This window comes from Sphingopyxis sp. 2PD (assembly GCF_005503695.1).
Lineage (GTDB): Bacteria > Pseudomonadota > Alphaproteobacteria > Sphingomonadales > Sphingomonadaceae > Sphingopyxis.
Genome location: NZ_SCMU01000005.1, coordinates 112,328 through 160,002 on the forward strand (window position 1 = coordinate 112,328; position 47,675 = coordinate 160,002).

Sequence of the window (47,675 nt, forward strand, 5' to 3'; positions counted from 1 at the left end):
CGACAAGCTCGGGGCTACGGTCCCTTCCTACCGGCACTTGCGATCGCGGGGTGACGCGCGGAGCAAAGGGCGCTAGTTGCAAGCGAAACTAATCTGGCCCCAAGGAAATCTTCATGCCCCCGATCGACAATAGCGACCTCACCGGTACCTCGCCGCGCCGCAAGCCCAAGCAGGACGTCACCGAGATTGGCGGGCGTCCGCTGTCGCCGGCGACGCTGATGATGGGTTATGGCTATGACCCGATGCTGTCCGAAGGATCGCTGAAGCCGCCGGTGTTCCTGACATCGACCTTCGCCTTTGAAAGCGCGGCGGCAGGGAAGCGCCATTTCGAGGGGATCACCGGCAAGCGTCCCGGCGGCGCCGACGGGCTGGTCTATTCGCGCTTCAACGGGCCGAATCAGGAGATTCTGGAAGCGCGGCTTGGCGTCTGGGAAAAGGCGGAGGATGCGCTGGTGTTTTCGTCGGGCATGTCGGCGATCGCCACGCTGCTGCTTGCGCATGTCAGCATGAACGACGTCATCGTCCACTCGGGACCGCTCTATGCCGCGACCGAGACGCTGATCGCGCGCATCCTCTCGCGCTTCGGTGCGACCTATGTCGATTTCCCCGCCGAAGCGTCGCGCGAGGACATGGACGCGATCCTCGTCCGCGCCAAGCAGATGGCGGCCGATCAGGGCGGCAAGGTCGCGATGGTCTATCTGGAAAGCCCGGCCAACCCGACCAATGCGCTGGTCGATGTCGAAGCGATGCGCGCCGCGACCGACGCCGCCTTTGCCGCCGATGCGCGGCCGCCGATCGCGATCGATAATACTTTCCTTGGCCCCTTGTGGTCAAAGCCGCTGGCGCATGGCGCCGACATTGTCCTTTACAGCCTGACCAAATATGCCGGCGGGCACAGCGATCTGGTCGCAGGCGGGGTGCTGGGATCGAAGCATTGGCTCGGTCCGATCCGGATGATGCGCAACACGATCGGCACGATTTGCGACCCCAACACCGCGTGGATGCTGCTGCGCAGCCTGGAAACCGTCGAGCTGCGCATGAGCCGCGCGGGCGAAAATGCCGAAAAGGTTTGCGCCTTCCTCCGCGATCATCCCAAGGTCGAGGGGCTGGGCTATCTCGGCTTCCTGCCCGACGGGTCGCAAAAGGACATTTTCGAGCGCCATTGCACCGGCGCCGGCTCGACCTTTTCGCTGTTCATCAAGGGCGGCGAGGCGGAGAGCTTCCGCTTCCTCGACGCGCTCAAGATCGCCAAGCTCGCGGTGAGCCTGGGCGGAACCGAAACGCTGGCCAGCCACCCTGCCGCAATGACGCACCTGTCGGTCCCCGACGCGCGCAAGGCAGCGCTGGGGATCACCGACAATCTGGTCCGCATCTCGATCGGGATCGAGGACGCCGACGATCTGATCGCCGACTTCGCGCAGGCGCTGGACGCGGTTTGACTGATAACTCCCCTCCCGCCTGCGGGAGGGGTTGGGGGTGGGCGCGAGCGAAGCGAGCTTCCAACGTCGAGCAGACCCACCCCCCTGCGACTAACGAGCAAGCTCGTAAGTCTCGCTACCCCTCCCGCGAGCGGGAGGGGCTAACTACCTCTTCCCCCGCCAGTCGACCACTGACCACCCCATTTGCGGCGCCAGTTTCTTCAGCCCGCGCGATGGCGTCGTTGCGACCGCTTCATCGGCAAATCGCAGCATCGGGTGGTCGGACACATGGTCCGAATAGGCGCGGATATGCACGGCATCGCGCGTGATCGCATTGGCCGCCATCCAGCCGTCGATCCGCGCGAATTTGGCGTCGCCGTAACAATTGTCGCCCGACAGCCGGGCGTGGATGTGATCGGCACCGTCGGGCTCGTCGAGCCGCGTCGCCAGCACGTCTTCGATGCCGAGTCGCTTGGCGATTTCATCGACGTAAAGATGGAAAGACGCGGTCGCGAGCAGCAGCCGGTAACCCGCCGCGCGGTCGGCGGCGATCTGTTCGAGCGCCGCGGGATGCAGCCCGCGCGCCACCACCTTGTCGGCATAGCTTGCGGCGAGCGGCGCAATTTCGGCGCGCGCAAAGCGCCGTCCCACCAGCAGACGCAGGTTGATCGCCTTCAGCCGCGACCGGTCGATCAGGCGCAGTGCATAGGCGGCGCCGGCCAGCCCGACCAGCGGTAGCAACAACAGCCGCCATTGCTGCCGCCGCCGTGCAACATGCATCAGAAACCCGCTGTAAGTCCCTGATCGCGTTATCGTCCTGTCCATGTCGTACATCGCCACACGGTGCGCATAGTCGGGTGGCGGAGCGATCGGCGGGGTTTCCATAGGGCCAGCATAGTGCGCCGCCGCGCGGCGGCCAAGGGGGCGGGATTCGCTTGCCGTCATGGGGCAAATAATACAATGTCCTCCGCACGATGGTGGCCAAAGCGGATTTCGAACAGAGCGAGGGCGCGGACGGCGCCGACATCCGCTTCACCGGTCGGCTCACGCTGGCGCGGCTCGGCGATCTGCCGGCGCGACTCGATGCGCTGGGTCCGATCGCTTCGCTCGATTTGTCGGCGCTGGAACGGATCGACACCGTCGGCGCGTGGATTGTCACCCGTACGGTCAAGGAACATGGCGCGAAAGTCACCGGTGCCAGCCCCGAAGCGCAGCGGCTGCTCGATGCGCTGGCGAGTGACAAAAGCGAATACCGCATCCACCGCGACCGCCGCCCCCCGCTGATCCGCATGCTCGAACAGGTCGGCGTCGCCAGCCGGGCGGTGTGGCACGAACTGCTCGGCATCGTCGGATTCTTTGGCGCCATGATCATGGCGCTCGGCACCCAGCTGCGCGCGCGGCGGCGCCTGCGCTGGCACGCCATCGTCACCCGGTTCCAGACCGTCGGCGTCGATGCCCTGCCAATTATCGGCCTGATGACGTTCCTGATCGGGATCGTCGTCGCGCAGCAGGGCGCGGTGCAACTGCGCCAATTCGGGCTGGAGATATTCACCGTCAACCTGGTCGGCCGCGCATCGATCCGCGAGCTCGGTCTGCTGATGACCGCGATCATGGTCGCGGGCCGGTCGGGATCGGCGTTCGCCGCGCAGATCGGCACGATGAAGCTCACCGAGGAAATCGACGCGATGCGCACGATCGGCGTGTCACCGATGGAGGCGATCGTGCTGCCGCGCGTCGCCGCCGCGACGATCCTGATGCCGCTGCTGGGCTTTTACGCCAGCATTTGCGCGATCGTCGGCGGCGGCGTGTTCTGCTGGATCGGACTCGATATTCCGCCGCTCACCTATATCCAACTGCTGCGCGACATCATCCCGATGACCGATTTCTGGGCGATGCTGATCAAAGCACCGGTGTTTGGCATATTGATCGGGGTCACCGGCTGTTATGAGGGCATGCAGGTGCGCCAGAACGCCGAGGAAGTCGGACAGCGCACGACCTCCGCGGTCGTTGCCGCAATCTTCCTCGTCATCGTGCTCGACGCGATGTTCGCGGTCTTCTTTTCGTCGATCGGATGGAATTGATGAGCAACGAGATCGACGAACAGGTTGCCGAAGAGCTCGCCGCCGCCGACGCGGTGCGCCCCGACGAGTTCGATTATGCGATCCGTATCCGCGGCCTCGTCAACCAGTTTGGCGACGCGGTGATCCACGACGGGCTCGACCTCGACGTCCGTTCGGGCGAGATTTTGGGCGTCGTCGGTGGATCAGGCACCGGCAAATCGGTGCTGATGCGTTCGATCATCGGCTTGCAGACCCCTACGGCGGGCGAGATCGAGGTCTATGGCAAGACGCTCGACGCCATCGCCGACGAAGAGGAATCACGCGACCTGCGTCGCCGCTGGGGCGTTATGTTCCAGGGCGGGGCTTTGTTCTCGACGCTCAGCGTCGCCGAAAATATCCAGGTGCCGTTGCGCGAATATTATCCGCGCACCGACCAGAAACTGCTCGACGAGATCGCGGCCTACAAGGTCGCCATGGTCGGCCTGCCCCCCGACGCCGGGCCAAAATATCCCGCCGAGCTGTCGGGCGGCATGGTGAAGCGTGCGGGCCTGGCGCGCAGCCTCGCGCTCGACCCCGCGCTCTTGTTCCTCGACGAACCGACCGCCGGGCTCGACCCAATCGGCGCCGCCAAGTTCGACGAGTTGATCCGCGAGCTCGCCGACACGATGGGCCTCACCGTCTTCCTGATCACCCACGATCTCGATTCGCTCTATGCAACGTGCGACCGGGTCGCGGTGCTCGCCGAAAAGAAGGTGATCGCGGTCGGCACTATCCCCGAACTGCTTGCCACCGAGCATCCGTGGATACAGGATTATTTCAACGGCCCCCGCGGCCGCGCAGCCGCCGGCTGCAACATTGCCGCCGAACGGCACGATAGGAAAAGCTGATGGAAACTCGCTCGAACAACGTACTGGTCGGCGCCTTTGTCCTGTTCTTTACCGCGGCCCTCGCCTTTTTCGTCGTTTGGCTGGCCAACGACACCGGCGGCGAGAAGCGCGAATATGACATATTTTTCAAACAGTCGGTCGACGGGCTGAACAAGGGAGCCGCGGTGCAATTTTCGGGCGTGCCATCGGGGCAGGTCCGCGAAATCGCCCTGTGGCCCGAGGATCCGCAATTCGTCCGCGTGCGGATCGAGGTCGATGAGGGCGTCCCCGTTCTGCAAGGCACGACCGCCGCGATCGAGGGGGTCGGTTTCACCGGCGTCTCGCAAATCTCGCTCGACGGCGCGGTCAAGGGCGCGCCCGCGATCACCGACAAGGGTCCGGCGGGCAAGCCCGTCATCCCGACCCGCGTCGGCGGCCTCGGCGAATTGCTCAACACCGCGCCGCAATTGCTCCAGCGCCTGTCGACGCTGACCGAGCGGCTGGCCGAACTGGCCGACGACGAAAACCAGGCGAGCATGCGCGGCATCCTGAACAATGTCGAAGCCTCGACCGCGATTCTGGCGCGCAATGGTCCCGCGATCGAACGCGCGCTGGCCGACACGCGCATCGCGATCCAGCAGACCGGGGTCGCCGCCGAACAGATCGGCAATCTGGCCGCGGCAACACAAGGCACGATCGACCGCAACGTCGACCCGGCGATGCGGAACCTGCGCGATACGCTGGCGTCGGCAAATGAATCGATGAAGACGCTGGAGGGCGCGATCGCCGACGCGCGGCCCGGCCTGCAAACCTTCAGCCAGACGACGATCCCCGAAGCCAATGCGCTGATCCGCGACCTGCGCCGCACTTCCGCCTCGCTGTCCAGCCTGACGGACAAGCTCGACCAGCAAGGCGCCGGCGCCGTGCTGGGCGGCAGCAAGCTGCCCGATTACAAGAAATGAGGACGATCATGATCCGCCACCTCCGCACCCCGCTGCTCGCCGCCACGCTCGCCGTATCGCTGTCGGCGTGCATCGGCCTCGGCGGCAAGACGCCGCCCTTTCTGTTGACACTCGATGCCGCAGCGGCGCCCGCAGCAGGCGCGGCGCGCACCGCCGCCGACGCATCGACGCTGACCATCCTGATCCCGACCGCGCCGCAGAAACTGCGCACGACGCGCATTCCGGTGCAGCAGGACAACAGCAGCGTGACGTACGTCAAGGACGCGCAATGGGTCGAAGCGCCGCAGCGGCTGTTCCAGCGGCTGGTGTCCGAAACCGTCGCCGCGGGTACGGCGCGCGTCGTACTCGACGAAGGGCAATATCTGACCGCACCGGGCGAGCAGCTCGCCGGGCAGCTTATGGAATTTGGCGTCGACGCGCGAACGGGCGAAGCGGTCGTCGTCTATCAGGCTATGCTGGTGTCGGCGGGCGGCAAGACGGTCAGCCAGCGTCGCTTCGAAGCGCGCGAGGCGATCGGCGGCGAGATCGAGGCGAAGCCGGTCGGCGAAGCGCTGGCGCGGGCGGCGAACAAGGTGGCGGGTGAGGTGACAGGGTGGTTGGGCGGCTGAGCACCACGCTTTGAATGGCAGGAAACGGCCGATTGCGGACATAGCCGATCCTCCCCCAACGGGGGAGGGGGACCACCCGAAGGGTGGTGGAGGGGCACAGGAGGTTTACGCAGCGCTGGGCTGGAAGAACCAAGCTTCCCGGGACCCTAGCAGTGGAGCACGACTTCGGCGGCAAGGCAAACCGATGGTGCCCCTCCACCAGCTTCGCTGGTCCCCCTCCCCGTTCCGGGGAGGAGCGGCTCCGTCTGCTCACCACCCCAAAGCAGGCAAACAAAAGCCCGCCCGAACGCACGCTCCGGCGGGCTTTTGTTTCTTCGAAGCGCTTTATTCCGCCCGCGCCGGAATCCCCGCCATAAGTGTGTGAAGCTCGCCCGCTTCCCACATTTCCATCATGATGTCGCTGCCGCCGACAAATTCGCCCTTCACATAGAGCTGGGGGATCGTCGGCCAGTCCGAAAATTCCTTGATGCCTTGACGGATTTCCATGTCCTGCAGCACATCGACGGTTTCATATTCGATCCCCAGCCGATCGAGCATCGCGATCGCGCGCGACGAAAAGCCGCATTGCGGGAACAGCGGCGTGCCCTTCATGAACAACAGCACGGGATTGTCGGCGACCAGCTTGGCGATGCGGTAATGCGTGGGTTCGGTCATAATCGTCTCCGGCGGCGCAGCGCGCCAAATTTTTGAGCTATCCCTTATGAAGGGACGGCGGTCGTCAATTGCAAGGCATGAAGTTCGCCGCCCATGCGTCCGCCGAGCGCGGCATAGACCGCCTTGTGCTGCGCAACGCGGGTCATGCCGCGGAAGGATTCGCTGACGACATGCGCGGCATAATGATCGTTATCGCCCGCGAGGTCGGTGATTTGCACCACCGCTTCGGGAAAGGCGGCGACGATCATCGCCCGCAAATCGTCGGCGCGCATACCCATCGGGTCAGCCCTGCGCGTCGATGAACTGGCGCCGTGCCTCGACGGTCTTTTCGTTCAGCACCGCGCGGATTTCGGCGTCGCTGATCTCCACCTTGGCGGCGGTCAGGTCGCCCGCCAGCTTGCGGATCACATCCTCGTCGCCCGCTTCCTCGAAATCGGCCTGCACGACCGCCTTGGCGTAGGCGTCGGTTTCCTCGGGAGTCAGCCCCATGCGTTCTGCGGCCCATTCACCAAGCAGCCGGTTGCGCCGCGCCGTGATGCGGAACTGCAGCTCCTGATCGCGGGCAAATTGGGCCTCAAAGGCGCGTTCACGATCGTCGAATCCGCTCATAATGTCCTCATGGGTTTGAAACAGTCGCTCTGCAGATAGGTTGCGTGTCCCATGGGCGCAAGCGGCCTGTGCCGCTGATCACTTCCCTTTTTCAGGCGAAGGGTTTAGGGTCCGCCGCGGGGAATGGGTCGCACCGCAGCCATGAAGACTGCGCCTAGCCACGATCGCGTCGGCATGGCGCCTCTGACCTTAGGTTTGGGGAATTGGTGATGACCGTGCGACGTCTATTTTGCTTGCCGATTCTGACCGCGCTCTGTGTCGCGTCGTCCGGAACCGCTCAGGCGCAGGTCACCGACCCCACTTTGCGCGACAGTTTTTCTATCGGCGACCAAGGCGGCTCGCTGTGCGCCGTCCAAGCGACGGTGCGCGACAATGTCATCGTCGGCATGTTCGATCGTGCCTGGGTGATCCTGTGCCGCGATGCCAGCCAGCCGGTGGGATATGTCCGCATGCTGCGCGCCAGCCCCGACCAGGCGCTCGCCCGGATCGAACGCGGCCGCGCCGACAGCATCACCTGCGCCGCCGACGGAACCTGCATGGTCAAGAACAGCAGCGTTGCGTGGCAAACGCGGGTCGAAGCGGACGGAAACACCGCGTACACGGTCGAAGGCTTTGCCGCCTATGGCGACGCGCTCAACCTCGCGCTCGAATCGGTCCGTCAGCGCAGGGTCGTCCCTGGCGTGATCAAGGTTGCGACGACATCGGTCGGCGCCAACGACGGTTTCGCGCGCACGCTGGCCGGCGCCATCGACGTCGACAAGGCCTTGGCCGAGGGATATCGGCGCAACCACAGCGGCGATTATGCCGAAGCCGCCGAATTTTTCGAAACCCTGTCGCGCCGCGCACAGGGGGACGAGGCCGCCGCCGACATCGACCCGACCGAATTCACCCTGAACCGCGCGCTGCAACGATCGAACCTCGGCGAATTTGGCGAGGCGGAGCGGCTGTTTGCCGAAGCCGAGGCGGTGCCGACCAGCGATCCCGTCCAGCTCCGCCTGCGCCGCAATTTCCGCGCCATTCATGCGCTGAACCAGCGCGATTACGACGGCGCGGCCGAACTGTTGCAGCAACCGATCGCGCCGCTGACCAGCGCCGTCACGGTCGATGGCGCCAGCGTCACGCTGACCCCGGCGATCGTCGCCGGGGTGAACAGCGGCAGCAACGCCCGCGCCGTCCAGCAGGCATCGGACCGCGAACGGCTGACTCCGATCGAACGCGCCCAGATCATCGACGCGCAGGCGGTGCACCTGCTCGGCACCGTCGAGCGGCTGCGCGGCAATGGCGCCGCGGCCAAGATGGCGCAGCTCAAGGGGCTGACCGACGCGCTCGCGGTGCGCGAAGGCCGAGTCACCTCGATCGTCCGGCTGCGCTCGCAAATGCTCGGCGAGCTCGCGCTGGCCGAAGAGGCGCTCGGCGACATTGCCGCCGCCGATGCGCGTTTTCTGGAATCGGTGAACGCGCTGGCGGTCGAATATCCCGAAACCAACGCGCTTGCCTCTGCCCGCGCGCGCTACGCCGCCTTTCTGACCCGCCACGGGCAGGACGACAAGGCGCTGGCTATCTATCGCGACGTTGTTGCCGCGCTTGCCGGATCGCAGCGCTCGACCACCGGCATGGCCAATATGATGGCACCCTATTACCGGTTGCTCTCCAGCCGCGCCGCCACCGATGCCACCGCGGTCAGCGACTTTTTCGTTGCCAGCCAGTTGCAGGTCCGTCCCGGCGTCGCCGATACCCAGGCGGTGCTGGCGCGCGAACTGTCGAGCGGCAGCGACGATGGCGCGCGGCTGTTCCGCCAGGCAACGACGCTGAACCGCGACATCGAGCGCGCCCGGATCGAGGATGCCCGGCTCGGCCAATTGCCGGTTTCGCCCGAAATCAATGCGCTGCGCGCCGACCTCAAGACCCAGATCGACAATCTGTCGTTCCAGCAGGCCGAAACGATCGTCGCGCTGAGCGCCTTCCCGCAATATCGCGTCGTCGCGCCGGGCAAGCTCGACCTTGTCGAACTGCAACAGGTGCTGCGCGCCGACGAAGCCTATCTCAAAATGCTGGTGGTCGGCGATTCCGTCTATGCGATGCTGATCGAACCGGGCAGCGCCCAGCTCTGGAAATCCGACATCAGCGCGGCAGGGCTCGACACCGCGGTCGACGCGATCCGCTCGACGATCTCGATCGTCGAAAATGGCCGCCGCGTGACCTATCCGTTCGATGCGGCAACCGCGTACAAGCTCTATGGCCAGCTGTTCGGCCCGGTCGCCGCCAAGCTGCCCGGCGTTGCCCATCTGATCTTTGAACCCGATGGCGCGATGCTGCGACTGCCGATCAATCTGCTGATCACCGCCGATACGGGGCTGGCCGCTTATGAACAGCGACTGCTCGATCCCGATGCCGATCCGTTCGACATGCGCCAGGTCGCGTGGCTTGGGCGCACCTCGCGGCCTAGCACCGCGGTATCGACCTTGGCTTTCCGCAACGCACGGCAGGCGGCGCCGTCGAAGGCCGCCAACCAATATTTCGGGCTGGGCCAAAATTTGCCGGTCGACGGCACCACCCTGCCGTCGCTTGGTACCCGCGGCGCGGCGGGCAGCGCCATCGACAGCGACTGCCAGTGGGACATCGCGCAATGGGCGCGGCCGATTTCCGCCGACGAGCTCGTCACTGCGCGCAACGCCATGGGCGGCAACGTGGGGACGCTGCTGACCGGCGGCGCCTTCACCGACAGCGCGGTCAAGACGCGCACCGACCTCGATGACTATCGCATCATCCATTTCGCGACCCACGGCCTCGTCACCGCGCCGCGCCCCGCCTGCCCTGCGCGCCCCGCACTTGTCACCTCGTTCGGCGACGGTGATTCGGACGGGCTGTTGACCTTTCAGGAAATTTTCGACCTCAAGATCAACGCCGACCTGGTCATCCTGTCGGCGTGCGACACCGCGGGCGCCGCATCGGTCGCGGCCACCCGCGAAGCGGGGCTGTCAGGCGGCGGCAACGCGCTCGACGGGTTGGTGCGCAGCTTCATCGGCGCCGGGGGCCGCTCGGTGATCGCCAGCCATTGGCCGGCCCCCGACGATTTCGACGCGACGAAGCGCCTGATCGGCGGCCTGTTCGGATCGGGTCAGGGTACCAGCGTCGCTGACGCCATGTGGGGAACGCAGCTGCGGCTGATGGACGATCAGCAGACGTCGCATCCTTATTATTGGGCGGGCTTTGCGATCATCGGTGACGGCGGCCAGCCGTTGCTGCACGGGACCACGGCCACTGCCGCCGCGCCCGCGCAGGAAGGTATCGGCCGCGCTGCCCGCTGAATCCATGCCCTTGCCCGAAGCCGGCCTCACCGCGGACAACCCGGTCGCGCCCGATGACCAGCGCCCCGCTGTGCCGCTGCGCAAGCAGGTGCGGCGTCTGGTCATGCAGCTTGGCCCGTCGCGCATGGCGGCAACGATCGTCTTCCTGCTCGTCGCGATCCTGATCGCGCGCTTCAGCTGGCAGATGCCGTTGATCGATGCCGCCGAGCGGGCACTTTATGACGCGCGCGCGACACTGATGGCGCCGCATGTCGAACAGGACAAACGCATCGTCCTGATCACCTATAATGATGAAACCCTGTTCAACACCGGCATCCGGTCACCGCTCGACCGCACCCTCCTTGCCAATGCGCTCGGCAATATCGACCAGATGGGGGCAAAAGCGATCGGCATCGATATCGCGTTCGATTCGCCCCGGCCGGACGACGAGGTGCTGAAGACGCAGTTGCGCGCCATGACCACCCCGACCTGGCTCGCCTATGCCGAGCAGGCGAGTAATCCGAACACGATCTTTTACGAACAGCAGAAGTTTCTCGAAGCCTTCATCGCTGCGGTCGCGACCGACAAGACCAAACCGACCAGCGTGCTATTTCGGACCGATGACGACAGCGTGATCCGCACTTGGCCCGACCGGCCCAAAAACCTGCCGCCGCTCATGTCGAACGCCATGGCGCCGGTCGATCCGGCCTTTGCGAATTTCCAGGGCAATATCCGTTTCCTGGTTCCCGCGCGCGCCGCCGCGGGACAGGAGGAGCCCGTTTTCGCCAATATCCCGATCGACACCTTTGCGATGCCCATGGACGCCGACATGCGCGCCGGGTTCGCCGAGCTGGTGAAAGACCGTTACGTCCTGATCGGCGGCGACATCATCGACAACGACCAGTTCAACACCCCGCTCAGTCGTTTTACCGATCCGATCACCGGCCAACACGAAACGATGATCGGGCTGGAAGTTCACGCGCACATGCTGGCGCAGCAGCTCGACAATGCGTGGTCACGGCCCCTGTCGGTTCCGGCGCTGTGGATCCTGGCGATCCTGATCGTGCTGGCGGGCGGGCTGACCAGCCTGATCGACCTGCGCGCGCGCTGGGTCGCGCTCGCCTTTTTCGGGCAGATGGCGTTTTTTGTCGCCTTCCCCTTCTGGTTGCAGGGACGCGGGGTTGATACGACGACGCTGCCCACCTTTGGCTGGGCGATCGGTTGGCTGTTTGGCTATGCGGCGGTCGGCACGGCCGCGCGCACAATCGGGTCGCGCCAGCGTGCCTTTGCCCAATCGGCGCTCGGCAAATATCTGCCCGCCGACGTCGCGGCGCAGATCATGCGCGATCCCGACCAGCTGTCGCTGCACGGCGAACGGCGCAACATATTCTGCGTCTTTACCGACCTCGAGGGCTTCACGAAACTCAGCCATGCGGTCACCCCGGAAACCGTCGCGCGGTTGCTGAACGAATATCTCGATCGGCTGTCCGACATCGTGCTCGAACATGGCGGCACGATTGACAAGTTCGTCGGCGACGCCGTCGTCGCCTTCTGGGGCGCGCCGCTCAGCCGTCCCGACGACGGGCCAAAAGCCGCCGCCGCTGCGCTCGCCATGTATCAGGCCGGCGAGAAATACCGCGTTGACCTGGCCGCCGAAGATGTTCCGCCGATCGGCATGACGCGCGTCGGGTTGCACGTCGGCGATGCGATCGTCGGCAATTTCGGCGGCGAAGGGCGCATCCAATATACCGCGCTTGGCGACAGCATGAACACCGCCTCGCGGCTCGAAGCCGCGAACAAGAGCCTGAAGACGGGTGTCCTGATCTCCGCCGAAGCCGCGGCGCGATCGGATCGCGACGATCTGGTACCGATGGGGCGGGTGACGCTGCGCGGCCGCGCCCAGCCCGTCGACGTTCTCTCTCCGCGCCCCGACCTTGCGCCGGAACAACGCGCGCGGATTGCGGCCATGGTCGCGGCGCACAGCGCGGGCGATAAAAATGCCTATGTGACCTGTGCCACAGCAGCACAGGCCGAATTCGGTCAGGATCCAGCCATAATGTTTCTGATAGAACGTCTGAACAATACGAAGAATGGAGAAAGCTATGTCCTTTCCTGATCTGCCAAAGGGCCGCATTGCCCTCTCTGCCGCCGCGGCAATCATGGCGGTTGCGGTGGTCGGCAGCGCTGCCGCGCAATCGATGGTCGTCCGTTCAACCGGCCCGTCGGCGAGCAAATATCCGACGGGAGCCAAGCTGAAATCGGCCGACAAGCTGACCCTCGTCGCAGGCGACAAGGTCGTATTGATGCAGGCGGGCAAGACCCGCACCCTGTCCGGCCCCGGCACCTTTGGCGCCAGCGCCACGATCCAGACCAGCCAGTCGATGAGCGGAACCGTGACCCGGATGCTGGCCAAGGGGCCGACGATGCGATCGCGCGGCGGTTTTTCCCGTGGTCCCGGCGACACTGCACCGGTCGAGGCGCGCGCGCCGAACCTGTGGCTGCTCGACTATCGCGAAGGCGGCACCTTCTGCGTCGCCAACCCGGCCACGTTGATGCTGTGGCGCCCCAATATGGAAGGCGACACCGCGCTGGAAATCGAAAGCGCGGGCAAAAAATCGACCGTCGCGATCGTCGATGGCGCCAATTTCCGCAAATGGCCGACCGATGTGCTGCCGGTGCAATATGGCGTCGACTACCGCTTGTCGGGTGGCGGCCTCGCGGCGCCGGTGACGGTGCGCTTTACCGCGCTCGAAAACGCGCCCGACACGGTCGAAGGATCGGTCGATATGCTGATGGCAAAAGGCTGCACACCGCAGCTCAATCGGCTGGTCGACGCAATGTCGGAATCTGAAGCAGGTTGAGGCAAACGGATTTGGCCGGGCATTGAACCCGGTCGAGCCATCTGATACTAAACGGGCGAAAATCTGCCGCTAACAATCGGCAGAACCTTTCCTTGGGTCGAACAATTCGCGCTGCCCGGCTTTGCGGCAGAGCCATATGAATTTCCGCACCGCGATTTCGCGGTCGCGTTCGTACTTAAGGGGTGGTGATGATCAAGGGGGATGTGGGATATATTGCGCGCGGGCGGCCGAAACGGGCGGGGCTGCGGCGAACGCTGATCGGTTCGGCCGGACTGGTCGCGGCAGCGATGCCCGCCGCGACGCTGGCGCAGGTCACCCCGCAGATCCCGACGCGCGAGGAAATCCAGCAGCCGACCCTTGCGCCGCTGACCCCGCCCAACGAACAGGTGGTGACCGCCGACGACGGCATCGAGCGCGCGCCCTGCCCGCTTGCCAACCCCGAATTCGCCAATGTCCGCATCACGCTGCGCGGGGTCGAATTTTCCAGTGTGGCGGGCATCGACAATGCCATGCTGGCGTCCAGCTGGTCGGATAAGGTCGGGCAGGATCTGCCGATTTCGGTCGTGTGCGACATCCGCGACCGCGCCGCGACGATGCTGCGGTCGCAAGGTTACCTCGCCGCGGTTCGCGTTCCCCCGCAAACGATCGACGATGGCGTCGTGCAGCTCGAGATTCTTGCTGCGCGGATGTCGCGGATCGAGGTGCGCGGCGACGCCGGTGCCAACGAACCGCTGCTACAGCGCTATCTGTCGCGCCTCGACGATCAGCCGGTGTTCAACATCATCGATGCCGAGCGCTATCTGCTACTCGCGCGCGATATTCCGGGCATGGATGCGCGGCTGACGCTCCGTCCGGGCGGCGCCCCGGGCGAGGTCGTCGGCGAAGTTACCGTCGCGCGCACCCCGGTGCTGTTCGATTTCAACGCGCAGAATTTCGGTTCGCGCGACGTCGGCCGCTGGGGTGGGGTGGCGCGCGTCCGCCTGGCCGGGCTGACCGGCATGGGCGATCTGACGACTGCCAGCTTTTATTCGACCCCCGATTTCGACGAACAGCAGGTGGTGCAACTGGCGCACGAATTCCGCGTCGGCGGAGAAGGGTTGCGGCTGGGGGCCAGCTACACTTACGCCTGGACGCGCCCCGACATCGCGGCGTTCCCGATCAAGTCGAAAACCCAGATCGTCAGCCTGTTTGCCTCCTATCCCGTCACGCTGACGCAGGCGCGGCGCTTGACCGTCGGCGGCGGGCTCGACCTGATCGATCAGGACATCGGCCTTGGCGGGGTGCCGATCAACCGCGACCGGCTGCGCGTCTTTAACCTGCGCGCCGACGCAAGTTGGATCGACCCATCGTCGGTGGCGGGTCGCGGCGGCTTCAGTCCCAGCGAACCTCGCTGGGCGCTGTCGACGTCGATCGAAGCGCGTCAGGGCGCCAGCTTCCTTGGCGCGAGCGACGATTGCGGTCCCGGCGGGGCAACCTGTTTCCTGCCCGGCGCAGTGCCACTGACCCGCGTCGAGGGCAAACCCGATGCGTTCCTGCTGCGCGCCAATGCGCTCGCCGAATGGCGACCGCACAAATTATTCACCCTGTCGGCCGCCCCGCGCGCGCAATGGTCGAACGATCCGCTGCTGGCTTATGAGGAGTTTTCGGGCGGCAATTTCACCGTCGGGCGTGGGTTCGACCCCGGCACGATCATCGGCGACAGCGGCGTCGGCGTCGCGCTCGAGGCGCGCTACGGGTCGTTCGTCCCCGCCAATACCAAGGCGTTCGCGGTGCAGCCCTTCGCCTTTTTCGATGCGGCATGGGTGTGGAACAAGGATACCGCGTTCAACGGCCTCAATCCGCAGAAACTCTATTCCGCGGGCGGCGGGGTGCGCGTTGCCTATGGCGATGTCGCGCGGCTCGACGTGACGGTCGCGGCGCCGCTGAACCGCGGCGGTTTCCTGGTCAAAAAGCCCGACCCGCGGCTGCTGGTGTCGCTGACCACCCAATTTGGCGTGAAGGCGCGCTGACCCATGACGACGACATCGAGGACCACAGACATGCGTGCCACGGCCAATCCCGCACCGACCCGTAACGGCAAGCGCCGCCTCCTCGAAAGCTGCGCGATCGTGGCCGGGCTTGCGGCGCTGGCCTACGGCGGACCGGCGCTCGCGCAGGTCGCGGGTACCGGGCAAGCCGTCACCGGTCCGGGGCTCAGCACGCCGACAATCTCGCCGCCGGGACCGGGGCCAACCACCGTCGACACGACGGGCGCCCAGACCATCATCAACTGGACGCCGTCGAATGCGCCGGTCAGCGGGGTGATCGACTTTCTGCCCGCGGGCAATACGCTCAACTTCACCGGTACCGGCCAATATATCGTCCTCAACCGTCTCATTTCCGGCGCAGGCCTGCCGATTTCCGACCAGATCGCGATCAACGGCACCGTCAACAGCATCGACTTTGCCACCTCGGGCGGGCGCGGCGGCAATATCTGGTTCTATAACGCCGGCGGCATTCTGATCGGCGCGAGCGGCGTGATCAATGTCGGCAGCCTGGTGCTGACGGCGAACGACATCCTGACCACCGACGGCCTGCTCGGCCCGGCGGGCGAAATCCGTTTCCGCGGCGCGGCGGGCAGCACTTCGGCGATCACCGTGAACGGCGCGATCAATGCCAACACCGCGCTCAGTCCCGGCAGCAGCTATGTCGCGCTGGTGGCGCCGCGCGTCGTCCAGGCAGGCGCCGTCCGCGTCGACGGATCGGTCGGCTATGTCGCCGCCGAGCAGGCGGATATCCGGATCAACGGCGGGCTGTTCGACATCAATGTTCAGGTCGGCGCAGAGGGCGGCAACGTCATCACCCACACCGGCACCACCGGCGGTCCGGGCCATCTGGACAGCAACCCGAACGACAGCCGCGTCTATATGGTCGCAATCCCGAAAAATCTGGCGGTCACGATGCTGGTGTCGGGCCAGATCGGTTATGACGCGGTGTCGGCGCAGGTCGATCCCAACGGCGCGGTGCGCCTGTCGGCGGGGTATAATGTCACGAACGGCGAAGTGAACGATACGCCGGTGAACGGCGTCGCGGCGAACATCACCGTCGGCGATACATTGTTCAACAGCAGCGTCGTTGCGCGCGCCAGCGGCACCTTTGCCGGTCGGCCCGACAATCTGATTCCGGCCAGCACCCCGCCGACCCCGCAAACCGGCAAGATTATCGTACGCGGCGATGCCGATTTCGGCGGGGATGCGGGTGCGACGCTGACCGTCGGGGCCGACCAGGCGATCGAAGTCGACGGCGCCTTGGCGCTCCAGTCGCTGGGCCAGCTGCAAACCGACGGATCGCGGCAGGGCGGCAATGCGACCTTGTCGGTCCTCGGCGGCTCGGTCACCGCGGGCTTCATCACCGTCGCGTCGATCGGCGCAGCGGGTATCGGGACCGGTGGCGATGGCGGCGACGGGTTCGGCGGCGATGCGACCGTCCTGATTTCGGGCGCGGGCAGCACCCTCACCGCCAACGGCCTGAATGTCCAATCGACGGGGATCGGCGGCGGCGTCACCTTTGATTCGAGCGGCGTAGGCACGGCGGTCGACAACAGCGGCGACGGCACCGGCGGCAACGCAACACTGACCGTCGAAAACGGCGGCGCGCTCGCGATCAACGGGTTTGTGAATGTCGCAGCGACGGGCATCGGGCAGACCGGCAACATCCAGTCGGGCAGCGGCACCGGCGGCACCGCGCGGATCGGGGTGACCGGCGCCGGAACGTCGCTCAATGCGCTGGGGACCGGGGTCAGCGCCGATGGCTTTGGGGGCAGCGGCATTTCGCAGTCGGGGACTACCATTTCGACCCAAAACGGTGGCGCAGGCGCTGGCGGCACGGCGGCGATCGACATCAATGCCCCGGCCGCGACGCCCGTCGATCTGGGCGCAGTCAACATGTCGGCGAGCGGCAGCGGCGGCGACAGCAGCGGGATCGAGGGCGCGTCGGGCGCCGACGGCAGCGGCGGCAACGTCAGCTTGACGGTCGATGGCGGCATCGCGGTCAATATGAGCGACCTGTTCCTCAGCGCGGCAGCACGCAGTGGCGGCGCGACCACACCCAGCAATCTGACGTCTTCATCGGGCGACGCCGTCGGCGGCTCCGTCACGATAGCGGTCGCGAACGCCAGCGGCATCATCAACGATGGCAACACGTCGATCAACGTCAGCGGCGTAACCGGGGTCGCGAACAACATCGGCAGCGGCACGGGCGGCGATGTGATCGTACGCGCGACCACTGGCGGCCTGCTTTCAACCGATGGCAATGTGGACATCAATGCCGTTGGCGGCAATTTTGTGTCGTCGGGCGTTTTCACCGCCGGCATCGCGCGGGGCGGCAACGTCGATCTGACTGCCGATGGCGGCACGATTAGCGCAGGGTCAATCTTTGTCGACACGACTGCGCAGCGGCCCAATGCCGAAACCAGCGGCGGCGCGGTGACCGGGGGTACGATCGACCTGCTGGCAACCAACAACGGTACGATCATCGCGACGAACACCGGCGGCTTCAACGAATTTTACGCATCGGCATCCAGCGGCAGCGCGCCCAGCGACGTCGCCACCACCGGCGGCACGATCCAGGTGATTGCCGACGGCGGCGCCATAACGATGGCCAATTTTGCCAACTTCTCCGCAACCGGCGTGTCCGGTGGCAATTCGGTCGTCGGCGCTTCGCCGGTCGAATCGGGGATCGGCGGGACCGTTCTGGTCCGGGTGCGCAACAGCGCCACCGGTGCAGGCAGCATGACTTTCGATGACATCTTCTTTGAAGCAAACGGTGCCACCCAAAGCTTTTCCGAAGGCATCACGGCAGGCAATGGCGCGGCAGGTGCCGTCGGCGGCACTGCGACCTTCGACATGCAAAGCGGCACCTTTATCGCCAATCAGCTGTCCGTCAGCGCCGACGGCTTTGGCGGCACCGCCGCCGGAATCGGTCGCGGGGGAACGGCGACTTTGACGCAAACGGGCGGCACGATGACGGTCGGCACGCTGTCGGTTTCAGCATCGGGTCGCGGCGGCTTTGATCCTGCCGTTTCGGGCAACGGGATCGGCGGCACCGCAGCGCTCAACCTGCTCGGCGGCACGCTGAACGGCGGCAATGTCTCGGTTTCCGCCAACGGCGAGGGCGGCAACGGCGCCAACGGCGATGACGACGATCCGGCCAACCCGACCCCGACCGGTGCCGGGGGTACAGGACAGGGCGGGACTGCGATCATCAACATCGACGGTACGGCGGTGATCAATACCGCCACGCTCGCGGCCTATGCCAATGGCGAGGGCGGCGAGGGCGGCAGCTATTTCGCGTTCAATGGCGTCGCCGGCAATGGCGGCAACGCGGGCGACAGCGTCGGCGGCACCGCGACGATCAATATCGTGTCGGGAACGCTGACCACCGGGGATCTGATCGCCGACGCCGGTAGCATCGGCGGCGCGGGCGGCAACGTCTTTGCGTCGAGCAGTTCGGGTTCGGTCACCGGAATCGGCGTCGGCGGCAATGGCGGCAACAGCCAAGGCGGCACCGCGACGATCAATTTCGCGACCGATTTTACTGCCACCGGCACGGTCGCCAGCACGTCGCGCGGATCGGGCGGCGTCGGCGGCTTTGGCACCGTCGGCGGCAATGGCGGCGCCGGGGCGGGCGGTCTGGCGCAGGTCATCGTTTCCGATTTCGATGCGGGCGCGCTCGCGCTGACTGTCGATGCGTCGGCGATCGGCGGCAATGGCGGCTTTGGGGATGACGGCGCCGGCGGCGACGGCGGCAACGCGGCGGGCGGCATCGGGCGGATTGAAGCCGATGGCGCCAATGCCAATATCAGCGTCTCGCAGGCCAATTTCGTCACCGCGGCGACCGGCGGCAATGGCGGCGGCGCCAACAGCAGCTTCTTTTCCGAAGAACTTGTCGGTGCTGCGGGTGGCCGCGGCGGCGATGCCACCGGCGGGACGCTTGAGATTGCGGCCAGCAACGGTTCGACCGTCGCGATCACCCCGGAAACCAGCGGCATCATCGCGCTCAGCAGCGCGGGAACCGGCGGCAACGGCGGCAGCGGTGCATTCAACGGCTTCGGCGGGATGCGGGTTGGCGGCGACGGCGGCCGCGGTGGCGGCGGCACTGGCGGCACCGTGCGCCTGTCGGCCAATGGCGGCACCATCACGTCGAACGGCGCGGCGGTCGACATCAACGTCAGCGGCCTGTCGGGGATCGGCGGCGCTGGCGGCACGGGAAGCGCCGGGAACGGCGCCACGGGCGGATCGGTCGGGACAACGGGGGGCCGCGCCGTCATCGACGCCTCGGCCACGTCATCCGGCGTTGGCGTGGTCGATCTGGGGACGACGACGATCGCCGCGAACGGCGACGCCGCGGGCCGGATCGAGGTCCGGAGCAACGGCGACATCACTTTCGCCAGCTTGACGGCCGACGCGCTCGGAACGGCACCCCCGACCAACAACGACACCGACGAAGCCCCGGCGGGGATCTTCTTTGCCGTAACGGGCGGCACGATCGCCACCACGGGCGACATGACGCTGACCACCGACAGCTCGTTCGGCACTTATGGCCAGTCGAACGGCAGCGTCGCGGTGGATGGCAACCTGCTGATCACCGCCGCCGACCAGATCGACATCCGGCACGACGGGCGCGAAGGAACCGCGCGCACAATCGGCGCGACCGGCAGCCTGTCGGCCACCGCGGGGAGCATCAGCGGCGCGCCGGGCAGCTTGCTGGGCGCGGACGGAACCTTGTCGCTGACCTCGACCCTTGGCGGCATCGGCGTCGACCGGCTCGACGGCAACAACATCGTCGTCACCGCGGCAGGCGCGGCGTCGGTCGAACATGCCGAAGCGGTCAATGATTTCACCGCCACCGGCGCCAGCTTCCGAACCGGGCTCAATTCGATCATCACCGGCGGCGACATCTTCGTGACCTCGCCGGGCGCAGTCGATCTGGGTAATTCGACCGCGGGCGGCTTCGTCCAGGTCAGCGGCCAGTCGATCCTGTTCAACAATATCGATGCCGGGTCCTCGGTCTTCCTGACCGCGACCGGCAACACCCCCGGCGCCGAAGGGATCAGCGGCGGATCGATCGATGCAGGCGGCAGCGTCGACCTCAACGGAACCCGCATCGCCATCAACGGCGAAATAGCGGGCGGCGGCGCCCTGTTTGCCAATGGCAGCGCCGGACCAGTGGCCATCGCGCTTGCCAATATGGGCGACTTCATATCGGTGTCGGCCACCGGCGACATCACCGGCACCTACAACACGCCGAACAGCATCCGACTGACGTCCGACGCCAATATCAGCGCATCGGCGAACGCGACCGGGTTTGAAAGCTCGAGCAGCGGTACCCCGATCGCCGCGAGCGTCTATGTCGATGCGGGCGGTGACGTCGTCCTGACCAATAACAGCGCCACCGGCATGTTCGGGGTCCACGCGGGCGGGTCGGCATCGGTCAACGGCGCCAATGTCGGCGAAGACGTGCTGGTGCTGGCGGGCACTACCGCAACGCTGGCCAACATCACGGCGGGCGACGACCTGACGGTCACGGCACCGGGCGGGATTATCGCCAACGGCCTCGCGACGACCGGCACCGGGCCCGATGATCGGACGCTCAGCTACGGACCATTCAGCCCGTCCGGCCCCAGCTTCTTCCAGGCCAATGCTTCGCCCCCCGACCTGTCGAACATCACCCTCACCGCATCGGCGGGTACCATCGGCGGCGGCAATATCGCAGCGTTCAACAATCTCAGCCTGACAGCATCGGGTGCGGTGACGACAACCGGCACGCTGGCGTCGGGCCAGGCCACCAGTGTCAGCGGCGACAGCATCGCCTTTGCCGCGATCGATGCGGGCAGCACGGTCAACCTGACCGCAACCAATGCCATCACCGGCGCGAACATCGCCGCAGGCAGCGACATCAACCTGATCGGCGACAGCATTGCGCTGACCGGCACGGTAACCGGCGGCGCAAACTTCTTTGCCTTCGGCCTCGGCGGAACGGTCGCGGTCAATCAGGCGGACGCCGCCGGGACGATTTCGATCTTTGCCGACGGCGACCTCACCGGAACCTATGTTGCTGGCGGCGATATTCGGTTGAATTCCAACGCGAATGTCGATGCTTCGGCGACCGCTAATGGCGGCTTCCCCGATCCCAGCGGGATTCCAACCCAAGGCAATGTCTTTGTCGAGGCGGCGGGCAATGTCGTGCTGGCGAACAGCGCCGCCGCGCGCATGTTCGGGGTCAGCGCAGGCGGATCGGCGACGATCGCGGGCGCCAATGCGGGCGAGGATATGCTCGTCCTCGCAGGCACGACCGCAACGCTCACAGGAATCACCGCGGGCGATGACGTTGATGTACGCACGGTCGGCGATCTCTCGGCAACCGGGGTCAGCGCGACGGGCGCCGGGGCCGATACCGCCATGTTGGGATTTGTTGCGGGCAGCGGCTTCACGATCAATTCGGGCGAAGGGGTGTCGGCAACCGATGGCTCCGATGTCCGGTTGTCGGCTGGCGGGGCGATCAGCGCATCGGCGCTATCGGCAGGCGACGACATCGTCGCGATAGCACCCGGGGCCATCGCGATCGACGGAGCGACGACGCTTGGCCTTGGCGCGACCGGGGGCAGCAGCGACATTCGGACGCAGGGCGGCGACACGACGCTGGCGGGGCTCAATGCCTTTTCCGACGTTCTGGTCACGTCGACCGGCATCTTCAGCGCGACCGGCACCGTCGCCGCGGGGCGCGACATTGCCGTCACCGCTACGGCCGCCAATCTCGAAACGCTGGCCAGCCCCGGCGGCTCCTTTGTCAGCACCCTCGACGCCGGAGCGAATCTGACCGTCACCACCGCGGGTGCCATCATCGGGGGCCGGGTGCGCGCCGGGGGCGATCTGACGCTGACCGGCGCCAGCATCGACATTACCCGCGCCCAGACCACCGGAACCGGACAGTTGACCCTCGACGGAACGAACGGCGTTAATTCCACCAATATCCAGGCCGGCGGGGCCACCCTGCTCAACGCAAGCAACGGCGCCGTGACCTCCGACGGGCTCATCTCGACCGGTCCGGTGACCGCAAGCGGCGACAGCATCAACCTTCGCACCGGTGGCAATATTGTCTTCGCCAGCCTGACTGCCGATGTCGGCGATGCGGTGGTGCGCACCAGTTCGGGCACATTGACCGTCACTTCGGGCGTCGTTGCCGGACGCGCCGCGCTGAGCGCGGAGAGCGGCGATGACATCATCATCGACCAGCTCACCGCGAACCGTGCCGATGTGACGACGCAGGGCGACATTACCGTCAACACATTGCTGACCGCCCGGAACATCTCACTGCAATCGAACGACATCATCATCGCCGGCGGCGCACGGGTCGGTACCGCGGGCAGCACCGACACGCTGTCGATTGAAAATAGCGATGTGTTCAGCCAGACGTTCGTCGGCGGCACCGGCGCGCGCAATGGCTTCCATCTCGACGCGAACGAGCTTACCCGGCTGTTCGGTACGAATATCGAGGTATTCGCGCCCGAAGTGCAGGCGGCGAACAATACGTCGGTGGGCAGCAGCTCGCCGCCCGACATCATCGTCGACAGCTTCACCCTCGTTGGAGGTGCCGCCGGGTCGAACCTCGGTGCCAATGGCGCGCTGACCATTCGCACCCCGGGCAAGATGCGCGTTATCGGCAATGTCCAGCTGACTGGCCTGTCCGACACCAACGCGCTCAACCTGTTCGCCGACGACGCGCTCGAAGTCATCCTGGGACAAGGCACGGTGCGACTGGTCAACGGCGCCAACGCCGCCGGTCAGCTCAACATGGTATCCGACGACATCATCGTCGCGACCACCGCCGCGATCAACGACGTCGGCGCGGCAACGACAACTGATGCCATCGAGGCGCGTCTGGCGCAGAACGACGGCGTGCTGATCGACGAAGGCGCCTTGTTCGCACGCGGCATCCGCGCCGAAGTCGTCGGCGGTTTCTATGTCCAGAACAGCGGCGTCGGCACCGATTTTGCCAGCCGCCGCGGTCTGAGCTTTGGCGCAGGCGGGCTCAATGTGGTCACGAGCGGTCCGTCGCGGATCGTCATAAACGGCGTCCACATCGGGCCCAATGGCCAGGTGACCGGACTCGACACCATCCCGCTCCTCACTATCGGCGGGGCAGCGCCCGTCGCGGGCAGCTTCGATCCGCGCTCAACCTTTAACGGCTGCCTGATCGCCAATGCCAGCGCCTGCGCCTTCATCGACGTACAAAGCAACTTCCCGGTCCAGGACGTCATCGAAGAAGAAGCCGACGCCGTCGATGAGGATGGCAACGGCCAGAGCCTGCCAGTACCGCTGATCACGATGCGCGACCTTGATCCGCTGAGCGGCGAGCCGCTGCTCGACGATCCGGTGACGGGGGCGGGCAACGACGATCTGTGGACGCCGACCGAAGGTCCGTAGCGGGCTTTGCGACAGGCTCAGGGCTACGGTTCTTCAATCGGGTTGACGCCTCCCCATTGCGCAAGGCATGGGCGCGAACATGACCGACGCCCCTGCCTCGCAGCCGCTGATGCTGTTCAACAGCCTGACGCGCCAGCTGGAAGAATTCCAGCCTGTCCATCCCGGCGAGGCGCGCGTCTATAGCTGCGGCCCGACCGTCTATAACTACCCGCACATCGGCAACATGCGCGCCTATGTCTTTGCCGACACGCTGGGCCGCACCCTGTCGTTCAAGGGCTATAAGCTCACCCACGTCATCAACATCACCGACGTCGGCCACCTGACCGACGACGCCGATGCGGGCGAGGACAAGATGGAAAAGATGGCGGCGGAGAAAGCGCAGTCGATCTGGGACATCGCGCGCCACTATACCGAGGCTTATTGGGCGGACGTGAAGGCGCTCAATATCCGCCAGCCGGCGCACTGGTCGATCGCGACCGACTATGTGCCGCAAATGATCGAATTTGCGAAGGCGATCGCCGACAAGCATTGCTACGAGCTGGAGGGCGGCCTCTATTTCGACACCTCGACCGTCGCCGACTATGGCGCGCTGGCGCGCGCAAAGACCGACGAGGGCGAGGGCCGGATCGAGGAGGTCGAGGGCAAGCGCCACGCCGCCGACTTTGCGATCTGGCGCAAGACTCCGGCGGGCGAAACGCGCCAGATGGAATGGGACAGTCCTTGGGGCCGCGGTGCACCGGGCTGGCACCTCGAATGTTCGGTGATGTCCGAAGCCCTGCTCGGCTTTCCGTTCGACATCCACACCGGCGGCATCGACCACCGCGAGATCCACCACCCGAACGAGATCGCGCAGAACCAGGCGCACAGTTGCTCGGACGCGAGCGGTGCGCGCATTTGGATGCACAATAATTTCCTGATCGAACGCAGCGGCAAGATGAGCAAGAGCGCGGGTGAATTCCTGCGCCTGCAACTGCTGATCGACAAGGGCTACCACCCCCTCGCCTATCGCCTGATGTGCCTGCAGGCGCATTATCGCAGCGAGCTGGAATTTTCGTGGGAGGGGTTGGGTGCTGCGCTGACGCGGTTGAAGCGGATGGTGATGGCGGTCGAGCGCGCCAAATCAAAAAACAACGCGGCAATCCTGACAGTTCCAGCCGCCGTCGAGTCCCGGATGGCCAACTTTGATCAGACAATTTCTGATGATCTTAACACCAGCGTCGCTTTGGCTCAGCTGGAAGGCACTATCGACGCATCGATGGGCCTTGGCGACGTCTTGACGATGATCGAAATAATGGACGCCGTCCTCGGACTGCAACTCCTAACACTGTCCCGTACCGACCTCCGCATCCGCCCGAAAGCCGCCACCATCACCGAGGCCGAAATCGAAGCCGCCCTCACCCGCCGCAAGGAGGCGCGTGCGGCCAAGGACTTCGCGACCTCCGACAAACTCCGTGACGAACTTACCGCTGCGGGGGTTGAGGTGATGGACGGCGATCCGCTCGGCTGGGATTGGCGGCTCGACGTCAATTGAGCATCATCGGGTTGGGTCGAAATACCACCTTCCCTAGTCCGGCTTGGATAGTCGGGATCACCGATCACCGTAGCCCTGAGCTTGTCGAAGGGCGCATATCGCCGAGAAGCGCCCTTCGACAAGCTCAGGGCTACGGTTCAATCCGAACAGGATGCTCCCTCTCGTCATCCCGGCGAAGGCCGGGATCTCACCGTGTCGGATTGACGTACCGGCGAGATCCCGGCCTTCGCCGGGATGACGATTCAAATGGGACTGATCGCGCTTTAAAGGCTTGTTCCGGCTCGCCGGGATGCTAGCTTCGTTGCATGTCGCAACTGATCTGCTGGCTTCTCCTCGGGCTCGTCCATCTGGTCCCCGCGCTCGCGCTGGTCCGGCCCACGTTGATCACGCAGCTCTATGGCGTCGCGCCCGACAGTCCGCTCTTTCTGTTGATGCACCACCGCGCCGCGCTGTTCTTTGCGGTGCTCGTCGCCTGCGTATGGGCGGCCTTCGATCCCGGCGGGCGCAAGCTTGCGACCTTGCTCGCCGCGATCTCGATGCTCAGCTTCCTGTTTCTCTATCAATCCTATGGGCGCCCCGCTCAGCTCACCACCATCGCGCTCGTCGATCTGATCGGCCTTGTCCCGCTCGCCTGGGCGGGGTGGCACGCATTTCAGCAATAGGGATTTCATGACCAAGACCGTCACCGTCCTGTCCGGACTCATCCGCCCGCTCGTCGAAAACCGCCTGCCCGAATGGGTCGAACCGCGTTTCTTCGCGTCCAAGGACGAGGCGCTTGCCCTCGCGCCCGACGCCGAGATCGGCTGGTTCGATATGTACGATAAAAAGGATATGGCCGCGGTCATCACCGCCGCGACGCAGCTCAAATGGCTGAACTCGATCTATGCCGGGGTCGACGGCATGCCGCTCGACCTGCTGCAGCAGCGCGGCACCGTCGTCACCAACGGCGCGGGGATCAACGCGATCACGATCGCCGAATATGTCGTGATGGGGATGCTCACCATCGCCAAAGGCTATCGCGAAGTCGTCCGCGCGCAGGAGCGCCGCGAGTGGCTGATCGATTCGCCGGGCAAGGTCGAGCTGTTCGGGTCGAAAGCCCTGCTGCTCGGCTATGGCGCGATCGGCAAGCTGATCGAAGAGCGGTTGAAAGCGTTTGCGGTCGACGTCACGGTCGTCCGCCGCTCGCCGGGTGCGAACACGCTGACTCCCGACCAGTGGCGCGCGCAGCTTGGCGATTTCGACTGGGTGATCCTCGCGGTCCCCGCGACCCCCGAAACCGATGGCATGATCGGCGCTGCCGAACTCGCCGCGATGAAGCCGAGCGCGACGCTGATCAACATCGCACGCGGCAGCGTCGTCGATCACGACGCGCTCGTCGCCGCGCTCGACAGCAGGCAGATCGCGGCCGCCTTCCTCGACGTCACCACCCCCGAACCGCTGCCCGCCGACGACCCGCTGTGGAGCCTCGACAATGCGCACATCACCATGCACCTGTCGGGCCGCGCGCAGGACAAGATGTTCGTGCGGTCGGCAGAGCGGTTTCTGGAGAATCTCGAGCGGTGGAATAAGGGTGTGGCGGTCGAGCCGCGGGTGGATTTGACGCTGGGTTATTGAGCAGGTTGTCGCCCCCGCGGAGGCGGGGGCCGCTGTCGGTTTACACAGCGAGGCACGACAAGGCCGATTGCGGCCCCCGCCTTCGCGGGGGCGACGGCTTTTAACTAGGCCGCTCGGCCTTCAACTCGCGCACCAGCGGCTGCAGATTGGCATCATATTTCGCCAGCATCGTGTGCGCCCCGGCGAAATCGTAGAAGCTCACCAGCTCGCGTCCATTCCAGCGGTGGAGCGCATAGGCGGGGTCTTCGGCGACGATCATCGGGCGGTCGTCGGGCCGGTCGGCGTCGATCGGGCGCAGGTCGAGCGAGACTTGCGGCGCGGTCGATGAACAGATGGCGACGGTGCGCCCCTCCCACGCCACCGTGACGCTGCGATGCAAATGGCCGCAGATCAGCCCGCGCACCTGCGGGTGCCGCCGCACGACGTCGGTAAAGGTCGCCACCCACGGCTCGTCCGGATGGGTGTTCATCCACTCGATGCCGCTTTCGATCGGCGGGTGGTGCATCACGATATAGGTCGGCTTTGCGGGCTCCTTCGCCAGCTCGGCGTCCAGCCACGCTGCGCGTGCCGTACAAAAAGCGCCGCCATGACGCCCTTCCTCCAGCGTATCGATCGTCACTAGCCGAAGTTCAGGCAGCTCGATCGCATATTGGACAAAGCCATTGCCATCGTCGAGCCCCGGGAAGCGCGCATGAAAATTATCGCGCAGGTCGTGATTGCCGACGCTGACCCACACCGGAAAGGGGCAGCGCGAAAAGGCGTTCGCCAGACGCCGATAACTGTCCTCGTCGCCGCGGTCGGTAACGTCGCCGGTGGCGAGGAGCAGATCAGGGCGGTTCGGCCCTTCGATCAGCACGTCGAGCACCTCGTCGAGCCGTTTGCGGTTATATTCGGCCGGATTGTCCGGATCGAACCCCAAATGGATATCGGTGATCTGCGCGATCAGCACATCCGCCCCCTGCTCCGGCCCATTCTGGCCCCGGTCCTGAACCTATCCGCCCCGACTTGCCGCGTGCAAAGCAGGTGTGCGCCATGTCACTTTGTAAAGTCCCCGCCCCTCGGCGCCTGTGATCAAGCTCACACCATAGGTAGCACGCAGGGGTTTATTTGTGATTGCCGCGCTATTTACCTTCCGCTGACGCTTCGGCGCCCACGGCTGGCCGCCGTCGGAGTGATATTCGTGGCACATCGCGCAGGGCGATTCGGTCGCGGTTTCGACCTTCACCAGCCGCGCGCCGCTTTCGCCCACATGGCAGTCGCGGCATTGGCGGAGGCCCGGGACGAGCAGGTCGGTGGACGTCTTCGACCCCGGTGCCGCCGTGTGGCAATCGGCGCAATCGGTCTCGCGGTGCGCGTCATGGTCGAACCAGCCCTTTTGCAGATAGCGCGCGGTCTGGTTTACCGCCGCGACGCGCCAGTTATTTCCTGCGGCGGGCGCAAAGATCGTGTGACAATCATAACAGGCGCCGCCCTTTGAAAACACCGCGCGCACCGCATCCTGCGCGCGGCTCGGCCGCACCGCCACCTCGTTGAAATAGATATTGTAGACCTGCCCCTCGGCATAAGCGCCGGGGCGGCGCCGCTGCATCCCGCCGAGCTGCAGCGGGCGAGCAGGCGGGGTCGAGCGGTAATAGGCGGTGAGGTCTGCAATGACCTGATCGGGCTCGCCGTGGCGCAGCGTGCGCGTCACCCCGCCCACCGTCTCGAACGCCAGACTGTGGCACATCGCGCAGTCGCGTTCCATCTCGACCGGCTTGACGCGCACCCCGTCGGCCTCGACGCGGTGGCAATTTTCGCACTCCAGCTTTTGCCCGAAATCATGGCGTCCGCGGAAACTCGCCGCCATGCGCGCGACGCCGCCGGTGGCCTGCAAGTGAACATCATGCGGGAATTTGAGGCCGTTGTAATCGACCGTCCCCTTGCCCGGCGCGGCGCGCGCCAGCTTCGCCCCCGGCGCAGCGCGGACGAGCGGACGGAATTCGGGGTGGCCGGTGCCGAAGTCGGCAGCATCGGCCAGCAGCGTCGGATGCCCCGCCGCCTTCAGCCGCCCCTGCATCCCGTCGTGGCAGTCGACGCAGAATTTCTGCGGCGTCGCCGCCATCGGCCCGGCGCCCTCATGTTCGGTATGGCAATCGACGCAGCGGCCCTGCGGCCGGTTGAACACTTCGCCGACATTGGCCAGCAATTTGTCGAACCCGCCATCGGGTGCGCGCGCCGCGAGCAGCATCGCAGTCGGCGCGCCCGCATGCGCCGTGCTCATCGCCTTGTGCTCGCCGGTGTGGCAGCTGACGCACGCGGTGTCGGTGACCGCCACGAACGGTTCGACGTGGCACGACTGGCAATCATCCTTCAGGCTCGCGTGCGCGCTCGACAATGGTCCCGACGACCAGCTGCTGTCGGCGTGAAAACCGTCGGGGCGCTCGTCGACGCTCTTGTAGCTGTACCAGGCCCAGATCGGTCCGATCAGGAACGCCGCCAGCATCAGCACGGCGAACGCCCACGCGCCGACGCGCTTGCCGAGCATCACGCCTTGCAGCGAGAAGGCCTTGGCCTCGTCGACATCCTTCGACGATTGCGACAGCTCGTCGATGCGTTCGACCAGCAGGATGATCTTGTCATCCTCGCGCGCGATCGTCAGCCGGTGGCCGCCGAAACGCAGCTCGCCACCCGCCGCGCTGTCGATGTCGGCGACGGTTTCGCTGCGGCCGTTGAGGTCGAACCCCAGCCCCTCCTGCGCGGTCACCCGCACTGTCCGTCCGTCGGTGCTGCTGATTGTCGCATGCTGCGGATTCACCGCCAGGTCGGCGACGTGGATGATGTTCGAACTGTCGCGGCCCAGCGTGATCGTGTCGCCCGGCAGCGGTTGATCGCGGACGATCTGCTTGCCCGTCTTGGTCGTCGAAACGCGGCGCAGGATGAAGCTCATGATCCCCGCCTCACCAATAGAAAAAGACGCTGATGATATGCGCCGACAGCGCCGCGATCAGCGCGAAGGTCAGCGGCACATGCACATAGAGCCAGATTTCGAGCAGCGCGCGCAGCCGCAGGTGTGCGCGCAGCCGCGCCAGCGCCGCGACCTTCTGCTTCAGCAGCCCGACGACCTTGTCGCGCGCCGCCGCATCGCTGCTCTGCGACGCCGCCAGCGTGCGCAGCGCCGCTGCGGTCGCGCAGTTCGGATAGCGGCCCGACAGGCGCGCGCCGATACCACCCGCGAACGGATCTTCATCGAGCGCCGCGAGCACCGGCGCGGTGTCGGCGGGGGTCAGCGGCTGCGCGGCGCTGTGCAGCTGGCGATCAAAGGCGCGGATCGCCTCCAGCATCTGCATCTGCGTCATTTCGTCGCGATTGTTCGACAGCGCCGCGGGCAAGGTCGCATAGACGATCACCCCGTACAGCCCCGACAGGATGACCAGCATCATCAGCGCCCAAGCGAGCGTATGGACGTTCCAGCCGAGCTGGAACCCGGTGTGCCAGGTGCCGATGACGATCAGGCTGAGCCCCAGATAGACATGCGCCGACGTCCACGCTTTCAGCGACCAGTAATCACTCGTCATCTTGCGCTTGCGATAGCCGAGCGCGGTCAGCCACAGGATCAGCCCGGCGCCGATCGTGCCGAGCGTGTAACCGTACCAACTGCCGCCATTGTGCCGCGGCGTCACATCGACCAGCGCGTAGGAGATGATGATCAGCAGGCACAGCCCGCCCGAAATCTTCGCCCAGCGAAATCCCGCATAACGTAGGAACCCCTCATGCTTGCGCTCGCGCACCCGCTCGGTCTGGGTCGCCCTGTTGCGACGCCGCTGAAAAAGCGAGGCCATCAGTCGGTCGCCTCGTCGAGCCGCGCGATCGACAGGAATTCTTCGGGCGAGACGCGGATCGCAGCACCCGTCGGACACGCGCGCACGCACGCCGGGCCACCCGCGATTCCCTTGCACATGTCGCATTTGACCGCGATTTTCTTGGGCTTTTCGTCGCCCAACTGTTTCTTGGTCCATTTTGGCGACGGCTCGCCCGGGCCAGGGCCGAAACCGGTGAGCAGCCAGCGCAGCAAGCTGGGTTTTTGCGGTGGCGCCGCTTCCATCCGGATCACGCCATAGGGGCAGTTGCGCATACAATTGCCGCAGCCGATGCACCCGGGCTCCATGAAGACTTCACCGTCGGGGCCGCGATGGATGACGTTCGGCGGACAGTCGGCCATGCAGTGCGGATGCTCGCAGTGGCGGCAGCTCGTCGGCACATGCAGATGCGCAAAGGTCTTGCCCGCCTCGCGGTCGAGCCGCGACAAGCCTTCATGGCTGTCGGCGCAAGCCTTTTCGCAATTGTCGCAGCCCACGCACAGATTTTCGTCGATCAACAGCGCGTCGGTCGCCTCGCCCAGCCCCTCCTTCATGATGAAGGTCGCGGTGTCCGAATAAAGATCGACCGCGCTCGAATAGCTGGCTTTGCGCGATTCGATGAAGTCGTTCATCGCCGCGCGCTCGGCGACCGCCGCCTCGGTCGCGGCGCGCACCTGCGGCCGCGCGGCGAGCATCTTGCGGAAACTCTCGCCGGTCAGCTTGATGAGCTCAGCGCCGACCGCGGCCTTGACCGTGGCATTTCTGGGTTGCCCGCTCAGCACCCCCATTTCGCCGAAAAAGCTGCCCGCGGGCAGATAGCGCAGGAAGATCGGTTTGCCGCCGATGTCCTTTTCGACCACCATCGACCCCGAGCGGATGACATAGACATCATCGCCCTGTTCGCCCTCGGTCAGCACGACCTTACCTGCGGGAACGCGCTCGACCTCGGCGGCATCGACGACCTCCGCCAGATCGTCGACCGTCAGTCCGCCCTTGAAGATCTGGAGCAATTGTCGCTCGAGCGAGATGCGATTGATCACGCGCTTGGCGCCCGGCACCGCCGCCATCAGTTTCAGCGCCGCGGTGCGCGAGACTTCGACGAAGATGCTGTCCTCGCCGGCGCGGATCGTCGCGCCGCGCTTGCGGCCCGAAATCAGCCCGACCTCGCCAAAGATCGACCCCTGCTCGATCGGTACAGTGATGTCGGGACCGACCTCGACGACCGCATGGCCGTCGGCGATCGCGAACAGCGACGAGCCCGGCTCGCCCTTTTCGAACACGACGTCGCCCTTGCGATAAAAGGCGACCTTCGAATCGAGCATGAATTCGCGCATCTGCAGCGGCGACACATCGGCAAAGATGCGGATGCGGGTGCGCAGATATTCCAGCCATTCGCTGACCGACTTTTTCTGGGGCAGATCGGCAAAGATCGCCGCCAGATCCTTTTCGTCCGCCGGGGTCAGCGCGCTGTTACCATTGATGAACTCGACAACGTCATAACCCTGGTTCATGCAATGCTTGATCAGCGGATAACCCGCGAGCGCGCCGATGACGTAAAGGCCCGGCACGGTCGTCTCGAACGTCGGCGACAGTTTGGGAAAGGCTTCGCGGTCGGGGCCGGTGAATTCGATCCCCATCGATTCGACAAAGCCGCGCGGCGCGACCGACCCCAGCCGCGCGACGATCACGTCGCATTCGATCTTTTCCTCGCCATTCGGGGTTTCCAGCGTCAACCAGCCCGGCTCGACCTTCTTCGGCTGCGTCTCGGTGCGGATCGACATGAAGCCATTCTCGCCCGCCTCCATCATGTCGGCGACATTCTTCGCCTTGGCGCGCGCAAAATCCTTCGACCGGTTCAGGATCGTGACGGTGTTTTCCAGCGCCTCTTCGGCCACCCCCAGCGCATTTTCGATCCCCGCGTCGCCCGATCCGACGACGGTGATATGCTTGTCCTTGAAATCCTCGGGATCGTCGACCTGATAGATGATGTGCGGCAGGTCGGCGCCTTCGCAGCGCATCCGGTTCGGGTTTCCCTGCGTGCCGATCGCCAGCACGATATTTTCGGCGGTATAGACATCGCCTTTGGTGGTCTTGATCGCGAACGCGCCCTTGGCGCCGGTCACTTCGGCGACCTCGGCGTGATAGGCGACATTCACCTTGTTGTTCGCGGCATCCTCATCCCAATTGCCAAGGATATATTCGCGCGCGCCCTCGGCAAAGCGGCAGTCGGAGCGCAGGTCGAGCCGTTCGGGCGTCGCCAGCACCCGCTTGCCCTTCTGATATTTGAAGATCGTGTCCGACAGATGGTCGGTCTTTTCGAGCAATATGTGGCTGAGCCCCAGCTGCGCCGCGCGCGATGCGGCGCTCAGCCCCGCCGGACCCGACCCGATGATCGCGACCTTCACGGGTTCACTCATGCGCCCGTCACCGCGCGGCCAAGGCCGGTGTCCCTGTCGCTGGCCGTGATGCTGACGAACGCGCGCACGGGCATCCTACCCCCCTCTCGCCAGCCCCCCGGCGAATACATAACGGATGCGACCCGGACTTATGTCCTGGACGCAAAGCTATGCCCTTGAAAGCGGGGAAAGGTCAACCGTTCGCGGCTGTCCGGCGGCGGCGGGCGGCGATGGCCGGGGGCAAATCAACCACGCGCGCGCCGCGCGACGCATTGTTTCAGCCGATCGCGCGCCGCATGTCCGCCCGTCCAGTCAACCTTTGCGACCGACTTACCCTTGATCTGCAAGTCGAAGCCGTGGGTGTCGAGCATATTGTCGAGCAGCGCTTCGACCGACGGCACCGCCAGCGCGATTGCGCCATAGGCTTCCCCGGGCAAACCGTAATTATATGCTTCGACCGTCTGCGGCGGGCTGCCGTCCGACTGGACCAGCGTCACCTTGATCTTTTCGACTCCGACCGGCTGCGGGATGTCGTCGCTCCAGAAGGTGAGCAGCGCCCCATTATAGTCGCCCCCCGGCCCGGAAACACGGACCAACCCGTCCTTTTTCCAGTAAAAGGCGGCACAATATTCGCCCGGCGCCGGTTTGGCATGATCCTGAAAAAAGTCCCAACCGCCATTTTCGTACCGGGCGTAACGCGGGTCTTTCATCATTTCGGCTCGCCGTGCCATGTTGTCGACATTCTGCTGCATCAGCGCGATCATGCCCGTGGCGACGCTCATCCGATCGCGCATCGGGTCCGCCGGCGGCTCTGCATAGCGCGGGCCGCCGTCGTCTGGTCCGCCCTGCTGCGGTGTCGCCGCAATATCCATCATCTGCCGGTGATGCTCGGCATTGGCGGCGCAGATGTTGGGAAGATCAGAGCAGGCGGCGGCCGGTGCGCTGACCGACAAAGCGAACGCCGCAGCGCCGCCCCGCACCAAGGGTTTGATCAAATCGGCGCGAAACATGACAATTCTCCGAAACGCAAAAACTGACAAACAAGGACAAGGCGAGTCGGACGATCATCACGGAACGTCCGCGACGACATCCAGTCGCGAAGTACCGGCGTCGTATGTGGCGACAACGCGGCACGGCGCTGCGGCCGAGGGACAGGCCCGCGCGATCCTGGCCGCGACCGACGTGTCGTCGGACACCAGCGACTTCTTTGTCTTTCGTTTGGGCTTGGCCGCATTGGGTACGGCGCTGGTCCAGCCGACCTTTCCCTGCGCATCGACAAATTGAACCAGCACGCCGTTCGCGGCAAAAGCAATGATTGCGCAGGGGACCCCCGCGTCGGCCTGACACCGCGCCAGCAATTCCGCTCGCGCAGCTGCGGATTTCTGTTGGCCGCTGCTCAGCCAGCTCTTGTTCTGCCACGCCGCAATCGGCGTTTTTTCCGGTCTGGCGACCAAGGCCCAACGATTCCATGTCAACGGACCGTTGGGAAAGGAATCGGAGACATATTGCGCATCGGGATTGTCATTGAGCGGCATCCGGCCTGTCTGGGTATAACCCAGGAATTTGCACCCGAATGCGTTGCGCGAGCATAGTTCGATCGACGGATTCCAGTCGACGACAGTCCGGGACGCTGTGGCATTTTTTTGTGTCGTATCGTCTAATGTCGTCATCGCCTTGATCCACAACAGGCCCATGGCGTCTTCTGCGACATAGATAAGCCCAAATTCCGACAGCGTGTCGGCGACATAACATTCAGCACCGGTCCCCGCTTTGCAGCCAGCAAGCGCGCGCTGTTTCGCTGCTTCCATCGTCTTGTGTCCCGCCGACATCCACACCGATGAGGTGTCGATATGATAGGCAGCCGCCATGAAGCCCGCTTTCTGGGGTTCATAATGCTTTGTCGGTGCGCGAAAAGGCGACTCGTTCGGATTATCGCCACTCTCACCACCGCCAACATATTGGCACAGCAGGATCGGCGCATGCCCCGCCCCCCCGCCCGTCTGGCCGACCACGACCTCGCCCGGGCCCGGGCCGTTACCCCACGGATATTGCGCCTGCGCCGCCTGGGGCACGGTCCACGATAGTAGTAGAACGGCGAATAATGCCGCCGACACGCGATTAAAACCATTAACAATCATTTGCTTATCTTCCATCGCGGGGGTGCAAGCGAGACCTCTCCAGCCATGAGTCTAGAGGCTTCGGGCGCGCCGGTCATCGCTCCGCATGACCCGGGTCGATATCGGGGGGGGCATGGCAAAATAGCGTGAAACGCCAATAGCGTGTGTCGTGCGGTTGCAACGCATAAGACCAGGGTATGGCGCGCGTCACGCGGCCACTGTGACCAAAATCACAACCAGTACACCGCGATGGGCGGCGCCAAGTCAGGCGAGTTCGAACATCGCCGCAATGCCGCTCGGAGCGGCGGGTTCGAAGCGCGACCAGCCATCGGGGCCAAGCCGCTCGATCGGGCGGAAACGCGCCTTGTACGCCATGCGCGCCGACCCCTCGATCCAGTAACCGAGATAGACATAGGGCAGGCCCGCCCGCGCCGCGCGCTGGACATGGTCGGCGATGATATAGGTGCCCAGCCCTTCACGCAGCGGGTGCGCGGCGTCAAAGAAGCTGTAGATCATGGACAATCCGTCGCCCTGCCGGTCGGTCAGGCAACAGCCGACCAGGCGGCCCTTGCTGCCGTCGGTGGTCGGCTCGCGATACTCGATCATATAGCTGTCGACGGGGGTCTGTTCGACCATGTCGGCGAAATCCTGCTCGTCCATGTCGGCCATGCCGCCATTGGGGTGGCGCGAGCCGAGATAAGAGCGCAGCAACGCATATTGTTCCTCGGTCGCCCACGGCTTGCACGCGGTTGCGACCAGATCGCCGTTGCGGCGGATCGTCCGCTTTTGCGACGTGCTGGGGGTGAACTCGGCGGCGCAAACGCGCACCGACACGCAGGCCGCGCAATCGGCGCAGCTGGGACGATAGGCCACCGACTGGCTGCGCCGGAATCCGATGCGGCCCAGCGCGTCGTTCAATTCGTTGGCCGTATTGCCGCTGAGTTCGGTGAACACCTTGCGTTCGGTCTTGCCCGCCAGATAGGGGCAAGGTGCCGGGCTGGTGACGAAAAAGCGCGGAAAACGGAACGGTGCGGACACGCGGCTTAAACCTCCAGATATGCGATGCGGAATCCCCCCAACGCGGGTCCGACGCTCACCACCCACCAACTATGCCGCGCGGCGTCAATGGTGCAAAGTCCGTTTACCATTTTTAGTCGTGCCGTTCTGAATCACCTCGAAAATTATCTGAATCGGGCGGTAAGGATTGTGCCGATTTGAATCGACTATGGTCTCAACGATCCTCCCTGTGGCGAAGCCATGGGGAGGTGGCAGCGGCGAAGCCGCTGACGGAGGGGCCATGGCGCTGACGGCGCGGCCCCTCCACCATCCGCTTGGCGGACGGTCCCCCTCCCCATGGCTTCGCCACAGGGAGGATTCTCTATTCAGCTATACCCGCGCAGTTCGTCGCCGGTCAGCGTCGCGACGTGCAGCACGTTGGTCGAACCCGGCGTGCCGAACGGCACCCCCGCCATCATCACCAGTTTCGACCCCGCCGTGCCGATGCCGTGGCGCAGCGCCATGCGCTTGCCCTTGGCGATCATTTCTTCAAAGCTGCCGATGTCCTTGGTCGATACGGCGTGGGCGCCCCACAACAGGCCCATGCGCCGCGCGGCTTCCTTTTTCGGCGTCAGCACCAGCAATGGCGCCCCCGCCCGCTCGCGCGCGACGCGGCGCGCGGTCGAGCCCGAAAAGGTGAAGCAGATGATCGCATCGGCGTCGATCGTGCGCGTGATATCACCCGCCGCCTCGGCCAGCGCGTCGGCCGTGGTCGCGTCGGGTGTCGTTTCGGTAAAGTGCAGGCGCCGGAAATAATCAGGATCGCTTTCGACCGAGCGCGCAATCGAATCCATCATGGTCACCGCTTCCACCGGCCACGCGCCAGCTGCGGTCTCGGCCGACAGCATGATCGCGTCCGCCCCGTCGTACACCGCGGTCGCGACGTCGCTCACTTCCGCGCGCGTCGGCGACGGCGAGACGATCATCGATTCGAGCATCTGCGTCGCGACGACCACCGGCTTGCCCATCCGCCGCGCGGTGGCGACGATGCGCTTTTGCAACGGCGGCACCGCCTCAGGAGGAAGCTCGACGCCGAGGTCACCGCGCGCGACCATCGCCGCGTCGGCGAGCTCGAGGATTTCCTCGATCCGCTGCACCCCCGACGGCTTTTCGAATTTCACCAGCAGTGCTGCCTTGCCGCCGATCAAGCGCCGCGCTTCGGCGACATCCTCGGGCCGCTGGACGAACGACAGCGCGACCCAGTCGACATGCTGCTCCAGCGCAAAGGTCAGATCTTTGCGGTCCTTCTCGGTGAGCGCCGCGAGCGGCACCACCACGTCCGGGACATTGACCCCCTTGCGGTCCGAAATCTTGCCGCCGACCTCGACGACCGTGTCAATCCGCGTCGGCGAGACGGCCTGGACGCGCAGCACCAGCTTGCCGTCGTCGATCAGCAGCCGCGTCCCCGGTTCGAGCGCCGCGAACAATTCAGGGTGCGGCAGGTGGACGCGCGTCGCATCACCTGCCGCCTTGTCGGCATCGAGCGCGAACGCCGCGCCCTTCATCAGCTCGGCGGGGCCGTCCTTGAACGTCCCGACGCGCAGCTTTGGCCCCTGCAAGTCAACCAGGATCGTCGTCGGGCGCCCGGTTTCCTTCTCCAGCGCGCGGATCGCGGCGATCACCTTGGCGTGCCCCGCATGGTCGCCATGGCTCATATTGACGCGAAAGGCGTCGGCGCCGGCACGGTGCAGCGCCGCGATCATCTCGGGATTCGCGCTCGCAGGACCAAGCGTCGCCAGGATGCGCACCTTGCGCTGGCGGGGGGTAAAACTCTGGACCACAAATGCTCCGATATGGTTTCGATCATCGCCGGAGCCCTGAGCCTGTCGAAGGGCGCCTATCCACGATAAGCGCCCTTCGACAGGCTCAGGGCTACGGTTTTGTCCGAACAGATAGACACCTCTTGCCTAGTCTCACTGCCCCCGGCAAGGCAAGCCGCGTATAGCTATTCATGCCCCCAGCAGAAGGAAATCCGCCATGTCCTGCAGCGACGACCAGGCCGCCCCGAACGATGCGCTCGATACGCTGGACGATGCGGTGGCGGCGGCCGCCTTCCGCCGCCTCGTCCGCCTGCTCCAGCACCGCCATGACGCCGCGAACATCGACCTGATGGGGCTCGCGGGTTTCTGCCGCAATTGCCTCGGCGACTGGATCGCCGACGAGGGCGGCATGGACAAGGAAAGCGGCCGCGCGATCGTCCACGGCATGCCGACCGCCGAATGGAAAGCGCTGCACCACACCGCCGCTACCCCCGAACAGCTGGCGCGGATGGAGTCGAGCATGGCAAGAAACCCGCGCGACTGAGCTTGCGACGCCCCGGCTTTCGCGACATGATCGGACGACAAGGCGGAGAGCCAACAGGGAGATAATCGGGATGCGCATGACATGGGCCGCAGCGACAATCGCGGCAGGGCTGATCGCGAGCACGCCGCTGGCCGCTCAGCCGTCCGCCACGACCTATATCCACGCCGGGCGCCTGCTCGACCAGCCGGGGCGCGAGCCGCGCGGGCCATCGACGATCGTCGTCCGCGACGGGAAGATCGCCGAAGTACACGACGGCTTTGCGACGCCCGAGGCCGATGCGCGCGTCGTCGACCTGAAGAACGCCTTTGTCCTCCCCGGCCTGATCGACATGCACGTCCATATTTCCAGCGACGACAATCTGCTGCGCAGCCGCCTCGAAAGCTCGGGCCGCGACGTCGAGGATATATTCGTGATCGCGCAGGGCAATGCGCGCAAGACGCTCGAGGCGGGCTTTACGACGGTACGCGATCTGGGCGGCGATGGCCGCACGACGACGACGCTGCGCGATGCGATCAACAATGGCGTCATCGTCGGGCCGACCGTGGTCCCCGCCGGAACGATGATTTCGGTGACGGGCGGTCATGGCGGGGTCAACGGCCTCAACCGCACCCTGACGCACGCGGTCGCGGCCGAGCGGACCAATATCTGCGACGGCCCCGACGGCTGCGCCAGCGCCGTCCGCGCGCAGATTTCCCTCGGCGCCGAGGTGATCAAATTCGCCGCAACCGGCGGCGTACGCTCCAATGTTGCGGGCGGGCTGGGCAAACAGATGTCCGACGCCGAAATGAAGTCGGTCGTCGACACCGCGCATAGCTTTGGCCGCAAGGTGACCGCCCATGCGCATGGCAAGGAAGGCATCGACGCCGCGCTGCGCGCCGGGGTCGATTCGATCGAACATGGCAGCTTCATCGACGATGAGACGGTCAAGCTGTTCAAGGCGTCGAATGCGGCGCTGGTGCCGACTGCGGTTGCGCCGATCGCCGCGCTGGCACAGACGCGCCGCGGCGATGCCCCGGCGCCGCAGCTCGCCAAGGCCGAGGAAGCGGCGGCAGCGCACGCAAACAGCATGGCGCGCGCGATCCGCGGCAATGTCCGCATCCTGTTCGGCACCGATTCGGGCGTCGCGCCGCACGGCGACAATGCCAAGGAGTTCGCGTTGATGGTCAAGGCGGGGATGACGCCCGCGCAGGCGATCAAGGCCGCGACCATCGACAATGCCACCGAACTCGACCGGCCGATCGGGGCGATCCTGCCGGGACGCGAGGCCGACATCATCGCCGTCACCGGCGACCCGCTGGCCGATGTCACCGCGCTGGAAAAGGTCGATTTCGTGATGCGGCGCGGCGTGGTCCACAAGGATGGCGGCAAGCGCCAGCCGTTTCCGCCCGAATAAGCGATTGAGTCCAAGAAAGCATGGCGAAAACGCAGCGGGACGATTAGGGACGCAGCAGCCGCGATTCTCGCGCCGCATCATCCCAATCACCGGAGCCCAAAATGAGCGAAGCCACCGTATCCGACGAACAACTGCGCCTTTTCATCGAGCGCATCGAGCGGATGGAAGAAGAAAAAAAAGGCGTCGCCGACGACATTCGCGACACCTATAACGAAGCGAAATCGCAGGGTTATGATCCCAAGATCATGCGCCAGATCGTTCGCCTGCGCAAACTGCCGCCGAACGACCGCAAGGAAATGGAAGCGATCCTCGACGTTTACAAATCGGCGCTCGGCATCGACTGAGCACCCTTTTTATCAGCCTAGGAGAGTGACGATGTTCAGCACCACCACAAATACGATCGAAGGCCGTCCGGCCCGCGAATATCTGGGCATCGTCACCGGCGAAGTGATCGTCGGCGCCAACCTGTTCCGCGACCTGTTCGCCAGCATCACCGACATCGTTGGTGGTCGGTCGGGCAAATATGAGGACGTCCTCTCCCGCGCCCGCAAGGAAGCGATCGCCGAAATGGAAGCCGAAGCCGCGCGCCTGGGCGCCAATGCCGTCGTCGGCGTCGACCTTGATTATGAAGTGCTGGGCCAGAACGGGTCGATGCTGATGGTCAGCGCCTCGGGGACCGCAGTCGTCATCTGACGCGGTTGTCTCTTGTCGGCCGCCGCTGTAGGGCGGCGCCAGCTTTCAAATTCACCGATGGAGGGTGGCTTGGCCGGCCATAGTAAATTCAAGAACATCATGCACCGCAAGGGTGCGCAGGACAAAAAGCGCAGCAGCCTGTTTTCGAAGCTCAGCCGCGAAATCACCGTGGCGGCGAAGATGGGCCTGCCCGATCCCGACGCGAATGCGCGTCTTCGGGCGGCGGTCAACGCCGCCAAGGCGCAGTCAATGCCGAAGGACAATATCCAGCGCGCGATCGACAAGGCCGCGGGCAATGACGGCGATAATTACGAGGAAATCCGCTACGAGGGCTACGGCCCCGGCGGCGTGTCGCTGATCGTCGAAGCGCTGACCGACAACCGCAACCGCACCGCGACCAACGTCCGCACCGCGTTCAGCAAGAATGGCGGCAACCTCGGCACCTCGGGCAGCGTGTCGCACGGCTTCGACCGGCTCGGCCTGATCAACTATGCCGCGAGCGCGGGCGACGCCGACACGGTGTTCGAAGCCGCGCTCGACGCGGGCGCCGACGATGTCGAGTCGTCCGAGGACGGCCACGACATCTGGACCAGCGTCGACAGCCTGCACGAAGTCGCGAAGGCGCTCGAAGCGAAGCTGGGTGAAGCCGAAGGCGTGAAGCTCGCATGGCGCCCGACGCTGAAGAGCGAAGTCGCCGACGAAGCCATCGCGCAGACGCTGTTCAAGCTGATCGACACGCTAGACGACGACGACGATGTGCAGACCGTGTGGGGCAATTACGAGATTCCCGATGCGGTGATGGAGAAATTGGGTTGAACCCAACCCTCCCCACTCGTGGGGAGGTGGCAGCGCAAAGCGCTGACGGAGGGGGGGTGCGACCTTTAGCCTCGCTTGAGGTCGCGAGCCCCCTCCACCACCCTTCGGGTGGTCCCCCTCCCCGTTCCGGGGAGGAACGATGATCATCCTTGGCCTCGATCCTTCACTCAGCTGCACCGGCTGGGGCATCATCCGCGCCGAGGGCAGCCGGATCAGCCACATCGCGAACGGCCAGATCAAGACCGACGCCAAGGCGCCGCTGCCCGACCGCCTCGCGCATCTCGACACGGTGCTGGCGGCAGTCATCGCCGACCACGCCCCGACCCACGCCGCGGTCGAGGAAGTGTTCGTCAACGACAATCCGCAATCGACGCTGAAACTCGCGCACGCACGCGGCGTCGCCCTGCTCGGCTGCGCGCGCGGTGGGCTGGCCGTCGCCGAATATGCCCCGCGCCTCGTCAAGAAAGCGATCGTCGGCACCGGCGGTGCGGCAAAGGAACAGGTGCAGGCGATGCTGCGCATCCTGCTGCCGGGCGCAAAGGTCACCGGGCCGGACGCTGCGGATGCGCTGGCGGTCGCGATCTGTCATGCGAACCATCGGCCGCGCTACTAAACCCTCGTCACCCCGGACTTGATCCGGGGTCCAGGCGGCGCGGCTGGAATGGATGCCGGATCAAGTCCGGCATGACGAAGCAGGGAAACTGTTCCCTTTTCATTCCCCCCGCGCTACGCAGGGTGAATGATCGCGAAACTCACCGGACGACTGGACTCCAGCGGCGCAGGCCATGCGGTGATCGACGTCGGCGGCGTCGGCTATCTGGTCGAGGCATCGGCGCGCACCCTCGACGCGCTCGGCCCCACCGGCGGCGACGTAACCATCCACACCGAAATGCTGGTCGGCGAGGATTTCCTGCGCCTGCTCGGCTTTGCCAAGGCTGAGGAACGCGACTGGTTCCGTATGCTCACCAGCGTTCAGGGCGTCGGCGCGAAGGTCGCGCTCGCGATCCTCTCGGCGCTGGAGATCGCCGACCTGCAACGCGCGCTGGCGAGCGGCGACAGCGCGATGATCGCGCGCGCCAACGGCGTCGGGCCGAAGCTGGCGCAGCGGATCACGCATGAACTGAAGGACAAAGCGGGCGCGCTCGGCGGCATTGCTGGCAGCGGCACGACTTATGTGCCAACCACCCCCGGCCCCCTCGCCGACGCCGTCACCGCGCTCACCGGCCTCGGTTTCAAACCCGGCGAAGCAAGCGCCGCGGTTGCGGCAGCGAATGAAGAATTGGGAGCGGAAGCTAGTCTCGATGCCTTGGTCCGGGTGGCGCTTAAGAAGGTCGCAAAATGAGAAGGCAGAAATCTCCCTTCCTCGTCATGCTGAACTTGTTTCAGCATCCATGGCCCTAAGTTCGCACCCATGCGCGATGCGTTTCACCCTTGCACCTACATCCTCGTCAGCCATCGGGGCGGCACGCTCTATATCGGCGTTACCTCCAACCTCCTACAGCGGATGTGGCAGCATCGGAATGGCGCAACTAAGGGCTTTGCCGGGCGCCATCGCATATATCGGCTCGTCCATTTCGAGTTTTTCGGCACCATGGCGCTGGCCATCGCGCGGGAAAAACAGCTCAAGAACTGGCATCGCGCATGGAAGATCAACCTCATTGAGGCAGCCAACCCCGAATGGCGCGACCTCGCCTTCGACATCGGCGCTGGACCAGTCGGCCGGGCCATGGATGCTGAAACAAGTTCAGCATGACGAAATTCAGGAACACCGCGCAACCGTGACCGAAACCGCCTCTCTCACCCACCACGCCTCCTGCCGCTGCGGCGAAATCCGCATCGCCTGCTCCGGCGAGCCGATCCGTGTGTCGGTGTGCCATTGCCGCGAGTGCAAGGCGCGCAGTGGCAGTGCCTTTGCCGCGCAGGTGCGCTTCGCCGCCGAGCAGGTCCGCATCGAGGGCGAGGCGAACGCAAGGATGTGGCAATATACTGGCGAGAGCGGTCACACCGCCGATTTCTTCTTTTGCGGCACCTGCGGGTCGGGCGTCTGGTACCGCGCGCGGCCCTATCATGATGCTTTCGCCATCCCGCTCGGCAATTTTGCGCCCGGCCACGGCTTCGTCCCCAATTATTCGGTGTACGAGGACCGCATGGAGCCTTGGGTTTCGATCAGCGGCGAGGCAATAGAGCATCATGACTGAGCCCACCGCCGCCCGCCGCCCCAAAGCCTTCGCCTTCGACGTCTTCGGCACCGTCGTCGACTGGCGCAGCAGTATCGCGCGCGAGTCCGCGATCTTCCTTGCCCGGATCGACCGTACCGACATCGACCCGCATGATTTCGCCGACCAGTGGCGCCGCCGTTACCTGCCCGCGATGGCGGCGGTCAGCGGCGGCCAGCGCGGCTTCGTGAAACTCGACATCCTGCACCGCGAAATGCTCGAAGCGGTGCTGCACGCGCAGGGTATCGACGCCGCGACGCTCGATCCTGCGCTGCTCGCCGACTGGACCAACGCCTGGCACCGGCTCGATCCCTGGCCCGATAGCGTCGCGGGGATCGCGCGGCTGCGCACCGCCTTTCCCGTCGTCACGCTGTCGAACGGCAATGTGTCGCTGATGATCGACATGGCGCGCCGCGCCGGGATCGTGTGGGACGCCATCCTCGGCGCCGAATATGCCCGCGCGTACAAGCCGCAACCCGCCGCCTATCTTGCGACCGCCGACGCGCTGGGGCTCGCGCCGCACGAGCTTTGCCTTGTCGCTTCGCACCACAGCGACCTAGCCGCCGCGCGCGGTTGCGGGCTGATGACCGCCTATATCGACCGGCCCATGGAATATGGCGGCGCCCGCGCGCCCGATGCCGACGCGGCGCAGGATTGGGCGTATAGCGCCGACAGCCTGACCGACCTGGCGGCGCAAATGGAATGCTGATTTGACCGACCTCACCACCCCCATCCGCACCCCCGAGGACGCCGACGCCGCGCTGCGCCCGAAAACGCTCGCCGAATTCGTCGGGCAGGCGGCGGCGCGCGAGAATCTGCGGATCTTTATCGAGGCCGCCAAATCGCGCTCCGATGCGCTTGACCATGTGCTCTTCTACGGCCCGCCCGGTCTCGGCAAGACGACGCTGGCGCAGATCGTCGCGCGCGAACTCGGCGTCGGTTTCCGTTCGACCAGCGGCCCGGTGATCGCCAAGGCGGGCGACCTTGCGGCCTTGCTTACCAATCTCGAAGACGGCGACGTGCTGTTCATCGACGAAATCCACCGGCTGTCGCCTGCGGTCGAGGAAATCCTTTATCCGGCGATGGAGGATCGCGCGCTCGACATCATGATCGGCGAAGGACCGTCGGCGCGCAGCGTGCGGATCGATTTGCCCAAATTCACTCTTGTCGGCGCGACGACGCGGCAGGGGTTGCTCACGACGCCGCTGCGCGACCGCTTCGGCATTCCGGTGCGGCTCAATTTCTACACGCATGGCGAGCTGGAGCAGGTCATCACGCGCGCCGCGCGGCTGCTCGCGCTGCCGATCGCCCCCGATGGCGCGCTGGAGATTGCCAAGCGCTCGCGCGGGACGCCGCGCATCGCCGGGCGGCTGCTGCGCCGGGTGCGCGATTTCGCGACGGTTGCGGGGCATGCGATCGTCGATGCGAAGGCCGCCGACGCCGCGCTCAACCGGCTCGAGGTTGACGCGCTCGGGCTCGACGCGATGGACCGCCGCTACCTGACGATGATCGCCGACATCTATCGCGGCGGGCCGGTCGGGGTCGAGACGATGGCCGCGGGGCTGTCCGAACCGCGCGACACGATCGAGGATGTGATCGAACCCTATCTGCTGCAAGTCGGCCTGATCGCGCGCACCGCGCGCGGGCGGATGCTGAACGCCAGCGCGTGGAAGCATCTGGGGCTGAATCCGCCCGCAGGGTCGCAGGACGGTTTGTTCGACAACGGGAAATAGGCGAAAAACCGCCGCTTCCTCCCACCAAATGGCCCCCATCTGCGACGAACCGTTGGTTTGGGGTTTGCGACGAGTCGAAGGGCGGCTATCGATCAACCCCATGGTAAACGCCCCGCCCCCCTTCATCCCCGGCGCCTTCGTCGGGGCGGCGCATCATTACCGGGCGCGCGTCTATTTTGAGGATACCGACCTCAGCGGTATCGTCTATCACGCCAATTACCTGCGCTATATGGAACGCGCGCGGTCGGACATGCTGCGCATCGCCGGGATCGACCAGCGCGCGGCGATGGAGGCGGGCGACGGCAGCTGGGCGGTCACCGACCTCGCCATCCAATATCGCCGCCCCGCCAAGCTCGACGACGACCTGCTGGTGGTCAGCACCGTCGAAGCCGTGCGCGGCGCGAGCGTGATCATTGCCCAGCGCATCCTTCGCGGAACTGACACGTTAAGCGGCGAGACATTGACGGACGGGCAAGTCACCGCCGCCTTTCTGTCACCCGACGGTCGGCCGCGCCGCCAGCCCGCGGGATGGGCCGACCGCTTTACCGCCATCATGAATGGAGAGAAAATCCCTTGCTAGACAATATCTCGCTGGCCGCCGACGCGGCGACCCTGTCCCCGGTCGCGCTGTTCCTGCAGGCCGATATTATCGTGAAGGCGGTGATGATCGGGCTGCTGCTCGCGTCGATCTATGTCTGGGCGGTGATCTTCACCCAAGGGCGCGGCGTCGGCAAGCTGATGCGGGCATCCGAAAATTTCGAGCGCGATTTCTGGCGCGCCGACAATATCGACAAATTCTATGACAAGAACAGCAGCGAGGATCTGCCGAGCGCCAAGGTGCTGGGCGCCGGGATCAGCGAATGGCGCCGCTCGACCAAAGGCAAGGTCATCGACCGCGACGGCACGCGCGAACGGCTGGGCATCGCGATGAACTCGGCGATTGCGGGCGAGGTCGACCGGCTGGCGGACAAGATCGGGACGCTGGCGACGATCGGCTCGGTGGCGCCGTTCGTGGGTCTGTTCGGCACCGTATGGGGCATCATGCGCAGCTTCACCGCGATTGCCGCGAGCAACAACAGCAGCCTGGCCGTCGTCGCGCCGGGTATCGCCGAAGCGTTGTTCGCGACCGCGATCGGCCTGTTCGCTGCGATCCCCGCGGTGATAGCGTACAACAGTTTCTCGCAGCGCCTGAACCGCCTCGAATCGCGCCTCGGCCGCTTCGCCGACGGGCTGCACGCGACGTTCAGCCGTGAGCTGGAGGTGGACGCCTGATGGGCATGACCGGTCCCTCGAGCGGCGGTATCGGCGGACGGCGCGGCCGCGGCGGGCGCCGCGCGCCGATCGCGGACATCAACGTCACCCCGCTGGTCGACGTCATGCTGGTGCTGTTGATCATCTTCATGATCACCGCGCCCTTGCTCGCCTCTGCCGTGCCGATCGACCTGCCCGAAAGCCGCGCCAAGCCGATCGAGACCGAGGAGCAGGAACCGGTCCAGCTGTCGATCAACGCCGACGACACGCTCTACATCGGCGAAGAGGTTGTGCCCGAGGCCGAACTTCCCGCCCGTCTCGACGCCATCGCGCGCGAACGTCAGGGCGAGGACAAGCCGCGCCAGATCATGCTGCGCGCCGACAAGGGGCTCGATTATGGCCGCGTGATGCGCGTCATGGGCGAACTCAACCGCGCGGGGCTGACGCGCATTTCGCTGGTGACTACCGGTGCCGAAGGCGCTGCCGACAGCGCACCGACCGCCGAGGCCGCGGTCACCGACGGTTCAGAAACGGGGCAATAGGGTCGCATCATGGCCGCAGCACGGGCATTGGGGGGAAAGGAAGGACGCGGCTTTGCCATCGCGGTGGCGGCGCATGTCGTGATCATCGGCCTTCTTTCCGTCCAGTGGACTGCGGGCGAGCGCCGGTTCGACAATCCACCGATGGAGGTCGATCTGATCGCCGAAACCGCGGTGCAATCGACCGCCCCGGTGATCAGCGAAACCCCGCCCGCGGCGCGACTGGGCGAAGAGGATATGACCGACATCGCCGCGCCCGAACCGATGCCCGCGCCGCCGCTGCCCGAACCGATCGTCCGCCCGACGCCTGCGCCGACCCCGAAACAGGTCGCGCGGCCGAAGGCGCAGCCCAAACAGACCCCGCCCGCGGCCGCCAAGGCTCAGCCCAAGGC

The 47,675-nt window shown here is 65.4% G+C and carries 39 protein-coding genes and 1 pseudogene; 28 read left to right on the forward strand and 12 right to left on the reverse strand.

The genetic code is table 11. The annotated features are described in order from the left end of the window. Positions 1 to 113: 113 nt before the first annotated feature. The gene (locus FFS18_RS06810) at positions 114 to 1,439 is read left to right on the forward strand and encodes a cystathionine gamma-synthase family protein (protein WP_137870294.1); all 1,326 of its coding nucleotides are present in this window, start codon (positions 114 to 116) and stop codon (positions 1,437 to 1,439) included. A 144-nt stretch (positions 1,440 to 1,583) separates the two neighbouring features. Here FFS18_RS06810 and FFS18_RS06815 read toward each other — a convergent pair whose 3' ends face one another. Next, positions 1,584 to 2,303, reverse strand: a complete 720-nt coding sequence (locus FFS18_RS06815; protein WP_137870295.1) for an HAD family hydrolase — start codon at positions 2,301 to 2,303, stop codon at positions 1,584 to 1,586. Positions 2,304 to 2,392: 89 nt separating this feature from the next. Between FFS18_RS06815 and FFS18_RS06820 the strand changes: the two genes are divergently transcribed. Genes FFS18_RS06820 through FFS18_RS06835 form a run of 4 tightly spaced genes read left to right on the forward strand, consistent with a single transcriptional unit; the run spans position 2,393 to position 5,914 of the window. Beyond that, complete coding sequence (locus FFS18_RS06820; protein WP_120215579.1) at positions 2,393 to 3,499, forward strand: ABC transporter permease; 1,107 nt, start codon at positions 2,393 to 2,395, stop codon at positions 3,497 to 3,499. Beyond that, positions 3,499 to 4,365: an ABC transporter ATP-binding protein gene (locus FFS18_RS06825; protein WP_137870296.1), complete on the forward strand. Its 867-nt coding sequence runs from the start codon at positions 3,499 to 3,501 to the stop codon at positions 4,363 to 4,365. The genes FFS18_RS06820 and FFS18_RS06825 overlap by 1 nt, the downstream gene beginning before the upstream one ends. Continuing rightward, positions 4,365 to 5,306, forward strand: coding sequence for an MlaD family protein (locus FFS18_RS06830; RefSeq protein WP_120215577.1), 942 nt, complete (start codon positions 4,365 to 4,367; stop codon positions 5,304 to 5,306). Before FFS18_RS06825 ends, FFS18_RS06830 begins: the two co-directional genes overlap by 1 nt. An 8-nt stretch (positions 5,307 to 5,314) precedes the next feature. Further along, entirely contained in the window at positions 5,315 to 5,914 is a 600-nt protein-coding gene (locus FFS18_RS06835; protein WP_120218074.1) for an ABC-type transport auxiliary lipoprotein family protein, read from the forward strand. 324 nt (positions 5,915 to 6,238) lie between these two features. On the opposite strand, the gene grxD is transcribed toward FFS18_RS06835, so the two are convergent. The 3 genes from grxD to FFS18_RS06850 are packed head-to-tail and all read right to left on the reverse strand — an operon-like array spanning position 6,239 to position 7,177. Further along, complete coding sequence (grxD, locus tag FFS18_RS06840; protein ID WP_137870297.1) at positions 6,239 to 6,568, reverse strand: Grx4 family monothiol glutaredoxin; 330 nt, start codon at positions 6,566 to 6,568, stop codon at positions 6,239 to 6,241. 44 nt (positions 6,569 to 6,612) lie between these two features. Next, on the reverse strand, positions 6,613 to 6,846 hold the full coding sequence (locus FFS18_RS06845) for a BolA/IbaG family iron-sulfur metabolism protein (RefSeq protein ID WP_137870298.1): 234 nt from the start codon (positions 6,844 to 6,846) through the stop codon (positions 6,613 to 6,615). 4 nt (positions 6,847 to 6,850) lie between these two features. Then, positions 6,851 to 7,177, reverse strand: coding sequence for a DUF1476 domain-containing protein (locus FFS18_RS06850; protein WP_137870299.1), 327 nt, complete (start codon positions 7,175 to 7,177; stop codon positions 6,851 to 6,853). A gap of 233 nt (positions 7,178 to 7,410) precedes the next feature. Between FFS18_RS06850 and FFS18_RS06855 the strand changes: the two genes are divergently transcribed. The 8 genes from FFS18_RS06855 to FFS18_RS06890 all read left to right on the forward strand — a co-directional run bounded on the left by FFS18_RS06855 (position 7,411) and on the right by FFS18_RS06890 (position 26,933). Continuing rightward, complete coding sequence (locus FFS18_RS06855) at positions 7,411 to 10,485, forward strand: CHAT domain-containing protein (RefSeq protein ID WP_249340333.1); 3,075 nt, start codon at positions 7,411 to 7,413, stop codon at positions 10,483 to 10,485. Positions 10,486 to 10,588: 103 nt separating this feature from the next. Then, positions 10,589 to 12,580, forward strand: coding sequence for an adenylate/guanylate cyclase domain-containing protein (locus FFS18_RS06860; RefSeq protein ID WP_137870332.1), 1,992 nt, complete (start codon positions 10,589 to 10,591; stop codon positions 12,578 to 12,580). Then, on the forward strand, positions 12,567 to 13,325 hold the full coding sequence (locus tag FFS18_RS06865; protein ID WP_137870301.1) for a hypothetical protein: 759 nt from the start codon (positions 12,567 to 12,569) through the stop codon (positions 13,323 to 13,325). Before FFS18_RS06860 ends, FFS18_RS06865 begins: the two co-directional genes overlap by 14 nt. A gap of 188 nt (positions 13,326 to 13,513) precedes the next feature. After that, complete coding sequence (locus tag FFS18_RS06870; RefSeq protein ID WP_137870302.1) at positions 13,514 to 15,334, forward strand: ShlB/FhaC/HecB family hemolysin secretion/activation protein; 1,821 nt, start codon at positions 13,514 to 13,516, stop codon at positions 15,332 to 15,334. A 30-nt stretch (positions 15,335 to 15,364) separates the two neighbouring features. Beyond that, positions 15,365 to 23,788 (forward strand): hypothetical protein, encoded by an 8,424-nt coding sequence (locus tag FFS18_RS17825; protein WP_137870303.1) that lies wholly within the window; start codon positions 15,365 to 15,367, stop codon positions 23,786 to 23,788. A 79-nt stretch (positions 23,789 to 23,867) separates the two neighbouring features. Further along, a complete protein-coding gene (gene cysS / locus FFS18_RS06880) occupies positions 23,868 to 25,319 on the forward strand; it encodes a cysteine--tRNA ligase (protein WP_137870304.1) in 1,452 nt (483 codons plus the stop codon). A 305-nt stretch (positions 25,320 to 25,624) separates the two neighbouring features. Then, positions 25,625 to 25,981: a phosphopantetheine adenylyltransferase gene (locus FFS18_RS06885; protein ID WP_137870305.1), complete on the forward strand. Its 357-nt coding sequence runs from the start codon at positions 25,625 to 25,627 to the stop codon at positions 25,979 to 25,981. A 7-nt stretch (positions 25,982 to 25,988) separates the two neighbouring features. Continuing rightward, the gene (locus FFS18_RS06890) at positions 25,989 to 26,933 is read left to right on the forward strand and encodes a D-2-hydroxyacid dehydrogenase (RefSeq protein WP_137870306.1); all 945 of its coding nucleotides are present in this window, start codon (positions 25,989 to 25,991) and stop codon (positions 26,931 to 26,933) included. A 100-nt stretch (positions 26,934 to 27,033) separates the two neighbouring features. Here the strand turns inward: FFS18_RS06890 and FFS18_RS06895 are convergent, their stop codons facing one another. The 8 genes from FFS18_RS06895 to pyk form a co-directional block, all read right to left on the reverse strand. Further along, positions 27,034 to 27,882 (reverse strand): phosphodiesterase, encoded by an 849-nt coding sequence (locus FFS18_RS06895; RefSeq protein WP_137870307.1) that lies wholly within the window; start codon positions 27,880 to 27,882, stop codon positions 27,034 to 27,036. A gap of 42 nt (positions 27,883 to 27,924) precedes the next feature. After that, positions 27,925 to 29,859 carry a cytochrome c3 family protein gene (locus tag FFS18_RS06900; RefSeq protein ID WP_137870308.1) on the reverse strand — a complete coding sequence of 645 codons (1,935 nt, stop codon included), beginning with the start codon at positions 29,857 to 29,859 and terminating at the stop codon, positions 27,925 to 27,927. A gap of 10 nt (positions 29,860 to 29,869) precedes the next feature. After that, the gene (locus FFS18_RS06905; RefSeq protein ID WP_232014816.1) at positions 29,870 to 30,751 is read right to left on the reverse strand and encodes a hypothetical protein; all 882 of its coding nucleotides are present in this window, start codon (positions 30,749 to 30,751) and stop codon (positions 29,870 to 29,872) included. Continuing rightward, on the reverse strand, positions 30,751 to 33,186 hold the full coding sequence (locus tag FFS18_RS06910; RefSeq protein ID WP_137870309.1) for an NAD(P)-binding domain-containing protein: 2,436 nt from the start codon (positions 33,184 to 33,186) through the stop codon (positions 30,751 to 30,753). The genes FFS18_RS06905 and FFS18_RS06910 overlap by 1 nt, the downstream gene beginning before the upstream one ends. Before the next feature lie 224 nt (positions 33,187 to 33,410). Beyond that, positions 33,411 to 34,160 (reverse strand): hypothetical protein, encoded by a 750-nt coding sequence (locus FFS18_RS06915; protein WP_212743029.1) that lies wholly within the window; start codon positions 34,158 to 34,160, stop codon positions 33,411 to 33,413. Positions 34,161 to 34,232: 72 nt separating this feature from the next. Then, positions 34,233 to 35,318 (reverse strand): DUF4189 domain-containing protein, encoded by a 1,086-nt coding sequence (locus FFS18_RS06920; RefSeq protein WP_137870311.1) that lies wholly within the window; start codon positions 35,316 to 35,318, stop codon positions 34,233 to 34,235. A 228-nt stretch (positions 35,319 to 35,546) separates the two neighbouring features. Next, a complete protein-coding gene (locus tag FFS18_RS06925) occupies positions 35,547 to 36,320 on the reverse strand; it encodes an arginyltransferase (protein WP_137870312.1) in 774 nt (257 codons plus the stop codon). 344 nt (positions 36,321 to 36,664) lie between these two features. Then, positions 36,665 to 38,119, reverse strand: a complete 1,455-nt coding sequence (gene pyk, locus FFS18_RS06930) for a pyruvate kinase (protein WP_137870313.1) — start codon at positions 38,117 to 38,119, stop codon at positions 36,665 to 36,667. Positions 38,120 to 38,315: 196 nt separating this feature from the next. Here pyk and FFS18_RS06935 point away from each other — a divergent pair, with 196 nt between their 5' ends. The 15 genes and pseudogenes from FFS18_RS06935 to FFS18_RS07005 all read left to right on the forward strand — a co-directional run. Beyond that, positions 38,316 to 38,642 carry a DUF1244 domain-containing protein gene (locus FFS18_RS06935; RefSeq protein ID WP_137870314.1) on the forward strand — a complete coding sequence of 109 codons (327 nt, stop codon included), beginning with the start codon at positions 38,316 to 38,318 and terminating at the stop codon, positions 38,640 to 38,642. A 70-nt stretch (positions 38,643 to 38,712) separates the two neighbouring features. After that, positions 38,713 to 40,035 (forward strand): metal-dependent hydrolase family protein, encoded by a 1,323-nt coding sequence (locus tag FFS18_RS06940; RefSeq protein WP_137870315.1) that lies wholly within the window; start codon positions 38,713 to 38,715, stop codon positions 40,033 to 40,035. A 101-nt stretch (positions 40,036 to 40,136) separates the two neighbouring features. Continuing rightward, positions 40,137 to 40,379: a DUF2312 domain-containing protein gene (locus FFS18_RS06945; protein ID WP_120215546.1), complete on the forward strand. Its 243-nt coding sequence runs from the start codon at positions 40,137 to 40,139 to the stop codon at positions 40,377 to 40,379. Positions 40,380 to 40,410: 31 nt separating this feature from the next. Continuing rightward, entirely contained in the window at positions 40,411 to 40,728 is a 318-nt protein-coding gene (locus tag FFS18_RS06950) for a heavy metal-binding domain-containing protein (RefSeq protein ID WP_137870316.1), read from the forward strand. Positions 40,729 to 40,797: 69 nt separating this feature from the next. Continuing rightward, positions 40,798 to 41,544, forward strand: coding sequence for a YebC/PmpR family DNA-binding transcriptional regulator (locus FFS18_RS06955; protein WP_137870317.1), 747 nt, complete (start codon positions 40,798 to 40,800; stop codon positions 41,542 to 41,544). A gap of 139 nt (positions 41,545 to 41,683) precedes the next feature. Further along, on the forward strand, positions 41,684 to 42,157 hold the full coding sequence (gene ruvC / locus FFS18_RS06960; protein WP_137870318.1) for a crossover junction endodeoxyribonuclease RuvC: 474 nt from the start codon (positions 41,684 to 41,686) through the stop codon (positions 42,155 to 42,157). Positions 42,158 to 42,283: 126 nt separating this feature from the next. Then, on the forward strand, positions 42,284 to 42,886 hold the full coding sequence (gene ruvA / locus FFS18_RS06965; RefSeq protein WP_137870319.1) for a Holliday junction branch migration protein RuvA: 603 nt from the start codon (positions 42,284 to 42,286) through the stop codon (positions 42,884 to 42,886). A gap of 69 nt (positions 42,887 to 42,955) precedes the next feature. Next, on the forward strand, positions 42,956 to 43,297 hold the full coding sequence (locus tag FFS18_RS06970) for a GIY-YIG nuclease family protein (RefSeq protein WP_137870320.1): 342 nt from the start codon (positions 42,956 to 42,958) through the stop codon (positions 43,295 to 43,297). Beyond that, positions 43,275 to 43,742, forward strand: a complete 468-nt coding sequence (locus FFS18_RS06975) for a GFA family protein (RefSeq protein ID WP_137870321.1) — start codon at positions 43,275 to 43,277, stop codon at positions 43,740 to 43,742. Before FFS18_RS06970 ends, FFS18_RS06975 begins: the two co-directional genes overlap by 23 nt. Beyond that, positions 43,735 to 44,469: a haloacid dehalogenase type II gene (locus FFS18_RS06980; protein ID WP_137870322.1), complete on the forward strand. Its 735-nt coding sequence runs from the start codon at positions 43,735 to 43,737 to the stop codon at positions 44,467 to 44,469. The genes FFS18_RS06975 and FFS18_RS06980 overlap by 8 nt, the downstream gene beginning before the upstream one ends. A 1-nt stretch (position 44,470) precedes the next feature. Further along, positions 44,471 to 45,493: a Holliday junction branch migration DNA helicase RuvB gene (gene ruvB / locus FFS18_RS06985; RefSeq protein WP_137870323.1), complete on the forward strand. Its 1,023-nt coding sequence runs from the start codon at positions 44,471 to 44,473 to the stop codon at positions 45,491 to 45,493. Between the two features lie 100 nt (positions 45,494 to 45,593). Beyond that, positions 45,594 to 46,073 (forward strand): YbgC/FadM family acyl-CoA thioesterase, encoded by a 480-nt coding sequence (locus FFS18_RS06990; RefSeq protein ID WP_137870324.1) that lies wholly within the window; start codon positions 45,594 to 45,596, stop codon positions 46,071 to 46,073. Beyond that, a complete protein-coding gene (gene tolQ / locus FFS18_RS06995) occupies positions 46,067 to 46,765 on the forward strand; it encodes a protein TolQ (protein ID WP_120215540.1) in 699 nt (232 codons plus the stop codon). The genes FFS18_RS06990 and tolQ overlap by 7 nt, the downstream gene beginning before the upstream one ends. Beyond that, on the forward strand, positions 46,765 to 47,286 hold the full coding sequence (gene tolR, locus FFS18_RS07000) for a protein TolR (RefSeq protein WP_137870325.1): 522 nt from the start codon (positions 46,765 to 46,767) through the stop codon (positions 47,284 to 47,286). Before tolQ ends, tolR begins: the two co-directional genes overlap by 1 nt. A 9-nt stretch (positions 47,287 to 47,295) precedes the next feature. After that, positions 47,296 to 47,675, forward strand: a pseudogene (locus FFS18_RS07005) (hypothetical protein); the annotation flags it as partial.

Coding starts and splice junctions, on each gene's coding strand:
- FFS18_RS06890 (WP_137870306.1), top strand. CDS start 25,989: ATGACCAAGACCGTCACCGTCCTGTCCGGACTCATCCGCCCGCTCGTC.
- FFS18_RS06975 (WP_137870321.1), top strand. CDS start 43,275: ATGCTGAAACAAGTTCAGCATGACGAAATTCAGGAACACCGCGCAACC.
- FFS18_RS06850 (WP_137870299.1), bottom strand. CDS start 7,177: ATGAGCGGATTCGACGATCGTGAACGCGCCTTTGAGGCCCAATTTGCC.
- ruvC (WP_137870318.1), top strand. CDS start 41,684: ATGATCATCCTTGGCCTCGATCCTTCACTCAGCTGCACCGGCTGGGGC.
- FFS18_RS06815 (WP_137870295.1), bottom strand. CDS start 2,303: ATGGAAACCCCGCCGATCGCTCCGCCACCCGACTATGCGCACCGTGTG.
- FFS18_RS06885 (WP_137870305.1), top strand. CDS start 25,625: ATGTCGCAACTGATCTGCTGGCTTCTCCTCGGGCTCGTCCATCTGGTC.
- FFS18_RS06810 (WP_137870294.1), top strand. CDS start 114: ATGCCCCCGATCGACAATAGCGACCTCACCGGTACCTCGCCGCGCCGC.
- FFS18_RS06900 (WP_137870308.1), bottom strand. CDS start 29,859: ATGAGCTTCATCCTGCGCCGCGTTTCGACGACCAAGACGGGCAAGCAG.
- FFS18_RS06910 (WP_137870309.1), bottom strand. CDS start 33,186: ATGAGTGAACCCGTGAAGGTCGCGATCATCGGGTCGGGTCCGGCGGGG.
- FFS18_RS06935 (WP_137870314.1), top strand. CDS start 38,316: ATGTCCTGCAGCGACGACCAGGCCGCCCCGAACGATGCGCTCGATACG.
- FFS18_RS06920 (WP_137870311.1), bottom strand. CDS start 35,318: ATGGAAGATAAGCAAATGATTGTTAATGGTTTTAATCGCGTGTCGGCG.
- FFS18_RS06905 (WP_232014816.1), bottom strand. CDS start 30,751: ATGGCCTCGCTTTTTCAGCGGCGTCGCAACAGGGCGACCCAGACCGAG.
- FFS18_RS06980 (WP_137870322.1), top strand. CDS start 43,735: ATGACTGAGCCCACCGCCGCCCGCCGCCCCAAAGCCTTCGCCTTCGAC.
- ruvA (WP_137870319.1), top strand. CDS start 42,284: ATGATCGCGAAACTCACCGGACGACTGGACTCCAGCGGCGCAGGCCAT.
- FFS18_RS06945 (WP_120215546.1), top strand. CDS start 40,137: ATGAGCGAAGCCACCGTATCCGACGAACAACTGCGCCTTTTCATCGAG.
- FFS18_RS06820 (WP_120215579.1), top strand. CDS start 2,393: ATGGTGGCCAAAGCGGATTTCGAACAGAGCGAGGGCGCGGACGGCGCC.
- FFS18_RS06825 (WP_137870296.1), top strand. CDS start 3,499: ATGAGCAACGAGATCGACGAACAGGTTGCCGAAGAGCTCGCCGCCGCC.
- FFS18_RS06830 (WP_120215577.1), top strand. CDS start 4,365: ATGGAAACTCGCTCGAACAACGTACTGGTCGGCGCCTTTGTCCTGTTC.
- FFS18_RS06950 (WP_137870316.1), top strand. CDS start 40,411: ATGTTCAGCACCACCACAAATACGATCGAAGGCCGTCCGGCCCGCGAA.
- FFS18_RS06940 (WP_137870315.1), top strand. CDS start 38,713: ATGCGCATGACATGGGCCGCAGCGACAATCGCGGCAGGGCTGATCGCG.
- FFS18_RS06845 (WP_137870298.1), bottom strand. CDS start 6,846: ATGGGTATGCGCGCCGACGATTTGCGGGCGATGATCGTCGCCGCCTTT.
- grxD (WP_137870297.1), bottom strand. CDS start 6,568: ATGACCGAACCCACGCATTACCGCATCGCCAAGCTGGTCGCCGACAAT.
- FFS18_RS06970 (WP_137870320.1), top strand. CDS start 42,956: ATGCGCGATGCGTTTCACCCTTGCACCTACATCCTCGTCAGCCATCGG.
- FFS18_RS06835 (WP_120218074.1), top strand. CDS start 5,315: ATGATCCGCCACCTCCGCACCCCGCTGCTCGCCGCCACGCTCGCCGTA.
- FFS18_RS17825 (WP_137870303.1), top strand. CDS start 15,365: ATGCGTGCCACGGCCAATCCCGCACCGACCCGTAACGGCAAGCGCCGC.
- FFS18_RS06870 (WP_137870302.1), top strand. CDS start 13,514: ATGATCAAGGGGGATGTGGGATATATTGCGCGCGGGCGGCCGAAACGG.
- tolR (WP_137870325.1), top strand. CDS start 46,765: ATGGGCATGACCGGTCCCTCGAGCGGCGGTATCGGCGGACGGCGCGGC.
- cysS (WP_137870304.1), top strand. CDS start 23,868: ATGACCGACGCCCCTGCCTCGCAGCCGCTGATGCTGTTCAACAGCCTG.
- FFS18_RS06865 (WP_137870301.1), top strand. CDS start 12,567: ATGTCCTTTCCTGATCTGCCAAAGGGCCGCATTGCCCTCTCTGCCGCC.
- FFS18_RS06860 (WP_137870332.1), top strand. CDS start 10,589: ATGCAGCTTGGCCCGTCGCGCATGGCGGCAACGATCGTCTTCCTGCTC.
- FFS18_RS06990 (WP_137870324.1), top strand. CDS start 45,594: ATGGTAAACGCCCCGCCCCCCTTCATCCCCGGCGCCTTCGTCGGGGCG.